The organism is Streptomyces sp. ATCC 21386 (genome assembly GCF_018728545.1).
Taxonomy (GTDB): domain Bacteria; phylum Actinomycetota; class Actinomycetes; order Streptomycetales; family Streptomycetaceae; genus Streptomyces.
In genome coordinates, this window is record NZ_JAAVVL010000001.1 from 4,308,304 (window position 1) to 4,365,974 (window position 57,671).

Annotated in this window: 40 protein-coding genes and 2 pseudogenes (2 of these 42 only partly in view); 20 read left to right on the top strand and 22 right to left on the bottom strand. The window is 71.1% G+C overall.

The features are described 5' to 3' along the window. Positions 1-6,544 (top strand): annotated as a pseudogene (locus GWK25_RS43535) (type I polyketide synthase); its annotated part reaches 2,783 nt to the left of the window's first position; the annotation flags it as partial. Between the two features lie 352 nt (positions 6,545-6,896). On the opposite strand, the gene GWK25_RS18670 reads toward GWK25_RS43535, so the two are convergent. After that, on the bottom strand, positions 6,897-7,619 hold the full coding sequence (locus GWK25_RS18670) for a TetR/AcrR family transcriptional regulator (protein WP_374105791.1): 723 nt from the start codon (positions 7,617-7,619) through the stop codon (positions 6,897-6,899). 75 nt (positions 7,620-7,694) lie between these two features. Here GWK25_RS18670 and GWK25_RS18675 point away from each other — a divergent pair, with 75 nt between their 5' ends. Together GWK25_RS18675 and GWK25_RS18680 are read left to right on the top strand one after the other, a co-directional pair. Further along, positions 7,695-8,942 carry a cytochrome P450 gene (locus GWK25_RS18675; protein WP_215451709.1) on the top strand — a complete coding sequence of 416 codons (1,248 nt, stop codon included), beginning with the start codon at positions 7,695-7,697 and terminating at the stop codon, positions 8,940-8,942. Between the two features lie 86 nt (positions 8,943-9,028). Further along, positions 9,029-9,874 carry a phytanoyl-CoA dioxygenase family protein gene (locus GWK25_RS18680; protein WP_215451710.1) on the top strand — a complete coding sequence of 282 codons (846 nt, stop codon included), beginning with the start codon at positions 9,029-9,031 and terminating at the stop codon, positions 9,872-9,874. Between the two features lie 330 nt (positions 9,875-10,204). Here GWK25_RS18680 and GWK25_RS44300 read toward each other — a convergent pair whose 3' ends face one another. After that, positions 10,205-10,333 (bottom strand): hypothetical protein, encoded by a 129-nt coding sequence (locus tag GWK25_RS44300; RefSeq protein WP_286014536.1) that lies wholly within the window; start codon positions 10,331-10,333, stop codon positions 10,205-10,207. 930 nt (positions 10,334-11,263) lie between these two features. Between GWK25_RS44300 and GWK25_RS18685 the strand changes: the two genes are divergently transcribed. Genes GWK25_RS18685 through GWK25_RS18695 form a run of 3 tightly spaced genes read left to right on the top strand, consistent with a single transcriptional unit; the run spans position 11,264 to position 13,562 of the window. After that, positions 11,264-12,196 (top strand): TIGR03619 family F420-dependent LLM class oxidoreductase, encoded by a 933-nt coding sequence (locus GWK25_RS18685; RefSeq protein WP_308404260.1) that lies wholly within the window; start codon positions 11,264-11,266, stop codon positions 12,194-12,196. Further along, positions 12,196-12,891 (top strand): type 1 glutamine amidotransferase, encoded by a 696-nt coding sequence (locus GWK25_RS18690; RefSeq protein WP_215451711.1) that lies wholly within the window; start codon positions 12,196-12,198, stop codon positions 12,889-12,891. Before GWK25_RS18685 ends, GWK25_RS18690 begins: the two co-directional genes overlap by 1 nt. Further along, positions 12,891-13,562, top strand: a complete 672-nt coding sequence (locus tag GWK25_RS18695; RefSeq protein WP_215451712.1) for an SDR family NAD(P)-dependent oxidoreductase — start codon at positions 12,891-12,893, stop codon at positions 13,560-13,562. The genes GWK25_RS18690 and GWK25_RS18695 overlap by 1 nt, the downstream gene beginning before the upstream one ends. Here the strand turns inward: GWK25_RS18695 and GWK25_RS18700 are convergent. Then, positions 13,513-14,787, bottom strand: a complete 1,275-nt coding sequence (locus GWK25_RS18700) for an ArgE/DapE family deacylase (protein ID WP_251828913.1) — start codon at positions 14,785-14,787, stop codon at positions 13,513-13,515. The two genes, GWK25_RS18695 and GWK25_RS18700, sit on opposite strands and share 50 nt — an antisense overlap. A 169-nt stretch (positions 14,788-14,956) precedes the next feature. On the opposite strand from GWK25_RS18700, the gene GWK25_RS18705 reads away from it, so the two are divergent. Next, positions 14,957-15,394, top strand: a complete 438-nt coding sequence (locus GWK25_RS18705) for an Lrp/AsnC family transcriptional regulator (RefSeq protein WP_215451713.1) — start codon at positions 14,957-14,959, stop codon at positions 15,392-15,394. A gap of 155 nt (positions 15,395-15,549) precedes the next feature. Here GWK25_RS18705 and GWK25_RS18710 read toward each other — a convergent pair whose 3' ends face one another. Together GWK25_RS18710 and GWK25_RS18715 are read right to left on the bottom strand one after the other, a co-directional pair. Continuing rightward, positions 15,550-15,789 carry a DUF5959 family protein gene (locus GWK25_RS18710; protein WP_215451714.1) on the bottom strand — a complete coding sequence of 80 codons (240 nt, stop codon included), beginning with the start codon at positions 15,787-15,789 and terminating at the stop codon, positions 15,550-15,552. A gap of 472 nt (positions 15,790-16,261) precedes the next feature. Next, the gene (locus tag GWK25_RS18715) at positions 16,262-17,041 is read right to left on the bottom strand and encodes an NAD(P)H-dependent oxidoreductase (RefSeq protein WP_215451715.1); all 780 of its coding nucleotides are present in this window, start codon (positions 17,039-17,041) and stop codon (positions 16,262-16,264) included. 145 nt (positions 17,042-17,186) lie between these two features. Here GWK25_RS18715 and GWK25_RS18720 point away from each other — a divergent pair, with 145 nt between their 5' ends. Next, a complete protein-coding gene (locus GWK25_RS18720) occupies positions 17,187-18,035 on the top strand; it encodes a helix-turn-helix transcriptional regulator (protein WP_215451716.1) in 849 nt (282 codons plus the stop codon). 128 nt (positions 18,036-18,163) lie between these two features. On the opposite strand, the gene aztD is transcribed toward GWK25_RS18720, so the two are convergent. The 4 genes from aztD to aztB all read right to left on the bottom strand — a co-directional run bounded on the left by aztD (position 18,164) and on the right by aztB (position 22,529). Further along, positions 18,164-19,363, bottom strand: coding sequence for a zinc metallochaperone AztD (gene aztD / locus GWK25_RS18725; protein ID WP_215451717.1), 1,200 nt, complete (start codon positions 19,361-19,363; stop codon positions 18,164-18,166). 99 nt (positions 19,364-19,462) lie between these two features. After that, positions 19,463-20,422 carry a zinc ABC transporter substrate-binding protein AztC gene (gene aztC, locus GWK25_RS18730; protein ID WP_215451718.1) on the bottom strand — a complete coding sequence of 320 codons (960 nt, stop codon included), beginning with the start codon at positions 20,420-20,422 and terminating at the stop codon, positions 19,463-19,465. After that, a complete protein-coding gene (locus GWK25_RS18735) occupies positions 20,419-21,651 on the bottom strand; it encodes a PQQ-binding-like beta-propeller repeat protein (protein WP_215451719.1) in 1,233 nt (410 codons plus the stop codon). Before GWK25_RS18735 ends, aztC begins: the two co-directional genes overlap by 4 nt. Before the next feature lie 20 nt (positions 21,652-21,671). After that, the gene (aztB, locus tag GWK25_RS18740) at positions 21,672-22,529 is read right to left on the bottom strand and encodes a zinc ABC transporter permease AztB (protein WP_215451720.1); all 858 of its coding nucleotides are present in this window, start codon (positions 22,527-22,529) and stop codon (positions 21,672-21,674) included. 14 nt (positions 22,530-22,543) lie between these two features. On the opposite strand from aztB, the gene aztA reads away from it, so the two are divergent. Then, entirely contained in the window at positions 22,544-23,287 is a 744-nt protein-coding gene (aztA, locus tag GWK25_RS18745) for a zinc ABC transporter ATP-binding protein AztA (RefSeq protein WP_215451721.1), read from the top strand. Positions 23,288-23,653: 366 nt separating this feature from the next. Here aztA and GWK25_RS18750 read toward each other — a convergent pair whose 3' ends face one another. Beyond that, complete coding sequence (locus tag GWK25_RS18750) at positions 23,654-23,863, bottom strand: DUF2180 family protein (protein ID WP_215451722.1); 210 nt, start codon at positions 23,861-23,863, stop codon at positions 23,654-23,656. Between the two features lie 511 nt (positions 23,864-24,374). Beyond that, on the bottom strand, positions 24,375-25,028 hold the full coding sequence (locus GWK25_RS18755; protein ID WP_251828915.1) for a GntR family transcriptional regulator: 654 nt from the start codon (positions 25,026-25,028) through the stop codon (positions 24,375-24,377). A 347-nt stretch (positions 25,029-25,375) separates the two neighbouring features. Between GWK25_RS18755 and GWK25_RS18760 the strand changes: the two genes are divergently transcribed. From GWK25_RS18760 to solA, 3 genes are all read left to right on the top strand, one after another. Next, positions 25,376-26,056, top strand: coding sequence for a haloacid dehalogenase type II (locus tag GWK25_RS18760; RefSeq protein WP_215451724.1), 681 nt, complete (start codon positions 25,376-25,378; stop codon positions 26,054-26,056). Between the two features lie 216 nt (positions 26,057-26,272). Beyond that, positions 26,273-27,676 carry an FAD-binding oxidoreductase gene (locus GWK25_RS18765; RefSeq protein ID WP_251828916.1) on the top strand — a complete coding sequence of 468 codons (1,404 nt, stop codon included), beginning with the start codon at positions 26,273-26,275 and terminating at the stop codon, positions 27,674-27,676. A gap of 21 nt (positions 27,677-27,697) precedes the next feature. After that, entirely contained in the window at positions 27,698-28,843 is a 1,146-nt protein-coding gene (gene solA, locus GWK25_RS18770; RefSeq protein WP_215451725.1) for an N-methyl-L-tryptophan oxidase, read from the top strand. A 441-nt stretch (positions 28,844-29,284) separates the two neighbouring features. On the opposite strand, the gene GWK25_RS18775 is transcribed toward solA, so the two are convergent. The 8 genes from GWK25_RS18775 to GWK25_RS18810 all read right to left on the bottom strand — a co-directional run bounded on the left by GWK25_RS18775 (position 29,285) and on the right by GWK25_RS18810 (position 46,388). Then, complete coding sequence (locus GWK25_RS18775; protein WP_215451726.1) at positions 29,285-30,400, bottom strand: class I SAM-dependent methyltransferase; 1,116 nt, start codon at positions 30,398-30,400, stop codon at positions 29,285-29,287. A 59-nt stretch (positions 30,401-30,459) separates the two neighbouring features. Continuing rightward, positions 30,460-31,644: a glycosyltransferase gene (locus tag GWK25_RS18780; protein WP_215451727.1), complete on the bottom strand. Its 1,185-nt coding sequence runs from the start codon at positions 31,642-31,644 to the stop codon at positions 30,460-30,462. Beyond that, a complete protein-coding gene (locus tag GWK25_RS18785; protein ID WP_308404261.1) occupies positions 31,641-32,450 on the bottom strand; it encodes an alpha/beta fold hydrolase in 810 nt (269 codons plus the stop codon). The genes GWK25_RS18780 and GWK25_RS18785 overlap by 4 nt, the downstream gene beginning before the upstream one ends. Further along, positions 32,447-32,746: an acyl carrier protein gene (locus GWK25_RS18790; RefSeq protein WP_215451728.1), complete on the bottom strand. Its 300-nt coding sequence runs from the start codon at positions 32,744-32,746 to the stop codon at positions 32,447-32,449. The genes GWK25_RS18785 and GWK25_RS18790 overlap by 4 nt, the downstream gene beginning before the upstream one ends. Further along, positions 32,743-37,407, bottom strand: coding sequence for a type I polyketide synthase (locus tag GWK25_RS18795; protein WP_215451729.1), 4,665 nt, complete (start codon positions 37,405-37,407; stop codon positions 32,743-32,745). Before GWK25_RS18795 ends, GWK25_RS18790 begins: the two co-directional genes overlap by 4 nt. Positions 37,408-37,415: 8 nt before the next feature. Further along, a complete protein-coding gene (locus GWK25_RS18800; RefSeq protein WP_215451730.1) occupies positions 37,416-44,393 on the bottom strand; it encodes a type I polyketide synthase in 6,978 nt (2,325 codons plus the stop codon). A gap of 446 nt (positions 44,394-44,839) precedes the next feature. Next, positions 44,840-45,703, bottom strand: a complete 864-nt coding sequence (locus GWK25_RS18805) for a dienelactone hydrolase family protein (protein WP_308404262.1) — start codon at positions 45,701-45,703, stop codon at positions 44,840-44,842. 22 nt (positions 45,704-45,725) lie between these two features. Next, positions 45,726-46,388, bottom strand: a complete 663-nt coding sequence (locus tag GWK25_RS18810) for a Tat pathway signal sequence domain protein (protein WP_215451731.1) — start codon at positions 46,386-46,388, stop codon at positions 45,726-45,728. Between the two features lie 321 nt (positions 46,389-46,709). Here GWK25_RS18810 and GWK25_RS18815 point away from each other — a divergent pair, with 321 nt between their 5' ends. Next, on the top strand, positions 46,710-47,453 hold the full coding sequence (locus GWK25_RS18815; RefSeq protein WP_215451732.1) for a TetR/AcrR family transcriptional regulator: 744 nt from the start codon (positions 46,710-46,712) through the stop codon (positions 47,451-47,453). A 708-nt stretch (positions 47,454-48,161) separates the two neighbouring features. Further along, positions 48,162-48,446, top strand: a pseudogene (locus GWK25_RS18820) (transposase); the annotation flags it as partial. A gap of 98 nt (positions 48,447-48,544) precedes the next feature. Here GWK25_RS18820 and GWK25_RS18825 read toward each other — a convergent pair. Continuing rightward, complete coding sequence (locus GWK25_RS18825) at positions 48,545-48,724, bottom strand: hypothetical protein (RefSeq protein WP_374200719.1); 180 nt, start codon at positions 48,722-48,724, stop codon at positions 48,545-48,547. 232 nt (positions 48,725-48,956) lie between these two features. On the opposite strand from GWK25_RS18825, the gene GWK25_RS18830 reads away from it, so the two are divergent. The 5 genes from GWK25_RS18830 to GWK25_RS18850 all read left to right on the top strand — a co-directional run bounded on the left by GWK25_RS18830 (position 48,957) and on the right by GWK25_RS18850 (position 54,973). Beyond that, a complete protein-coding gene (locus tag GWK25_RS18830; protein WP_215451733.1) occupies positions 48,957-49,568 on the top strand; it encodes a hypothetical protein in 612 nt (203 codons plus the stop codon). Between the two features lie 187 nt (positions 49,569-49,755). Next, the gene (locus tag GWK25_RS18835) at positions 49,756-53,379 is read left to right on the top strand and encodes a helix-turn-helix domain-containing protein (RefSeq protein ID WP_215451734.1); all 3,624 of its coding nucleotides are present in this window, start codon (positions 49,756-49,758) and stop codon (positions 53,377-53,379) included. A gap of 185 nt (positions 53,380-53,564) precedes the next feature. Continuing rightward, positions 53,565-53,975: a peptidoglycan-binding protein gene (locus GWK25_RS18840; RefSeq protein ID WP_215451735.1), complete on the top strand. Its 411-nt coding sequence runs from the start codon at positions 53,565-53,567 to the stop codon at positions 53,973-53,975. 53 nt (positions 53,976-54,028) lie between these two features. Further along, positions 54,029-54,487 (top strand): hypothetical protein, encoded by a 459-nt coding sequence (locus GWK25_RS18845; protein WP_215451736.1) that lies wholly within the window; start codon positions 54,029-54,031, stop codon positions 54,485-54,487. Positions 54,488-54,754: 267 nt separating this feature from the next. Beyond that, positions 54,755-54,973, top strand: coding sequence for a hypothetical protein (locus GWK25_RS18850; RefSeq protein ID WP_251828917.1), 219 nt, complete (start codon positions 54,755-54,757; stop codon positions 54,971-54,973). A gap of 56 nt (positions 54,974-55,029) precedes the next feature. Here the strand turns inward: GWK25_RS18850 and GWK25_RS18855 are convergent, their stop codons facing one another. Next, the gene (locus tag GWK25_RS18855; protein WP_215451737.1) at positions 55,030-55,863 is read right to left on the bottom strand and encodes an IS5 family transposase; all 834 of its coding nucleotides are present in this window, start codon (positions 55,861-55,863) and stop codon (positions 55,030-55,032) included. A 280-nt stretch (positions 55,864-56,143) separates the two neighbouring features. After that, positions 56,144-56,992: an IS5 family transposase gene (locus tag GWK25_RS18860; protein WP_215451738.1), complete on the bottom strand. Its 849-nt coding sequence runs from the start codon at positions 56,990-56,992 to the stop codon at positions 56,144-56,146. A gap of 337 nt (positions 56,993-57,329) precedes the next feature. Between GWK25_RS18860 and GWK25_RS18865 the strand changes: the two genes are divergently transcribed. Next, positions 57,330-57,671, top strand: the 5' end (the start) of a protein-coding gene (locus tag GWK25_RS18865) for an IS5 family transposase (protein WP_215451737.1). It continues 492 nt past the right edge of the window; the window shows 342 of its 834 coding nt (coding positions 1-342); its start codon is at positions 57,330-57,332; its stop codon lies beyond the right edge, outside the window.

The following is a 57,671-nucleotide window of genomic DNA, read 5'->3' on the forward strand; positions in this document are numbered from 1 at the left end:
GCTGGGCCTGGACGGGGTCGACCACCCGTTGTTGCGGGCCGCCGCGCCGGGTGCGGAACAGACGGTGCTGACCGGGCGGCTCAGCCTGGCCGACCAGCCCTGGCTGGCCGACCACACGGTCGACGGCCACGTGGTGCTGCCCGGTGCGGCGTTCGCCGAACTGACGTGCCGCGCGGGGGACGAGGTCGGCTGTGCGGCCGTCGAACAGCTGACCCTGCTGACCCCGCTCGTCGTGCCCGACGACGGTGAGGTGCGGTTGCGCGTCGACATCACCGGCCCGGGCGAGGACGGAGCGCGGGGACTGACGCTGCACGCCCGGACCGGGTCCGGGCACTGGACCACGCATGCCACCGCAGTCCTGCGGCCCGCGGACACCGGCCCACCCCTCCCGCCCGCACCGCCCGCCGCCTGGCCGCCGCCCGGCGTACAGCCGCTCGACGTCGAGGAGTTGTACGCGCGGCTGGCGGAGGCCGGCCTGCTGTACGGGCCGGCTTTCCGGGGCGTACGGGCGCTGTGGCGGGGCGCCGACGGCGAACTGTTCGCCGAGGTCGCCCTCCCCGGCACGGACCACCCTGGCGGCGCCGACGCCGGCATCGGCGGTTTCACCCTCCATCCGGCGCTGCTCGACGCCTGCCTGCATCCGGTGGCGCTCGGCGACTTCCTCACCGAGACGGGGGGCCGCGCGTCCCTGCCTTTCGAATGGCAGGGCCTGAGGGTGCACGCCGTCGGCGCGGACAGCGTGCGGGTGCGCATCGCGGCCGCCGGACAGGACGCCGTCCGGCTCAGCCTCAGCGACCCGGCCGGGGCACCGGTGGCGTCGGTGGAGACACTGGTGCTGCGTCGGCTCCCTCAGGGACGTCTCTCCCGCCCGGACCGCGGTGACCTGCTGCGCCCCGAGTGGGTGGCGCGGCCCCTGCCCGGCGGCGCGGTCGGCGGCCACGCGGTCCGCGATCCGGATCTCGCCCGGCTGCTGGGCGCCGAGCCCACGGTCGACGCCCCGCGGTTCGTGCTGGCCGCGGCCCCCGCCGGCGAGCCCGCGGCCGCGGTGGGCGAAGCGCTCGGCCTGGTCCAGGACTGGCTGGCGGACGAGTCGAACGCCTCCTCGACGCTCGTCGTGGTCACCCGCGGCGCTGTCGACGACCCCGCACAGGCCGCAGTGGCGGGCCTGGTGCGCTCCGCTCGGCTCGAACACCCCGGTCGCTTCGCGCTGCTGGACCTGGCCGACACCGAGGAGGCCACCCTCGCCGCGATCCCCGCCGCTCTGGCGGCCGACGAGCCGGAGATCGCCCTGACCGCCGGAGCGGCCCGGGTGCCGCGGCTGGTTCGCGTCGCCGCGTCCACCGGCGAGCCCGGCGACCTCGGCAGGACCTTGGTGACCGGGGCGACGGGGACACTGGGGCGGCTCGTCGCCGCTCACCTCGTGCACCGGCTCGGCATCCGGGACCTCGTCCTGGCCGGCCGGCGCGGGTCACAGGCGCCCGGCATGACCGGACTGGCCGCAGACCTCACACAGGCGGGGGCCCGGGTGCGGGTCGTGGCCTGTGACGTCGCCGACCGGAGCGCGCTGGCCCAACTGGTGGAGGGGGCCGGTTTCGCGACCGTCGTGCACGCCGCCGGTGCGCTGGACGACGGCCTGGTGACGGACCTGACGCCGCAGCGGCTGGCCGGGGTGCTGGCAGCGAAGCTCGACGCCGCCCGCCACCTGCACGAGCTCCTGCCCGAGGCGCGGCTGGTGCTGTTCTCCTCCGCCACGGGTGTCCTCGGCGGGCTCGGGCAGGCCAACTACGCCGCGGCCAACGCCGGCCTCGATGCCCTCGCCCGCCTGCGCCACGCGCGGAACCTGCCCGCTGTCTCCCTGGCCTGGGGCCTGTGGGACGCAGGCAGCGCCATGACGGACGGCGTCGACCGCGCCCGCCTCGCCCGCTCCGGTTTCCTGCCGCTGCCGGACGCGGACGCGCTGGCCGCGCTGGACGCGGCACTGGCCTCGCCCGATCCGGTGCTCGCTCCGATCCGGCTCGACCCGGCCGCCCTGCGGGCCCAGGGCGAGGCGGTGCCCGCCCCGCTCCGTGATCTGGCGGGGGCGCCGCACCGCCGCACCGCCACCCCGGCAGGCTCCGCCGCCGGCTCCGCACTGGCACTGAGCCTGGCCGGGAGGCCGGGGCCCGAGCGGGAACGCGTCCTGCTCGACCTGGTCACCGCCCACAGCGCCGCCGTGCTCGGTCACGCCTCGTCGGACCGGGTCGAGGGCGACCGGCCCTTCAAGGATGCGGGGTTCGGCTCGCTGACCGCCGTCGAACTGCGCAACCGGCTCGCGGCGGCCACCGGGCTGCGGCTGCCGGCCACGCTGGTCTTCAACCACCCCACCCCGCTGGCGCTCGCCCGCCACCTGGACGATCTACTCACCGGGACGGCCCCGGCGGCGCCCGCCGCGAGCGCGGCGTCGACCGGAGCGGACGACCCGGTGGTCGTGGTGGGCATGGGATGCCGCCTGCCGGGCGGCGTGCGCAACCCCGACGACCTGTGGGATCTGCTCGTCGCGGAACGCGACGGGATCGGCCCGTTCCCCGAGGACCGGGGCTGGCCGCTCAGTCGCCTGTACGATCCCGACCCGGCCGCCGCCGGTACCTCCTACACCCGGCACGGCGGGTTCCTGGACGACGTGACCACGTTCGACGCGGCCTTCTTCGGAGTGTCGCCCCGAGAGGCTGTGGTGATGGATCCGCAGCAGCGGCAGCTGCTGGAGACGGTGTGGGAGACCTGCGAGGACGCAGGGATCGACCCCACCGAGCTGAGCGGCACCCGTACGGGCGTCTACCTGGGTGCGATGTACCAGGACTACGGTCGGCTCCTGGAGGGCGCCGCGGCCGAGGGCTTCCTGGCACCGGGCGTGGGCGGCGGGGTGCTCTCCGGCCGGGTGGCCTACACCTACGGCCTTCAGGGCCCGACAGTCACCGTCGACACGGCCTGCTCCTCGTCGCTGACCGCGCTGCACCTGGCCGCCCAGGCGGTACGGGCGGGGGAGTGCGAGCTGGCGTTCGCCGGCGGGGTGACGGTGCTGTCGACGCCGGCGTCGTTCGTGGAGTTCAGCCGGCAGCGGGGGCTGGCCGCCGACGGCCGCTGCAAGCCGTTCGCGGCGGCGGCCGACGGCACGGCGCTGGGCGAGGGAGTGGGGGTGGTGCTGGTGGAGCGCCTGTCCCGGGCCCGTGCGCGGGGCCATCGGGTCCTGGCGGTGCTGCGTGCCAGTGCGGTGAACTCCGACGGGGCGAGCAACGGGCTGACCGCGCCCAACGGCAGCGCTCAGGAACGGGTGATGCGGGACGCGCTGGCCGCGGGCGGCCTGCATCCGGGCGACGTGGCCGCCGTGGAGGCGCACGGGACCGGCACCGCGCTGGGCGACCCGATCGAGGCGCAGGCCGTGCTCGCCGTCTACGGCCGGGACCGCCAATCACCGCTGTGGCTGGGTTCACTGAAGTCGAACATCGGCCATGTCCAGGCGGCCGCCGGTGTGGCCGGCGTCATCAAGGCCGTTCTGGCCGTTGGGCACGGGCTGCTGCCGCGCAGTCTGCACATCGACGAACCGTCCCCGCACGTCGACTGGGCCGCCGGGGAGGTGGGTCTGCTGTCCTCGGCTCGTCCCTGGCCCGAGCGGACCGGTCCGCGGCGCATGGGTGTGTCGTCCTTCGGTATCAGCGGCACGAACGCGCACCTGATCGTCGAGGAGGCGCCGCCCGGCGAGCGGCCCCCGGAGCCGCCCGCCCCGCGCGGGGCACCGTGGTTGCTGTCGGCCCGGTCGCCGGAGGCGCTGCGAGCGCAGGCCCGGCGGCTGCTGGACACGGACACCTCCGATCCGGCCGCGGTGGCGCGGGCGTTGTCCACGACCCGGGCCGCACACCGTCACCGTGCCATGGTGACGGGCGCCGACGAGCAGCATCTGCGCCAGGGCCTGACGGCACTCGCGGACGGCCGCGGGTACGGCGGCCTGCGGCAGGCGACGGCCCGACGGCAGCGGCTGACACTGCTGTTCACCGGCCAGGGCAGCCAACTGGCGGGGATGGGACGGGGGCTGTACGAAGCGTTCCCCGTGTTCGCGCGGGCCTTCGACGAGGTGTGCGCGCACTTCGAGTCGGAGACCCCGCTGCGGGAGGCGGTGTTCGAGCGGCAGGACCTGCTCGACCGTACCGACTACACCCAGCCGGCCCTGTTCGCCCTGCAAATAGCCCAGTTCAGGCTGCTCGCGTCCTGGGGGGTGGTGCCCGACGCCCTGATCGGCCACTCCATCGGCGAGGTGTCGGCGGCCTGCGTCTGCGGACTGCTGTCCCTGCCCGACGCGGCCGCACTGGTGGCGGCCAGGGCCCGTGCGCTCGGCGCGCTGCCCGCAGGAGGCGCGATGGTCTCGGTGCGGGCGGCGGAAGCGGAGGTGCTGCCGGTGCTCGACGGCCGTACCGGGCAGGTGGGGATCGCCGCTGTCAACGGACCGCGGGCGGTGGTGCTGTCCGGGGCCGAGGAGGCGGTGCTGGAGGTGGCGGGGGAGTTGGCGGCCCGCGGTCACCGGACCCGCCGCCTGAACGTGGGCGTCGCGTTCCACTCGCCGCTGGTGGAACCTGCCCTGGCGGACTTCCGGGAGGGGGTGAAGGGGCTGACGTTCGGCCGGGCGGACATCCCCCTGTTCTCCACGGTCGCCGCCGATCGGCCGATGGACACGCCGGACTACTGGGTCGACCAGTTGCGCGACCCGGTCGACTTCGCCGGCGCCGTGGTGCGGGCCTGCGAAGCCGGCGGGACGGCCTTCCTGGAGCTCGGGCCCGACGCGGTCCTGACGCCGGCGGTGGAGGCGTGCCGTCCGGACATCGCGGTCCGCCCCGTCTCCCTGCTGCGGCGGGGCCGCGACGACGTGCGCAGTGCGACAGAGGCACTGGGGCTGCTGCACCTGCACGGGGCCCGGGTCGACTGGCACGCCGTTCACGGGGGCCGGCCCGACAGCGGGCCCCGGCTGCCGACGTACGCCTTCCGCGGCCGCCGTTACTGGCCCGAACCGCCCGCGCCCGCTGTGGGGGAGGGCGAGCGGACAGCACTGGAACCGTTGTGGTCGGCCGTCGACAGTGCCGACCACACGGCCGCCCTGGAGATGCTCGACCTGCGCGGGGACGAGACGCCGGCGGAGGTGCTGGCGGCTCTCGCCCGGCTGCGCTCCGGTGCGGCCGCCGCGGTGGTGCAGCGGGCGTGCTGGAAGCGGATCCCGGACGCGGAGGTCCCGCCGGTCCTCGCGCGGGACGTGCTGCTGGTCGTCCCCGAGGGCGACGACGCCGACGCGGATCTGGCTGACGCGATCGCCGGGTCCCTCGTCCGGCACGGCGCCCGTGTCCGGTCCGGCGGTGCGCAGCGGCCCGACCTCGTCGTGGTGCTGCCCGGCGCCGACCCCGACGTCGGACCGAGGGACGGAGCCGGGTCGGGTGTGCCTCGGTGGGTGCTCACCCGTGGCGGCGGGGCCGTCGAGGGCGAGCACGTCGTGGTCGTGCCGGAGGTGGTCGATGCCCGGGCCCGGGCGCGGATCTGCGCGGCGATCGCCGGGGGCCACCGGGAGTCGAGGGTCGGGCCGGACGGCTTGTCCGTCCGCGAGTACGAGCCGATGACACCGGTGGGCAGGTGGCGGCCCGAGGGTGATGTCCTGGTGGCCGGCCCGTCGGACGGGCTGACCGAGGCGATGGTGGAGGCCGTGCTGCACTCCGGTGCCCGCTGTCTGGTGGCGGGAGGAGTGACCTGTCCACCCGGCGCCGTCGCCCTCGCGGACGCGGTGGAGCCGCCGCGTCTGACGGCGGCCGTCGTCCGGGCCGGGACAGAACTGGTCGACGTCCGGGCATCGTTGGTGGCGGTCGTCTCGGTGGGCGACCAGGTGGGGGTGACACCTCCTGGGCCCGCCGGGGGCGACCCTGCCCCGATCGCCGTGGCGGTCGACCCCGACCTCGATCCGCGCGCCGCCGTGGTCGGCCTGTGGCAGGCCCTGGCCGGCGACCGGACCGCCGTCCGGCTGCTCGCTCCGGGCCGCACGACGGCCGAACCCGCCCCCCTGCCCGCCGATGACCAGAAGGCGGTCACGGTGATCCCGGACGAACCGGAGCCGGCGGACGTGCGGTCCACGGCCACCGGGGAGCCCGGCGACGGCGACGCCGAACTGAGGCGGGCTCTGGTGGGGCTGCCCAGGGATCGCTGGTCGCAGGCGGTGCTCGGTGGTGTGCGGACCCTGGCATCGGCCGTGCTGGGGTACGACTCGGCGGACGACATCGGCCCGGAGGCGGAGTTCCTCGATCTGGGCCTGACCTCGGTCACCGCTCTGGAACTGCGCGATCATCTCGGCACGTTGACCGGGCTGGACTGGGCCGCCGACGTGCTCTACGAGTGCCCGACGCCGCAGGCGCTGACCGACGCCGTGGTGGACCGGTTGGAGGCCGAGATGGCGGGAGAGGTATTCCCTCCATCGAAAAGGGCGGCTGAAACCGATGCCGGCCGGATCCGGCCCGATGCCGGCTCGGCCGCCGCAGCGGAATAACGGCCGTTACGTTTACCGGAGTCGGAAGCCAGGCGAAATGGGGGGCAGGTGAGGGGGCACCCGATATGGGGAGGTATGCGAAATGCGGAGCGTGAATCTGTGCCGGGTGCCATTTCGGCCCGCGGTCATTTCCGGCAGCGTTGCGGCGCCGAAGACGAACGGAAACGTGGCGAGGTCGACGTCTCGGCGCCGGAACAGCAGCGGGCTGCTCCGGCGGCGTCGCCCGGTGACCCTGTGGCGCGGCCGACGCAGGGAACGGGACGCGGTGACCGGGCGCGGCACGGGCGAGATCTGTGCCGGGTACGCCGCCGGAGCGCTCGCCCTCGACGACACCCTCCGACCGGCCGGGGCCTCAGGCAGTGGTGCCGCTCTCCGGGGCGGGCCCGGTGGGTTCGGTGGCCCCCGCGCGGGCCAGTGCGGTCCACGACCGCATCAGCAGATCCACCACGTCCATGACGCCCCCGGCCGGGCTGTCATCGGCCGACAGCACACGCTGGATGGAGAGGCCGTCGTCCAGCGCGTGCACGATCAGGGCCAGCAATTCCACCGGTGCGGGTGGCGTGACCGAACGGGTGGCGAAACCCTGCGTGAGGGCCTGGGCCATCGCCTCGCGGGACCGGCGCTCGCGGTCGGCCAGCAGGGCCAGCACCGCCGGATCGCGCATGCCGTAGAGCCATAGTTCGGTGCGCAGCGCCAGCCAGCTCGCGAAGTTCTTGTCCCGCTCGCGGTGCCAGCTGCGCAGGTGCTCGATCGTCTCCTCGAACGAGCCGGCGTTGGCGCTGAGCGCCTGCACCTCGGCCAGTTCGCGCTCGGTGCGCTGCTCCAGGAGGGCCAGGACCAGCTGTTGCTTGCCGTCGAAGTTGCCGTAGAAGGCGCCGCGCGTGTATCCGGCTCGTTCCACGATCTGTTCGACGGATGTGCCGTTGACGCCGTATTCGGCGAACAGTTCGGCCGCCGCCTGCAGCAGTTCCTGGCGAGTGATTTCCCGGCTTTCCTGCCGGGTGAGTCGTTTGCTGATGACGGCCTCCGAAAATGGGATACGGTATTGTATTCTGATACAGTACCGTATCTGAATGTCGCGTGGTTCGACCCCGGGGTGTGTCGCCTCGCCGAAACACCCGGATCAGCGTAGTGAAGCTAGCGATTGGGGATGTTGGTGACCGGAACGTTCGACTGGACAGACGTCGAGTTCGACCTGTCCGACGTCAATTTCGTGACCGACCGCGAGGCGGGGGAGCGTTGGACGGGCGCGCCCCGACCGGTGTGCCCGGGCCGCTTCTCCGACGGCAATGACGTCTACGTCGTCACACGCTACGAGGCGGTCCGCGGCCTCTTCGCCGATCGCCGGGTCAGCAACCACCCGCCGGAGGGCGTCCACCTCGACAGCATGCGCCGACGGGGCGTTCCCGAGGAACTGCTCAAGTACTTCGACTCGACGATCATGACGATGGTGCCGGAGGACCATCGGCGTGTGCGTTCCCTGATCGACAGGGCGTTCTCGGTGCGCCGGGTCAAGACCTTACGGCCCCGGATCGAGCTGCTGGCGGACGAATTGCTCGACCGGATGGACGCCGAAGGCGAGGCGGACCTCGTCGCCGAGTACGCCCACCCGATCTCCACCACGGTCATCTGCGAACTGCTCGGCGTCGACGACGAGTACCGCGACCAGTGGCTGAAGTGGGCCGAGGCGTTCACGACCTTCGTCCGCCCCGACCCGGTGATCCTGCCGCCCGCGCTGCGCGGCATGGTCGACACGGTCACCAGGCTGATCGGCGCGCGCCGCGCCCGGCCCGGCGACGACCTGATCTCCGACCTGGTCCAGGCCAGCGACGAGACCGAGAAGCTCGACGAGGTCGAGCTCGTCGCCCTGGTCCTGGTCCTGGTGCAGGCCGGCCTCGACACGGTCAGGCACTCGATCTCGCTCAGCGTCTTCAACCTCCTGACCCACCCCGATCAGCTGGAGCTGGTCAAGGCGCATCCCGAGAACACGGTCCGGGCCGTGCGGGAGCTGATGCGTTACTCCGGTCCGATCAAGATGGCCCTGCCGCGCTTCGCCACGGAGCCGATCGAGGTCGACGGGGTGACCATTCCCAAGGACGGTCAGATCCAGCTCGTGGTCGGCGCCGCCAACAACGACCCGGAGCGGTTCACCGACCCGCGTGTTCTGGACGTCACCCGCACCGACAACCCGCAGCTGAGCTTCGCCGCCGGCGACCACTTCTGCCCGGGGGCGTCACTGGCCACGGCGGAGACCGAGATCGCGCTGAACAAACTGTTCGCACGCTTCCCCGACGTGCGCCTGACCGCCGACCCCGACGAGGTCGGCCCGCGATTCCTCAAGGCGGTCACACGACTGCCGGTCCGGCTCTCGAACCCGGCATCCGACGCCCCTGCGTGACGGGGGCCGCTGCTCGCCCGGCGTGATGCAAACCGGCTCAAGGGCATCGCGGCCCCGCACCCCACGCCTTCATGGAGGGGAAACACATGAGCGACACGAACCTCGTCCCGGTCCGCTCGGACGCCGATCTGGACCGGGTCTGCCACCTCCTCGATCAGCATGGCGCAGTCGTCGTGGAGGAGTTCCTGGACGCCGACACCCGACAGGCGCTCTGGGCCGACCTGGGGCCCGCGTTGGAGAAGTTCGGCTACGGCGACAACGAGTTCTCCGGCCACAAGACCAAACGGATGTCCTCGCTGTTCGCCCGTAGCCGGCACATGGCCGCCGTCGCGCTGCACCCGTTGTTCCTCGGGGCTGCCCGCCGGCTCATTCAGCAGCCCGTTCCGGTGTGGTTCAGCGGTCAGCAGGTGAACCTCTCACCCAACATCCAGGTCAGCGCGACCCAGGTGATCGAGATCTGGCCCGACGAGGGCGCCCAGGTGCTGCACCGCGACGACACCTCCCACCTGCGGCCCTACCCCGCGCCCGTCAGCCGGGTCCAGGTCATGGTCGCGATGACTGATTTCACCGCGGAGAACGGCGCGACCATGACGATCCCGGGGAGCCACCACTGGGACGACGAGCGGGCACCGCGGCACGAAGAGGCGGTGCCGGCCGAGATGCAGGCAGGATCCGCGCTGATCTGGCTCGGCGGTCTCTATCACGGCGGCGGACGCAACGCGTCCACCGAGCCGCGCACCGGGCTGACCCTGTCCTATATCGCCGGCAACATGCGACAGGAGGAGAACCAGTATCTCGCGGTGCCGATGGAGGTGGTCCGCGAGTACCCGGAAGAATTGCAGCGCCTCCTCGGCTACGACGTCTGCCCTCCCTTCCTCGGCTGGTACGAATCCCGCAACCCGCACACCCTGCTCACCGAGCACACCGATTGAAGCTGCGCCGAACCGCCCGGATGCTCGGCCTCGACCACGCCCTGGCCGTCAGGGCCGACCGCTAGAAGTCGGCCTGTACGGCGTGCCGGGCCTCCTACCGTTTGTCGCTTCCCGCCGCCCGTGGGTCCGGCTCGTGTTCGCGGATCGCTGCGGCACGCTGGATGTGTGCCGCCGTCAGTGCGCCCGCCTTCTCCGTGTCACCCTGGAGAACGGTCTGGAGGATGAGGTCGTGGTCGTTCCGGAGGGCGGCGGAGTGCTCGGCGGTCCAGATCGTGGCCGCCGGGTGAAACGTACCCAGAGGGTCTACGACCCGTCGACGTACCTGCCCGCCTACGAGCTTGCGGGGCTCTGGGCTTGCTCGGGCAGCAGGTCACGGAGATGGCCGAAGCCCCAGGTGTCGACGGCGTCGGGGTAGCCGTTGATCCAGTCCGTGGGCGGCGGGTCGTGTGGTACAGCCAAGCCGTGGCACCACTGCGAGACGATGCGGCCGCGGTCCGCTGACCAAGTGACGCCGATCGAGGCTCCTTCGTGGGCGATGCAGTTTCGTGGGCGATGCAGTCGGTCAGGCGGAGCCGGACCAGCCGGCGTGCGCCAAGCTGCCGGTGCGGCCCACGTGGTCCTTCATGGCGCGCTCGGTCTCTCCGAGCGTGTGGCGGTCCGGCACGCGGTCAGGGTAGCCATGTGCCGCCGACAGAGATGGTCGTTCGGGCGCAAACATTTTCTGGAAAACTTCCCGCAGGGATGGTGTTCCCGGGCAAACCGCCGCTATCGTACGGGCCCGAACGACCTGGTGGCAGGGTGCCGGTGACCGGCAGCTCCGGCCGCGCGACAGCAAAGGGGTCCCGATGTCGGACACCGTCAACACCACACTCCGCAGGAATGCGCTCGGCGTCGGGGCCATCGTCTTCCTGGTCCTCGCGGCGGTGGCGCCACTGACCGGCCTGGTCGTGGTCGCCTCGTTGGCGATGCTCTTCGCCATCGGCTACGGCAAGATGTCGAGCGAACTCGTCAACGCCGGCGGCTTCTACGCCTTCGTGGTCACGGGGCTGGGGCGGCCCGCCGGCCTCGCCGCCGGCTTCATCGCCATGCTGGGCTACAACTTCTTCGTCGTCGGCACGATCGGCACCAGCGGGTCATCCCGGCGACCGCCTGATGTCCGGGGCGCCTGCCATCTCGCTCACCGTCCACCCGGGGACCTCGTCGAGGTCGAGGGCCTCGGCACGCAGCGCAACCACATGGCCGAGGGCCCCACGCCGACCCGCGGTGACGCCGGCGCGCAGCCGACCGAGAGCGAGAAGGTGCTCTCGACCGCCGAGCCGGCGACCGGGAGTTCCGCGGCATCCGCGAGCCCGACTTTTCCCACACCCACTGAGCCCGGAGGACACCCCCGTGCCCGCTCCTCACATGTTGATGATCCTCAGCGAGAACTGGACGATCACCGACGGCCGCAACCTGAACGACCTGGTCACCTGGGCCCGGATCGCCGAGGACACCGGCTTCGACTCGGTGATGATCTCCGAGCACGTTGTCCTCGGGCCGGACGCCAGCGACAAGGGCGTGATGGGCAACCCCCGCGACTACGCGATGCCCGGCAACCAGGACCCACTGATGCCCTGGCCGAACTCCCTGATGCTGTTCTCGGCGATCGCCGCCGTCACCTCACGGATCCGGCTCGTCGGTGCCTCAGTGCTCGCGCCGCTGCGACACCCGCTGCTGCTCGCGCGGGAGCTGGGCACGCTCGACCTGATCTCGGAGGGCCGGCTCGTCGTCCAGCCCAACGTGAGCTGGAGCAAGGACGAGTACGCCGCCCTGGGCGTGCCGTTCCGCGAGCGCGGCAGGATCCTTGACGAGCAGCTCGAGGTCATGAAGCTCGTCTTCGAGCAGTCGCCCGCGACGCACCACGGGCACTACTTCGACTTCGAGGACATCTACCTCGAGCCCAAGGCATTCCGGCCGGAGGGACCGCGGATGTGGTTCGGCGGGCAGAAGGCCCACGGCGCCGTTGTCGAGCGGCTCGTGAAGTACGGGCACGGCTTCCACCCGCTCGGCCGTCCGACGGACGAGGACCTGGAGATCATCCGGGGGGCCATGGCCGAGGCCGGACGCGACATGGCCGAGCTCGAGATGGTGGGCGGCGTCCGCTACCGCTTCCCCGACGACCACTCGCCGGCCGACCTCGCGGAGTCGATGGACTCGATCCCGGAGCAGCTCGAGCGGGGCTTCACCACGATGTGCATCAAGCCGTCGATGTACATCGACGACAAGTCGAAGATGGAGGCGTTCTGCAAGGACGTCATGAAGCGCGCAGAGGCGATGGCCTGATGCCGCGGCTGCTGATGGTCGCCCACGATCACCTCTCCCCGGGTGGCGCGGTCTCGGCGCGCTTCGAGGAGCGGGGCTACGAGATCACCGAGCTGCTCGTCGTACCGGAGGACAGGTTCGACGACCCCGCGGTCGAGGTGACCTTCCCCGACCCGCGCGAGTACGACGCCCTGCTGGTCCTCGGCGCCAAGTGGTCGGTGTACGGCGACGAGGTGGCCGGCTGGGTCAAGCCCGAGCTTGAGATGATCCGCACCGCCGACGACGCCGGCGTCCCGGTCTTCGGTATCTGTTTCGGCGGCCAGCTGCTCGCGCAGGCTCACGGCGGCTCCGTGGAGCCCAGTCGGGCGCCCGAGATCGGGCTGCACGCCGTCCAGGGGGAACCGGCCGTCGACGGGCTCTGGTTCGAGTGGCACTTCGACGGCTTCACGCCGCCGCCGGACGCGACCGTCATCGGCCGCAACGCGGCCGCGCCGCAGGCGTTCGTGCTGCGCCGCAACCTCGGCCTGCAGTTCCACCCCGAGGTCGACGCGGACGGCCTGAAGGGCTGGCTCGGTGCCGGTGGCCGCGAGGGTGCGCAGGCACTCGGGCTCGACTCGGACGTCCTGGTCGAGCACGTCCGGGCAACCGACCCGGCGACCCGCGCACGCGCCGCCGCCTTGGTCGACCACTTCCTCGACGTCATCGCGGTCCGCTGATGACCGCGGACCAAGGACACGTCGTCCTCGTCACCGGTGGCGGCACCGGCATCGGCGCCGCAATCACTCGTGCTCTGGCGGACAGCGGCGACCGGGTCGTGATCTGCGGGCGACGCGAGGCACCGCTGCGCGCTGTCTCCGAAGAGACCGGTGCCCACGTCGTGGTCGCCGATGTCAGCGAACCGGCCGGTCTCACGAAGGTCGTCGACGACACGGTCGCGATGTTCGGCCGGCTTGACGGCCTCGTCGTCAACCACGGCATCATCCACGTCGGGCGGGTCGACGAGGTCACCCCCGAGCAGTGGGACGACACGATCCGGATCAATCTCACCTCGCCCTTCCTCCTCGTGCGGGCCGCGCTCCCTCCCCTGCTGGCCGCTCGTGGCGCAGTGGTGGCCGTGTCCTCCGTCGCCGCGCTGCGGGCGAGCGAGGGAATGGCCGCCTATTCCGTCAGCAAGGCCGGCCTCCTCCTGCTCACCCACTCATTGGCGGTCGACCACGGACGGGACGGGCTGCGCGCCAACGCCGTGTGCCCGGGCTGGACCGCGACCGAGATGGGCGACATGGAGATGGCCGAGCTTGCGGGTCACAAGCGGCCGGTAGGGGGTGAGGCCGGGGCTACTACTTGGTGCCGACCGTGCGCAGTGTGGCGAGCACCAGTGCCCGGGTGACGGTGACGATGTCGCTCACGCGGACCTGTTCCTGCGGACCGTGGGCGAAGCGTACGTCGCCGGGGCCGTACTGCAGCGTGGGGATGCCCGCCCCGGAGTACAGTCGCAGGTCGCTCCCGTAGGGGGCGCCTCGCTCGGAAGGCCGCGGGCCGCCGGTGACGTCGGCGTGCGCGTCGGCGACCTGGGCCGCGAGCGGATGCCCGGTCGGCAGCCGTCCGCTGGCGAACTGTCCGCCGGGCCACGTCACCGTGGCGGGGTGGGAGCGCAGCCAGGGGTCGGCCGCGCAGGCTTCGGCCACGCACGTCTCCAGTTCGGTGCGTGCCTGGGCCGGATCCTCGCCCAGCCGGACGCCCAGTCTTCCCTCGGCCACCAGGAGGTCGGGCACGCTGCTGGCCCAGTCGCCGGCATGGACGGTACCGACGGACAGCGGGTAGGGGATGGGGTATTCGGACATGAGCGGGTCGGCGCCGACGTTGCGGCGGGCTTCCAGATGGGCGAGCGCGCGGTGGATGGGCAGGTAGGCGTCGATGGCGCTCACTCCCACGTATCTGGTGCTGCCGTGGGTGGCCCGGCCGGGTACTTGGATGCGAAAGGTCAGGGCGCCGGCGTTCGCGGTCATGACCGCGCCGCTGGTCGGTTCGGCGATGATGCAGGCGTCGCCGGTGTGCCCGCGTTGGAGGGTGCCGAACGCCCCGAGCCCCCCGTCCTCTTCACTGACTACGAAATGCGCGGACACCTGGCCGCGCAGCCTTGCGCCCGCCTCCCGTATCGCGGCCAGGGCGGCGAGTATCGCCACCACCCCCGCCTTCATGTCGCACGCTCCTCGTGCGTGCACCACGTCCCCGGTGACCCGAGGACGGAAAGGGTCGCCCGACCAACGCGCCAGGTCTCCGGAAGGGACGACGTCGACGTGCCCCTGGAGGATCAGGGTCGGCCCGTCGCCCCGGGGCGCCGTGCCGCCCACCAGGCCCCACGCCTCGGTGCGCGGGGCTTCGCTGCCGGGGAAACGAGGATGGTCGCGTAGCTCGGGCAGGTTCATGGACCACAGGTCGACATCGAGGTCCATCCGCTTCAGATGCCGGGCAAGGACGTGCTGAACCTCGGACTCCGCGGCGCTCCCCGTCACGCTCGGAACGGCGAGAAGTTCCAGCAGCAGCCGGGCGATGGCTGCCTCGTCCACCGCGGCCAGGGCCGAGGCCTCCACATTGCTCAGGCTTGCTGTCATCTCACCACTGCTCCCAGCACGTGACATCAGGACAAGCCGGAGACTATGTTCGACGGACAACGCAAGCAATCGCCATTTAATGCTGTCTACTGTTGCTTTCTTGCAATATCGGCGAGTCCATGGTTATTTCTTGCGCCGGGCCGCAGGTTCTGACGTCTGGAGTGAGGTCATGGACGCCATCGATCAAGCGATCATCCGATACGTGCTGCACGACGCGCGGGCCACATACGCCCAGATCGGCCAGGCGTCCGGACTGTCCGCGCCTGCCGCCAAGCGGCGTCTCGACCGCCTCGTGGCCACCGGAGCGATCCGCGGTTTCACCGCTCTCGTCGATCCTCAGGCGTTGGCCTGGCACACCGAGGCTTTCGTCGAGGTCTACTGCACCGGCAATCCCACCCCCACCGAACTGCGCCAAGCCCTGGAGGCCATCCCCGAGGTCGTCGAAGCCTGCACCGTCTCGGGGGCCGCCGACGCAGTCGTCCACATGCTCGCCAGAGACATCCCCCACCTGGAACAGGCCATCCAACGCGTGCGCGCCACCGCTCCCGTGGAACGGACCGAGAGCGCCATCGTGCTCTCCCGGCTGTTGAACCGGCCTCGCGTGTGATCGACGCCGTGGGATTACCGCGAGTGCCGAGGCCGGCTCTACGGCGTCGCGCGATCGGGGTCCACTTCGGTCACTCTCGTGTGTGACTGCCTGGCGCACCGGTTCGGGAACGCCAGCGATCACGGGGTTCGCTCAGAACTCCTGACGGCGGCTGCTCAGCTCGCCGACAGCATCGGAACCCAGTGCGCCATCACCTGGTGCAAACGCCGCTGGTGATCTGCAATCCAGTCGTCCGGCGGGACGAGCGGCACTCGCACCGTGACCATGGACCCCGACTCGTCCTCCACCACCACCTCCGGACAGTCACGCTCGCCACTGAGCTGGATCCAGATGGAAGGCCCCCTGTCCCACTCCATCCAGGCGGAGATGAGCTCCCTCGGAATGATGTCGCCCATAGTTGCCCCTTCACCGGCGAGTACCGAGAGATCGTCGCCCTGTCACGAGTGCGTCCGCCACTCCATTTCGTGAGGAGTCATGGAGGGCATCTGATCGGCGTTCATGTCGATTCGAACGGCGCCGAGCCCCAACCGCTCTGATACGAGGGCAGCGGCCATGCCAGGCCCGGCTGCTGTGAAGAGCCGTTCCCCCGGGTCTCGTCCGGCGACGCGCATGCGATCCGCTGATGCCGGCTGACGCCAGGAGCAGGTGGCCCCGCTCGTGAGAGGTGGTGGCCACCAGCTCGGCCATGGCGCGATAAGACGTGGCATCGATTCGTCCTGCCGTCTGCTGTGTGCGGCCACGGAGGTCGTCGACGACGACCTCGCCGCGGGGGAGCCGGCCGCGTCGGCCGCCACCGCCGCCACGGTCCTCGGGCTGCTCCTAGGGTTCGCGCCCCAGCTCGTCCTGTTCATCGCCGGTGGCCGGTGGTCAGCCGCGCACGTGCAGCCCAAAACCGGTGCGGCCGGCCGGCTCCAGTCCCTTCTTCAGGTGGAGGGAGGGGATCTCGTAGTCGCCGAAGTTCTGGGGCCGGAACGCGATCGGCTCGGTCGACTCCAGGGTGAGCAGGCGTTGCTTCCAGGCCTTGGCGACGTCCTCATAGTCCTCGGCGGTCATCCGGTCGGTGCCGTAGAGCACGAACGGGGGCAGCACCTCGATGCCCGGGTAGTAGAGGATGCCGTGGTGGATCGGGAACAGCAGATCGTCGATGGGGCCGTTGATCCCGCGAGGGGCGTAGTGCGACTCCGGGCCGCCGACGGTCACCGACAGCAGGGCCTTCCTGCCCGCGAGGGTGCCCTCGCCGAACCGCTCGCCGTACTGGGTGTCGCTGTGCTCACCGACGCCGTACGCGAAGTGGTAGGTGAACACGCGGTCCACCCAGCCCTTGAGGATCGCGGGCATGGTGTACCACCACATCGGGAACTGGAAGATGATCCTGTCGGCCCACAGCAGCTTCTCCTGCTCGGCGCGCACGTCGGGGGTGAGCGTCCCGGCGTCGAAGGCCCGGCCCGAGTCCGCCGCGACCTTCAGGGGGCTTGAGGCGTCGGGGCCGTAGTCCGCGGCGTCCACGACCGCCTTCCAGTTCATCGCGTACAGATCGCTCACCCGCACCTCGTGCCCGGTGGCCTCCAGGGTGGACACCGCGAGGTCCTTCAGCGAGCTGTTGAGCGACTTCGGCTCCGGGTGCGCGTAGACGATCAGCGTCTTCATGGGAACTCCTGCTCCTTCGGATCGGATGCCTTCGATCCTGGGCGCCGCGGCGCCCGGCGTTCAGGTGCTCCTCTTCCGTCGGACGGGACTTCCTGGTACCGGCAGGGCCACCCTCAGGGGCGCCGGCGCGGCCATACTTCGGTGCATGGACGACCTCGCCAGCTTCCTGCGGACCCGGCGTTCCCGGGTCGACCCGGCCGCCGTCGGCATTCCTACCGACAGCCGCCGCCGGGTCGAAGGGCTGCGCCGCGAAGAGGTCGCGCACCTGTCCGGAGTCAGCGTCGACTACTACGTACGTCTGGAGCAGGGCCGCGCGACCCAGCCGTCCGAGCAGGTCCTCGACGCGCTCGCCCGAGTCCTCGGCCTCGACGAGACCGAACGCGAGCACCTCGACCGGCTCGCCCGGCAGCGTCGCCGCCGCGCGAAGGCGCCGGTCGGGCGGGTCCGGCCGGAGCTGGTGCGCGTCCTCGACCTGGTCGCCGACGCACCCGCGCTGATCATGAGCCACCGCCTGGACGCGCTCGCCGGGAACCGCCTCGCCGTGCTCCTGTTCGGCCGGCCGATGCCGGGCCTGAACATTGCCCGGCACATCTTCCTCGAGGAGGCCGAACACGGCCTCTACGCGGACTGGGAGGCATGCACCCTCGACGTGGTCGGGCACCTGCGCCTGGCTGCAGGAAAATACCCCGAGGACCCCCAACTGGCTCTTCTCATCGGCGAGTTGTCGCTGGGCAGCGAGCGCTTTCGCCGCCTCTGGGCCCGTGCGGACGTACGCGCCCGCACACACGGACGCAAGGCGTACCGGCACCCGCTGGTCGGACTGCTGGAACTGCACCAGGAGAACTTCGCACTACCGGACGAATCAAGCACGGAGCTGCTCGTATTCTCCGCGGCCCCCGGTACTCCCGCCGAGGACGGTCTGCGCCTGCTCGCGGGCCTGGGCACGGACAGCGGTGACACGCATCCCACTGCGGACGCTCAGATCCGCGAGTGACCCGACAACTCCGACCCACCGCCGGGAACGCCTCAACGCCTCGGGGCTGACGGCTTTCCGCAGGGAAGGTGTCGGCCACTGTCGTGCCGGCTGGATGTGTGGGGGACGGCCTCGCCGAGGCCGGAGGATCAGTGGCCCGCGACGACGCCGGAGAGTTCGTTGGTGCTCTTCGGCAGGGTCACAGAGGTGATCTTCTTGCCCGATTCGATGTCGACGGCGTGCAGTTGGCGCTTGCCCGGCTCGGAGACGTACGCGGTGTCGTCGCGGACGAAGAGGGTGGGCCGGGGCTGCTGCCAGTCCAGTGGCTCCTGCCACTCGCCGACGACGGGGATCTTCTTGTCCACCTTGCCCGTCTCCGGGTCGATGACGTGGAGGGCACCGTCGGTGCCGAGGACGAGAGCCTCGCCGTCGGGTCCGCGGCCGAGTGAGCGGAAGGAGTAGCTGGCGCCCAGATCGACCAGGCGCAGTTTCGCGGTCTCGGTGTCGATGAGGGAGATGCGGGTCGGCCGCTCCAGTTCGGCCTCCGGGTCGGTCTTGTAGTCGCCCAGGAGGACGGGCGAGGTGTCGCTGCCGCGCTGGTTGCCGATGCGGGCGTACTCGTCGGGGGCGTCGACCTTGGTGAACTCGCCGTCCTTGTAGATCAGGATGCCGTCCTCGCAGCCGATGCCGACGGCCTCGCCCTTGGCGGCGGCCTCGCCGTGGACGCCGGGGCAGTTCTCGCTGCGCTTGATCTCCTTGTTGTTCTTGTCCAGGACGAGGGCGCCGGTGCGCTTCTCCTCGGTGCCGAGGGTGGTGAGCAGTTCGCCGTTGGCCAGTTCGATGGCGACGCCGTGGTGCGGTTCGGCGGAGGTGTAGCTGCGGCCTTCCGGCTTCTTGCCGTCCTTGAGGTCGGCGGGGTCGAAGACGTTGACCTCGCCGGTGCCGTCGGTGAACAGCACCGTCTTGCCGGCGTGCAGGACGACGTGGCCGGGCTTGGCACCCTTGTACTCGATCCCGGGGAAGGTCTGCTCGGCGACGTTCAGGACGCGGAAGCCGGCGTCGGTGGAGACGACGACATGGGAGTCGTCGCCGGCGGGGTTGAGACGGTTGAAGCCCGGCAGCTCGATCGTGTCGGCCAGCTTCAGGGTCTCGCCGTCCAGGACGTACAGTCCGCCGTCGAACGTGGCGACCACAGGGTCCTTGACTGCAACGGCCTTCTTGTTCGACGCCGCCTTGGCCTTCGCGTCGGAGGAGGGGGCGTCCGCTCCTCCGCATGCGGCCAGGACCGCGGAAGCCGCCAGGGCGAGGGCCGTGCCCGTGAGAGCTCGGTTGCGTATCGGCGTGTTCACCGGTGTGTTCCTTTCAGTGCCGCGCGAGCACGGCGGGAGGTGGGGTGGGGGAGTGCGTGAGGGCCGTGGCCGGCCGGTGCCCAGGTCAGGGGCGCGGGTTCAGGCGCCGGTCAGGCCGTCGGTCATGGCGGCGGTGTTGGCGCGCATCATCTGCAGATAGGTGCCGGCGCCCTTGCCCTTCTCCGTCAGGGACTCGGAGTAGAGCTCGACGACGCGCACCTGGCCGTCCAGTTCGGTGCGCAGGACCTCGGCCAGCCGCGTGGGCTGGGAGGAGTCCGCGAACACGGTCTGCACGCCTGCTTTCCGCATCGCCTCGGTGAGCGAGCGCAGGTCGGAGGAGCTGGGAGAGGCCAGCGTCGTGCCGCTCGGGATCACCGCGCCGATCACCCGGAAACCGAAGCGTTCGGCGAGGTATCCGAAGACGTGGTGGTTGGTCACCAACGCGCGCCGCTTCTCGGGTATGCGGTCGAAGGATTTCTCCATCGAGGTGGTCAGGTCGGCGAGTTGTGCGTCGTAGCGGTCGGCGTTGGCGTGGATCGTCTTTTCGTCGACGCCGTCCACGTGCTCGGAGACCTGGTCGGCGATCAGGCCGGCGGCCTTGCGGACGCGGTCGGGGTCGGTCCAGAAGTGCGGGTCGGGCTGCCCGGCCTCGTCCTCGGGGCCGCCGTCGTCCTGCGCCTGGAAGGTCAGGGGGTCGACCGCCTTGCCGGCCTCGAAGGTGGGCACCCCTGCCTCACGGGCGGCGTCCACGTGCCGCAGCACGTTCTCCTCCAGACCCAGCCCGTTGAAGACGACCAGGTCCGCGCGCTCCAACTCGCCGGCCTGCACGGCCGACAGGCCGAAGGAGTGCGGGTCGGCGTTCGGCTTCATGAGCACGGTGACGTCGGCCTCGTCGCCGACGATCTCCTGCGTGATGTCACCCAGGATGTTGGTCGTCACGACCACCCGGGGCCGGTCGTCGCTGCTCGTACATCCGGTGCCCGCGCCGGCAAGGGCGAGGGCCAGCAGGACCAGCGGTAGGGTGCGCGGTCGCCGCGACCCTCGCGTCCGTGTGGTCATCGTCCCGTCTCCACCATCAGGGCCGGCTCGACGTCCAGGGCGAAGGTGCGCGCGATGCGCAGGTTGTCGTTGTAGTCGATCTCGTACACGCGTGTGCCTTTGGGGTCGTTGAGGTAGGCGCGGCTGCGGTCCACTTCGATGACCGGTCCCGCATCGCTGCCTTCGCGGCCGGCGTCGGGGACGCCTGTCAGAAGCCGCTTCGTTCTGGAGACCTTCTTGCCGGTGGCGATGTCGTAGCCGTGGAGTGCTCCGTCGGTCTCCAGGACGATCAGGACGGAGCCCTCACCGGCGGTGTTGGCGCAGACGACGGACCCGGTCTTCACCCGTGTCCACGTGCGCTCGCCGACGTTCAGGACCCACGCGGCCCGCTTCCCGGACGGTGCCGTGAGCGTGTCGCTGCCGGGCCGGTGCCGGAAGGCCGTGGCCCGTTCCGCTTCGGCCACGTCGCTGCCGTAGGGGATCTTCTCGGCGGTGAAAGTGCCGTCGTCCTCACGGACGAGCAGGGCGCCGTCGGCACAGCCGAGGACGACGCCGCGCCGGGTGACGGCGTCACCCCGGGGGTTCTCGCACTCCTCGTCCGGCGACTCGGCCCGCCGGCCTTCGCGGTCGTACACTGCGACCTTCCCGTCGTCCGTGACGCCGAGCAGGTGCTCCGCGTACGGCACGACGGCTCCCGCGTGCGTCCCGGGAAGTGTGCGGCCGGAGCCGACCTTGCCCTTCTCCAAGTCGGCCCGACGGTAGATCCTGGTCCGACCCTCCTCGTCGGTCACCACTGTGACAGCGGCATCGCTGCGGACGCGGCTGCCCGGCCCTCCGGGCAGCCGTCCCACGTCACGTATCGCCGCGCTGTAGTAGTGGACGTGGTCGCCGTGGTCCACCATCCAGGCGCCGCCGTCGAGGACACGCGTGCCGCCCGCGGTGTGGAAGTAGCCGAAGCGGCCGTCGGTGGTGAGCCCGGTGGTGCCCGTCGTCCGGGACACCTTGTGCGTCGTGCCGGTGATCAGATCGAGTACCCGGGTGTCGCCGGTGGCCGGGTCGTTGAGCAGCAGCCGTGACTGCTGCTCGGCCTTCTCCTGGGCCCCCTCGACGTAACCGTGCGGAGCCGAGGCCGACGCGGTGGTCTGCGGGGCGGACGCGGTGTCCTCGTGGCCCGCGCAACCCGTGGTGAGCAGGGAGATCACCACAAGCGCGGCGGGCGCCCAAGGTATGACGTTGCTTCGGACGAACAAAGGGATCGCCTCAGGTTCTTTCAGTCGGTCGCTGCGGCGTGAGCGCCGAGAAGGCGCGCACGGCTGCGGTGGACGAGGCCGGATGCCAGGTGGGAGAGGAAGAACAGGCTCACCGCGAGGGCAGAGATGGTCGCGCCGGCCGCGGTGCTCAGATGCCAGGACACCAACAGGCCACCGAAGACGGCGGTGATGCCGAGGAGCGCCGCGAGGGCCATGACGCCCCGCACACTGCGCGCCCAGGGCAGCGCTGCGGCCGGCGGGGCGATGAGCAGCCCCAGCACCAGCAACGTTCCCACGATGTGGAAGGAGGCGACGATGGCCAGCGCCAGCAAGCCGAGCAGCACGGCGTGGGCCAGACGGGGCCGCAGGCCGAGCGTTTGGGCCTTGCGGGAGTCGAAAGCCAGCGCGAGGAAGGCCCGATGGCCGAGGACCGACACGGCCAGAGACAGCAGTAGCGCCCCACCCAGCAGCAGCAGATCCTGCTCGCGGACGGCGAGGACGTCACCGAAGAGGAACCCGGTCAGGTCGACAGCGAAGGACTGCGACCGCGACACGATGATGACGCCGAGCGACAGCATTCCCACGAACAGCAGCCCGATACCGGTGTCCTGGGACAGCCGCGGGGTGCGGTGGAGAGCCGTGACGCCGGCTGTCATGACGGCCGCGCTCAGCAGCGCCCCCACCAGCAGGTTGCCGCCGAACAGCGCGGCGAGCGCGATTCCCGGCAGCAGCCCGTGCGACATGGCGTCACCGAGGAAGGCCATTCCCCTGAGCACCACCCAGGTGCCGGCCAGGGCGCAGATCGCCGCCACCAGCATCCCGCCCCACAGGGCACGCTGCACGAAGGTCACCTCGAAGGGACCCGTCAACCACTCCATGTAAACGGACTATAATGAAAACCATGTTCAAACAACAGGGGCACTCTCCCGCCGTCGCCGAGATCCGGACGCCACGGGTCCGCTTCACGGACCTCTCCGCCGGGTATCCCGGCCGCCCCGTTCTGCGTCAACTCGGCGCGGAGATACCGGCGTTGGCGGTCACCGCCCTCGTCGGCCCCAACGGAAGCGGGAAGTCCACCCTGCTCGGAGTCATGGCTGGAGTGATCCAACCCACATCAGGCCGGCTCCACCACAGCGGCGACCGGCCGCCGGCGTTCGTCCCGCAGCGCAGCTCCGTCCCTGACGCACTGCCGCTCACGGTCAGGCAGACGGTGGAGATGGGACGCTGGAGCGACCGCGGGCCGTGGCGCCGACTGACCCGGCAGGACCATGCCACCGTGGACCAGGCCATGGAAAGGCTCGGCATCACCGAGCTCGCCACCCGCCAACTCGGAGAACTCTCCGGCGGACAGCGGCAACGCGCCCTGATCGCCCAAGGGCTCGCCCAGGAGTCGGACTTGCTCCTCCTGGACGAACCGACCACGGGCCTGGACCCCGAAGCAAGGGCCCGGATCGCTGGGTTGCTGACGGAACTGGTCACCGACGGAGTCACCGTCGTGCAAGCCACACATGACCTGGAAGCCGCACGCTCGGCGGACGCCTGCCTGCTGCTCCGCGACGGTCAACTGGCTGGGAAGGGACACCCCGAGCACGTTCTCACCGCCGCAACGCTCGCCCGGATCTGGCAACCGGTGTAAGGCACCGGCCCACGCCCGGGTACTTCCTGGCCGCGGCCCACGCAGTGGCGGATACCCGGCGCGGGGAATCCGCGTCACAGCGTGCGGATCCGGCGCCGGCCGAATGGTGAATCACGCGCGGTTCGTCGCTACGGCCAACCCGCTCGAACACCGGCGACTGTTCGAACGCCGTGAGCGGGCTGCGCAATCAGTTCGAGGGTCGATGCGGTGGTTCAGGGCAGACGCGAACTGCCGTGAGACTCGTGAAGCCTTCTCAGGCAGCTGCCGTCAGGGAAAGGGGCGGTGTCCGGCAGGCCAGAACGCAGCTCGCACGGACAGTGCGCCTTCGGTGACCAGCGATACGGGTGCGACGAGCGCACCATGCGGTCAGTGGGCCGTCTCGGCCGCGTCGCACGTGTGGCATACCACCCTGCGTGCCGGGAAACGGCCCGACGCGGCGCCCATGCCGACCTGGCGGGCGACCTGCACCTGGCGTACGCGGGCGTGGTTCTCGCAGGTGGCCAGGCCGCAGCGCGAGCACACGCCGATGCCGGTGGTGTCGCTGCGGGCCTCCTGGAGGCAGTCGTAGCACCTCATGTCCAACTCCGATGTCAGCAGGGCCGGGTGTGGCGGCCAATCGGCATGGACAAAATCACCCAGGCCACGCGCACCTACTCAAGTGGCTTGAAAAGTAGGGCCCAGTTTAGACTTTGTCAAGAATGAGATTTCATCGGGCCTGCTCGTATGGTCAGCGCGCGATGCGGTCAAGAGGCTGACTTGATCTTCAGTTTCGCCCGGCAGGCCGAAGCCGGCGGCAGAAGGGGTGATGGCAGTGACTTGCCTGGATGATGCCAGGCGCGCCGAGTCGTATCGCGTCGCGTCCACCCCGCTGAACGAAGTGTTCCAGGGATGATCGAGCGCACCTGGAGCCGAGGCCGACTCCGCCGCATGAGAAGCCGCGCGTAGGGCAGAAGGCCGCCACGTCCTGCCCTCTCATGGAAGAACAGCCCGCCCGCGTAGTTGTAAACGCCCTTACCGATCTCACCGCGCCGGCGGCCTGAACGGTCCGCTACAGCGGGCTCGAACGCTGCACGCAGGCGGCATGGCCTCATGCGTGCCGGTGTGGGCGTTCCCCTGGATCTGCCGTCTGGGCCCCCAGCCCCATGGGGAAATGGGCAGCCAATTCCTGGCGAAACGCCTCCGTGTCGCCTTCCAGGGCGACCTTGGCCAACCTCTCGTGCTCGACGACCAGTTGCTGCGGGTTGTCGCTGTAGGTGCGGTGGTCGACGCTGAGGTGGAGGCGCAGCTTGGTCTCCCAGCCGTTCCAGAGACTCTGCAGGACGCCGTGCCCCGAGAGGTCGTAGAAGAGCCTGTGGAAGCGGAGGTGCGCGTCGATGCTGGCCGGAATGTCGTCCTCCTCCATTGCCCGACGGAGATCCTCGACGGTCTGCAGCAACTGCGGCCGCTCAGCTCCGCGCAGCGCCTCGGCCGAGAGCTCGGCGGCGTACGGCTCGACACGTAGCCTGATCGAGTCGATCTCGGCGACCTCGCGAGCGCTCACCTCCACGACGAACGCCCCGCGGTAGGGGATCTTGACGACCAGCCCTTCCTCCTCCAGCTTGGTCAGCGCCTCACGCAGCGGGGACCGGCTGATCCCCAGATCAGCGGCGATGTGCGCCTCGCGCAGCTGGCCACCAGGAGGCACGGCCCCATCGAGGATGGCGGCACGCAACGTGCGGTAGACGCCATCCGGCGTCGTCATCCGCTGCTCCTGCCATGCGAACTTGTGGTCCACCCGTCGCCCTCTCCTGCTCACGCCGCGCCGACCACCTGGTCGTTTGTCGACTATACCGCTGCTGATTTTTCTGCATCCACGCCTCAGGAGGTGTCATGTGGGCTCAGCCGACGCCGGACCGACGACACCGATGCTTGTGAATCTGCAGCGTTGCCTCACCCGTTCTGGAAGTGGACCAGTGCCGGGGGCTGCCTGAGGGCACTCCTTCGACGTGCTTGACAGGCGAGACTCATTTGGTCGACAATCGACTAACCGGATGGTCGATTGTCGACCAAAAGCATGGAACTGCTCCACTGACGCACTAGGGAGAAACAATGGGATTCGATGTGAAGCCCAAGTTCGTGACGTTCGACATGAACGGAACGTTGATCAAGTTCAGCATCAACGACACCATGCGTGAGGTGCTGGGCGACCGACTGCCGGCCGAGGTCGCCGACGAGTTCCTGCGGATCTGCAAGGCGTACCGGATCGACGAGTGCACGGGCGCGTACCAGCCGTTCCACCAGGTCGTCGCCCGTTCCATGGAGCGCGCCCTGCACAAGGTCGGTCTGGAGTACCGCGAGGACGAGGCGCGGGCGGTGTACGAGACCATCCCCACCTGGGGCCCGTACCCCGGTGTCACCGAGGCGCTGAACCGCCTGGCCGAGGAAGTCCCGCTGGTGATCATCACGAACAGCGACACCGCGCACGCAAAGCGCCTCTCGGAGAACCTGAAGGCCCCGTTCGAGGTCGTCATCAGCGCCGAGGAGATGGGCGTCTACAAGCCGCGACTCCGCGCCTTTGAGTACATGTTCGACAAGCTCGGCGTGACACCCGACGAGATCGTCCACGTCTCCGCGAGCCCCATGTACGACCATCGTCCCGCGGCGATCATGGGCATCGAGAACAAGGTGTACATGGACCGCGGCTGGGAGCACGACGAGCACTGGCTCGGCTACGAGCGGATCACCGACATCGCCGACCTCCCCGTCCTCTTCGGCCTGCCGCGCCCCTGACGCCGGAGGGCAGATCCTGCTCGCGGCGCGAGGGGCAGATCCCGCTCCGGCGCCTCGCCCTTCCCGAGGAGAGCGCCGACGCCGTCCTCTTCCTCCCGTCGCCGGAATCCTCGTACGTCACCGGGCAACCCCCTCTCGATCGGCGGCGGCTACGCGGTCTTCCAGCAGCGGCCCACGCGGTTCCCAGAGACAGAGACAGACAGTGAAGGACACGCCATGAACGCCCTCGCGGCACCACCCCGAAACGGAGAGCTCGGCTTCTGGGTGGCCCAACTGGCCGACACAAAGCCCTCGTTCCCCCGTTTCACCGGCCAGGACTCCGTCGACCTGGCCATCGTCGGCGGCGGCTACACCGGCCTGTGGGCGGCGTACTTCGCCAAGAAACTCGAACCGTCGCTCTCGGTCGCCGTCTTCGAGGCCGAACAGGTCGGCTACGGCGCATCGGGGCGCAACGGTGGCTGGCTCTCGGCCATGCCTGCGGGCAACCGTGCCGCCTTCGCGCGCGCCGGGGGCGGGCTGGAGGCGAGCCGGGCACTGCAGCAGGAATTCGTCGCCGGCGTCGACGCGGTCCTGGACATCCTCCAGGCCGAGGGCATCGACGCCGATCAGCACAAGGGCGGCGCACTCGTCGCCGCCCACACCCGGGCGGGGCTGGGCCGACTGGTGGCCAGGCGGGACGCAGACCTGAAGTACGGGCTGACCGCCGACGACGTCCGCCTGCTCGACCGGGACGAGTTCCAGTCCCAGGTCAACATCTCCACCGTCCACGGCGGGCTCTTCTACCAGCACTGCGCACGGATCCACCCCGCGAAGCTCGTCTACGGCCTCGCCGGCACCCTGACCTCCATGGGAGTGAGGATCTACGAGGGCAGCCGGGTGAACAGTGTCGAGGGCAGGACCCTCACCCTGGCCGACGGGCGTGTCACCGCGGCGAAGACGTTCATCTGCACCGAAGGGTATTCGGGACCGCTGCTGGGCCGCCGGACCCTGATCCCGGTCAACTCCTCGATGATCGTGACCAAGCCCCTGCCGGAGGAGGCGTGGCAGCAGATCGGCTGGGACGGTCCCCAGTGCCTCAACGACTCCGCGCACACCTTCATCTACGCCCAGCGGACGGCGGACGGCCGTATCGCCATGGGCGGGCGCGGTGTCCCCTACCGCTTCGGGTCCGGCACCGGGGGAGCCGGCGCGACCGCCCGGTCCACCATCGACCTGATCTCGCACAAGCTCAGCACCTTCTTCCCCGGCATCCCCTTCGAGGTGGATCACGCCTGGTCGGGAGTCCTGGGCGTCACACGGGACTGGAACGGCGGCGTCCTGTGGGACCCGGCATCGGGGATCGGATCGTCCTCCGGCTACGCGGGACACGGCGTCACGGCAGCCTATGTCGGCGGCAGGACCCTCGCGGAGCTCGCCTTCGAGAGGGAGACCGAGCGGACCACTCTCCCCTGGGTCGGCCACCGGGCACGCAAGTGGGAACCGGAACCCCTTCGCTGGCTGGGTGTGCACGCCATGTACCGGCTCTTCGGCCTCGCCGACCGGTGGGAAGAACGCAAAGGCTCCAGCACGACCTCACTCCTGGCCCGATGCGGCAGCCGCCTCGCCGGACTGCACGAGTAAACGAAAAAGGAAACGGCATCCATGGACGCACAACTCGCCGTCATCGGCCTGGGCAGCATCGGAAGCATGGCCCTGTGGCAGGCCTCCCGGCTGACCGACTCGGTGTTCGGTTTCGAGGCCGCCACCCCCGCCCACGGCCGCAGCGCCGTGGGCGGGGACACCCGCCTGTTCCGCATGATCTACCTCGGCAGGCCCGAGTACTACCCCATCATCGAACGCTCCCGCGGCCTGTGGGCCGAACTCGAAGCCGAAACCGGGCAGGACATCCTCACCACCACCGGAGGCCTGTCCATCGGGACCGCGAACAGCAACTTCATCAACAGCCTCCTCGAGACCACCCGCAGCAACGGCGCCGAGCACAGCGTCCTCAGCCGGGAGGAGATGGCGGAACGCTACCCCCAGCACAACCTCCGCCCCGACGACTGCGCCGTCTACGACCCCCGCGCCGGCGTTCTGCGCACCGACCGCGCCGTCAGCGCCGCCGTCACGGCAGCCCAGGCGAACGGCGCCACCGTCCTGCAGAACACCCCCGTGGACAGCATCACCGAGACCGACCACGGCATCGTCCTCACCTCGGGCGACAGAACCTGGACGTTCGAGAAGGTCATCGTCGCCTCCGGCGGCTGGTCCCGCAGACTCATGCCCGACCACCTCAAGGCCGCCACCGAAACCCACCGGATCGTCCTGACCTGGTTCATCGCCCGGAACGGCACCCAGTTCTCACCGGAGAACTTCCCCGTCTTCAGCCGGTGGTACGAGGACCGCTCCCTGTACGGCGCACCCGCCGTCGACGGCGTGACGGTCAAGGCATCGATCGACGGACCACTGGCCGGACGCGCACGGACAACCCCCGACCCGGACGCCGTCCCCAGGGAACTCACCCGGGCAGAAACCGAGAAGGTCACCGAAACCGTCACCGAATTCTTCCCCGGCCTGATCCCCACCATCGCGCGCGCCGACGCCTTCCCCGACCTCTTCACCCAGGACAGGCACCCCCTCCTCGGCCGACTGGATCAGAACAGCAGCATCTACTGCGCCACCGGATTCTCCGGAAAGGGCTTCAAAATGGCCACCGGCTACGGCCACATCGCCGCACACGAGGCACTCGGCAAACAGACCATCGACGGCCTGGACTTCGTGCGGCCGGACCGGTTCAGAACCAGGTAACCGCCCACTCCCGCCGCCACAGCGCAGTGGCCGCGGTGTCGGAACGACGCGCACGCCCGCACTCACACCACCCAGGAACCGACGGACACCACCATGCCCGATCTCATCTCCCGCACACTGACCCCCGAACTCTGCGTGGGCTGAGGTGCTTCTGCCGCCGTGCACCGACGGGGAGTCTGCGTGGACGGGGACCTGATGCGACAGGCATCGCGGGGCTGCTCCGGCGATGCCCGTCGCGCAGTTGGACAAGGTGCCCCGGCAGGACCCGTCTGTGCAGCCCGTGCCGATCAATATCGCAGCGGACCCGTATCGGGTTCGAATACGACGTTCAGCATCTGCTGTCGGGTGTCCCTGGGGTCGAGGTAGCGGACTTCCGTAGGAAGGTTCCACCTTCCACATGGCGTCTTTCATCTTCTGCAGTCCCAGCTCGTGCTGGGCTGATCACTCCTCGCGGCGGGCGATCACCCGGAAGGCGTTGGAGAAGCGGCTGCGGCGGACCAGCGGGGCGAGGAGCCGGTCCAGGGCGTACATCGGGAAGCAGAACGGTATGCCCGCCCAGAAGACCGTCTTGGTGACCGCGGCGCCGAGACGGCCCGGAGGCTCGGGCAGCCAGGGCTCGTCGCGGAACGGCAGCAGACGCAGCACGTACAGCCCCACGAGCGCGGTGAAGTCCACGGGGATATGGGACTCCTCGCGGTCCGTCGCCACCACCGTGAAGCCCAGCTCGGTGAGGGCCCGGCGCAGGTTCCCCATGGTCACGAAGTGCTGGTGCTGAGGCTGGAACCACGGCAGCCAGTACCGGCCGAAGAGGCGGCCGAAGGGCGACTCCGGGTTGGGTACCTCGATGATCAGGTGGCCGCCGGGGCGGAGCACGGTGTGCACCGCGGCCAGTTGGGCCTGCGGGTCCGTGGTGTGCTCCAGGCAGTGGAACATGCTCACCGCGTCGTACTGGCCGGCGAGTTCGTCCGCGAGGTCGGGCAGAAAGCCCTGGAAGGCCCGCTCGATGCGCCCCGACTGCTGCGCCCCGAGCACATGGGCGCCGATGTCGAGTCCGTCGAAGGCGGTGCCGGGCAGTGCTTCCTTGGCCGCCAGGCAGAAGTCACCGCCCGCCGTGCCGACGTCCAGCCAGCGCTTCGGCCGGGCGTGCCGCCGCATGGCCACGGCCCGCTCGTGGTTGCGTTTCCTCGCGGCGTCGCTGTCCAGGGCGCCGCCGATCTTCTCGGCGTACAGGCCGTCGTAGAAGTCCCGGTAGTAGAAGTCCAGCCCGGCCGGGCTGAGCTGCGGGTTCTGGAAGGTGTGTCCGCAGTCGCGGCACTGGTCCAGGGTGAAGATGCCGGGCTTTCGCTGCAGGTGGTCCTTGGTGCGCAGGCGGCGACGCAGCTGCTGCGCGCCGCACCAGGGGCAGTCGGTGCGGCGCGGCTCGAAGAACCGGGCGATGCCGTCGGCCAGCTCTGCCTGGTACGCGGGGCGCAGGCGGGCGACGCGTTCGGCGTCGGAAGCAGGGGGCGGTGGGGCGGGTATGTCGGGGGTGTCAGCGGGCTGGTTCGTGGTGGCCATGTCCGTGGTCTCCTCTCGTTCCACTCTTCGGCACGGCGGTCGCCCTGCCGGTCGGTCGCTCACCGCTGCCGTGACTCCTGCGGCTCCCGTGGCTTCTGTGCCGCGAACTTCTCCAGGTACGCCGCCGCGGCAGCTGCCCCGCCCGCCGCACGGAAGGAGTCCCCGACGCGCCGGGCCGCCGCGCGGTAGGCGGGCTCGTCGAGTACGGCGTCGAGGGCGGCACCGATCCGCCGGCGGTCGGCGTGCCCGAAGCGCACCCGCACTCCGGCGCCGGCGCCGGTGACCTGGCCGGCGATCAGTGGCTGGTCGTCCCGGATGGGCGCGACCACCAGCGGTACGCCGTGCCACAGGCACTCGGCGACGGTGTTCTGCCCGGCGTGGCTGACCATCGCGGACGCCCGGCGCAGGAGCGGCAGTTGGGGGATCCGGGGCAGCACCAGGAGGTCGGCGTCGGACTCTTGGCCGAGTACCCCTCCGGGGTCGGCGACCACCGCCTGCAGCCGCCGCCCGCGCTCCCGCGCGGCGGCCGCGCACTCGGCGAGGAAACGCGCCCCCAGGTCGGTGTTGGCGGTGCCGAGTGAGACCAGGACGGTGGCCCGGTGCTCGTCCAGCCACTCCCAGGGGAAGTCGGCCGCCGGGCGCCCGGTGAACGCCGGACCGACGTACCGCAGCTGCGGCAGCCGAGGGCCCGGGCCCGCGAGTTCGGGGGTGGTGAAGGAGAGCACCAGGTCGGGGGAGAAGCGCGGATCGTGGGTGCGCCCCGGGTCGCCGAGGCGGGCGCGCAGCTCCGCGACGAGCCCGGCGGTCCACTGAGCCACCTTCGGCATGCCGTCCAGGGCGTCGCTGAACTCCGCCGGGGTGGTCGACGCGGTGGCGTACGGCACCCCGAGGCGCTCGGCGACGAGGGCACCGGCGAGGGTCTGCTGGTCGGCGACGACGACATCGGGCCGGAACTCCTCGACCGCGCGGCGCACACCGGGCGCCATCGCCCCGGCGAGCGGCACGAGGAACTCCTCCCACAGGAAACGCAAGGCTGCGGCACCGCGCAGGTCAGCCGGACGTTCCGGGAGCGTGGGCACGTCGCACGGGTACACCTCGGCGTCGGGCCCGGCCAGTTCCCCGACGAACCCGGGCAGCCCGGCCCAGGCGGCCCGGTGCCCGCGTCCGGTCAGCTCGGCGGCCACACTGACCGCCGGGTTGACGTGCCCGACCAAGGGCGGCACGACGAACAGAAAGCGGCTCACGGCGCGACCAGCTCCCGGTGGCCGTCCCGTAGCCAGTCGAGCACCAGCGGGACGACCGTCTCGGGGGTGCCGACGAGCACGGAGTGCCCGTGCCCGGGCACCGTCACGGTGCGGCAGCGGGGCAGCAGCGATTCCAGCCAGGGCGCCGTGTCGGCCAGGTCGGAGGTGGCGCCGTACACCGCGCAGACCGGCACGTGCAGGCTCTGCCAGGACTCCTCGCCGGGGACGGGGCAGGACGCGATGTCCTCGGCGATGGAGGTGCCGTGCAGCAGCCGGGTGGCCCAGCGCACCAGGCGGGCCTCGTGGCGGCCGTAGGTCTCCTCGATCCACGGCAGGGTGCGCTCGTCGTGGAGCTGGTGGGCGGAGCCGGCCAGGATGCCGCTCATCTTCTTCGCCCAGGCGGCGGTCGGCGGCTCGGACTCGAGCATCAGGATGCCGGCGACCCGCTCCGGGCGGCGCAGCGCGTAGGCGAGGGCGACGGTGCCGCCGAAGGAGTTGCCGATCAGGTGGACGGGCCCTTCCAGGGCGAGGGCGTCGAGGAGCGCGTCCAGGTCGCCGCTGAATTCATCGATGCCGTAGCCGCGCGGCGGGCGGGAGCTGCGGCCGTGGCCGCGCTGGTCGTACATCACGACGTCGTGTCCGGCTGCGGCGAGCGCGGGCGCGATGGTGAAGTAGTAGCTGGTCAGGTTGTCGGTGGCGATGCCGTGCACGAGGACCACCGTCTGGGGCGGGCCCGGTGCCGGGGTGGGTGCGCCGCTCAGCCGCTCCACGTTCAGCCGGATCCCGCCCGCCTCGATCGTGGTCACCGCAGGCACCCCGCGATGTACTGGACGAGTTGTCCGACGGTCAGTCCGATGATGTCGGAGAGTTCGAGCGAGGCGAACCAGGCGGGGAAGTCGACCCGGTCGCCGTAGCGCCCGCCCAGCTCGGCGGTGAGCGTGACCAGGTCGATGGACTCCAGGTCGAGGTCCTCCACGAAGCGGGTGTCGGGGGTGATCGGGGTGTCGTCCAGTTCGAGGTCGTCGAGGACCGTGTGCAGAGCGTCGGTGACCTCGGTGAGGACGGTGGCGTACGCGTGGCCGGTGGTGGCGGGGCTGGTCATGATGGGCTCTCCTCGGTCCAAGCGACGGTGTAGGTACGGGTGGGCAGCCCCGGCGGGTTGGTCACGTCGGTGAGCCGGATGCGCCGCAGCCGGCCGGAGGGCGCCCGGACCGTGAGGGCACGGGCGCCGTCTTCGACCTCGACCGCCGTGAAGTCCCGCGGTCGGCCGCCCAGTCCGTTGCCCTCGGCCTTGGCCGCGGCTTCCTTGGCGGCCCAGAACCGGGTCAGCGGGCCGGGGCCGCCGCCGAGCCCGGTGAAGAGCACCCGCTCGTCCGGGGCGAGGATGGCGTCGTAGGCCGTTTCGGGGCGCTCGACGATCTCCTCGATGTCGATGCCGGTGCCCGTGCCGGGGCTGTCGGCGGCGGGGCGGACGAGTGCGACCGCGGCCTCCCGGCAGTGCGCCAGCGACAGTTCCAGCGGCGGGAGTTCTCTGCCGTGGACGCCCTCGGGGCGCGGTCTGCCGCCAGGGTCGTTGACGACCCGTATCTCGGCGGGGAAGACGGGGCCCGCGCCGTGCGCCCACAGGTGGCGGCGTACGGCGTCCTTGGCGGCGATCCGGCCGAGCAGCCACGGGCGCCGGCCGCGCGGGGGGCGCCCGGCGTACTGCTCGCGCTCAGGGCCCGCGAGCTGGCTGCGCATGTATATCTCGCGGGATGCGGGGTCGGGCCAGCGTTCGAAGAGCAGCTGCCAGCCGCCCTCCTGGGTTTCCGAGAGAGTGTTGTGCTCGGGCCATCGTTTGACCGAATCGGCCTCGGGCGGCGAGTCGAAGCGCCGGTCCCGCCAGCCGCGGATCTCGGCCCAGACCTCGCCGTCGCGGGCGAGCTGCGCGTCAGCCACCAGGGCGGTGTCCGTCACGGTGGTGACCCTGATGTGGCAGTCGAGTGCGGTGCCCTGTTCCGGGGGCGGGCCGTGGAAACGGATCTCGTCGACGCCCATCGGGAAGACGATGGTGCGGTCGGGGTGCGTGGCCATCAGCCAGTAGCCGAGCAGCTGACCGACGTTGTCGAGGAGCGCGCCGGGCGCGGACGGGGTGGTCAGGACACCGCGGACGTGCCGCTCGCCGAGCGCGCCGATCTCGGTGACGCCGCGGAACCGCGGCCCGTGGAACATCCAGCGGTCGTCGTACATCTGCCGCGCGGACACAGCCGGACGGCTCTCCGGGGCGTCCGTCCGCCACGGCCGTGGGCGGGGCTTGGTGTCGTGCCCGTGGGCGGTCTCGACCGTGGCGCGGGCGAAGCGCCCGAACTCCACGGCGTACCGCCCCTGTCCCTCGGGCCGGGCCGTGACCGTGGCCTCGGTGGGCGGGGCGGCGACGGTCCACTGCAGGAACCGGGCGTCGTGCACGGCCACGGCCCTCCCCGGGCCGGGCACGGCGTCGATCATGTGCTGCACCAGGGTGGTGGCGGGCACCACGGGCCAGCGGTCGGCGATCTCGGGCCAGTGCGCGGGCTGCCGGAAGAAACAGTGGTCGGTGAGGTACGGCATGGTGTCGAGTGCGATGCGCAGGGTGATGGCGCGAGGGGTGAGGGCAGGCGGCGGCACCGCCCCGGTCGCCGAGGGCTCGGGGGGCGGCGCCGCGGGCGCGGTGCGGCGCGGGGCCGCCGCCGCGGCGAACAGCTCCGCCAGTTCCGCTGCCGTGTCCGCCGTCTCGCCGAGCAGCGAGCGCAGTTCGGCCGCCACGGGGCTCCGCGCGGCCACGGCCGCGAGCCGGTCCATCCCGGGGGCGGGTGCCGCGCGCAGGGTGCTGCGGAGCCGGTCCCGGGTGGCGGCGTCGAGCGAGACGAGCCCGGAGCCGAGGGTGAGGGGGACGGTGACGGGGGTGGGGGCGGGGACGGGGACGGCTCGCGGGCTGTCCGCGGCCGTACGGACGGTCTGCGCCGTAGGGTCGGTCTCCGCCGTACGGGCAGGCGCCGCCGTCGACCGAGGCGTGGCCCCCGCCCGCAGCGCCGCGAAGTCCGGCTCGGCGCCGTGCGACCAGAGTCCGGCCGCCACCCGGTACAGCTGCGAAAGCCCGCTGTGCCGGGGCGTGTTGGCGCTGAGCGTCAGGCACGCGCGGCTGGTGAGGGTGTCGTCCACGAGAGCCGGCAGCTGGCCCTGGCCCAGCTGTACGAAGGCCCGGAACCCGGCGTCGTACAGGGCCGTGGTGAGCTGCCGGAAGCGGACCGGTTCGAGCAGGTGGCGCAGGAAGAGCGTGCGGGCCGCGGCCTCGTCGGCCGGGAAGGGAGCGGCGGTCGTGGCGGACCAGACGGGCACCCGGGGCGGGTGCAGCGTGAAGCCGCGCGCGGCCTTCTCGATGGAGGTGAGGTACGGGGCGAGCATCGGCGTGTGGAAGCCGGACTCGAAGGGCAGCAGCCGACCGAGCACTCCCGCGCCGCGCAGCCGCCCGGTGAGCGCCTCGACCTGGTCGTGAGGCCCGCAGACGACGGTCTGGTGGGGCGCGTTGTCGTGCGAGACGACGACGTCCGGGTACGCCGCGAGCTCGGCGTCCACCTGGTCCGCACCGGTGCCGAACGCGGCGAAGGCGAGCCCCGGGACGCGTAGCGTGGCCGGGTCGAAGTCCCGCAGGAAGGCGTCGACCTCGGCGTCGGCGTACATCCCGCCGACCGCCATCGCCGTCCATTCCCCCACACTGTGCCCGGCCAGCGCGTCCGGCCGGACGCCGATCCGGGCGAGCGCTCCGGCGAGCAGCCGGCCGAGGCCGACGACGGCCGCGCCGTGCCGGGCGACGTCGCCCACGCGGGCGTCCGGCCAGTGCGGTGCGGGCAGGCCGAAGTGGCGGGCGACGTCCTCGGCCCGCGGCTCGAACTCGGCCTCCAGCCCCGGGCACAGGAAGGCGATCTTCCCGCCGCCCGTGCCGAGCACCGGCCGCGGCGCGCACCAGACGTCGCTCCGGCCGCCCCAGGTACGGGCACGGGCGACTGCCTTGCGGGCCAGGGCGAGGCGGCGGTCGGTGGGGTCCAGGACGGCGACGCGGGCGCCCCCGGCTCCCCTCGCTCCGCCCTCGGCGGCGGCCCCGCGCAGCTCGGTGTCGTCGGCGTCGAGCAGTTCGGCGAGGTCCTGCGGGGTCGCGGCGGCGAGCCGCAACAGCCGGGGCGGCTCGGCCACTTCGGCACGGTCCGCGCGGGCAGCAGGCCCAGCGCCCGGGCCGCCGGGCGCCGGGGCCGCAGGCGCGACGGCCGAAGCCGGTGCGGGAGCCGACGCCGGGGCAGGCGCCCATGCGGGGGCAGGTACGGACTCCGGTACCGACTCCAGGACGACGTGGGCGTTGATCCCGCCGAAGCCGAAGGCGCTGACCGCGGCACGTCGGACGTCCCCGTCCCAGGGCCGTGCCTGCCGGGCCGGAGCGAAGCGGGTGACGCGGAGCGCCGGGTGCGGGTCGTCGCAGTGCAGGGTCGGCAGGAGCATGCCGTGGTGCACCGCCAGGGCCGCCTTGACGAGGCCCGCCACACCCGCCGCCGGCATCGTGTGGCCGATCATCGACTTCACGGAGCCGATCACGGCTTCGGGCCCGGTGTTCGGGTCCGGCGGCCCGAACACCTCGGCCAGCGCGGCCAGTTCGGCCCGGTCGCCGCCGGGGGTTCCGGTGCCGTGCGCCTCCAGGAGGCCGAGCGACCCCGGTGCCGCCGGGTCGAGCCCCGCCGCCGCCCAGGCGAGCCGGACGGCGCGGGCCTGGCCGCCGGGGTCCGGGTTGACCAGGGAGCCGGCCCGGCCGTCGCCGGCCACGCCGACGCCGCGGACGACGGCGTAGATCCGGTCGCCGTCGCGCCGCGCGTCCGCGAGCCGTTTGAGTACGACCACGCCGGTGCCCTCGCCCATCAGCACGCCGTCCGCGTCCCGGTGGAACGGGCGGATCCGCTGGGACGGCGACAGCGCCCGCAGCCGGCTGAAGACGGACCAGAGCGTGATGTCGTGGCAGTGGTGCACGCCGCCCGCGAGCATCACGTCGCAGCTGCCCGCGGCGAGCGCGCCGACAGCCTGGTCCAGTGCGACGAGCGAGGAGGCGCAGGCCGCGTCCACGGTGTAGGCGGGGCCACGCAGGTCGAGCCGGTTGGCGACCCGGGACGCCGCGAAGTTGGGCACCAGGCCGATCACCGACTCGGGGCTCTGGTCCCCGCCGAGCGCGGCCGTGAACGCCGTCCGTACCGCGTCGAGCCGCTCGCCGTCCAGCTCGGGGAGCAACTCGTGCAGGGTGCGCACCAGTTGGGCGGAGGTACGCATGCGCTGGTCGAGTCGGGCGAGCCCGTCGCTCAGATAACCGCCGCGGCCGAGCACGACACCGACCCGGGAGCGGTCTTCGGGCAGTGCGGCCTCTCCCGCGTCGGCGAGCGCGGCCGCGGCGGTGCGCAGTGCGATCAGCTGGTCGGGTTCGGTGCCGGGCACGGAGTCCGGCATGAGTCCGAAGACGGTCGGGTCGAAGGCGGCGAGCGCGTCGAGCCCGTCGACGAAGCCGCCGCGGCGGCAGTAGACGCCGTCGAGGCCGCGCCGTCCGTCCGGGTCGTAGTAGGTGTCCGCGTCCCAGCGGGCCTTGGGCACCTCGGAGATGGCGTCTGCGCCGGTGACGAGGTTGTGCCAGTACGCGCCCAGGTCACAGGCGCCGGGCAGGGTCACCGCCATGCCGACGATGGCGACGGGCTGCCGGTGCTGCGGGGCGGTCGGTCGCATCGTGGGGCTCACCGGCCCGACGCCGTCAGGACGACCTCGTCGGTCTCCGGCTCGCCCCAGGCCAGCTCCCGCAGCAGCGCGAGCACGCCCTCCTCCGGGTCGATCAGCTCGATGCCGCGGCGCGCGTACTCCCGGCCCAGCTCGGGGCCGACCATGCCGCCGTGCACCCCGGCCGGTGCCCACGGGCCCCAGTGCACGGTGACGGTACGGCTGCCGGTGTCGGCGCGCCAGCGGCGGGCGAGGCGGGCGAGTGCGTCGTTGGCGGCGGCGTAGTCGGCCTGGCCGCGGTTGCCGTACACCGCCGCGACGGAGCCGAACATGACGGTGAAGGCGGGCAGTTGGGGAAGTCGCCGGAGAGCCGAGAGCAGTGCGCGGGCGCCGTCCACCTTGGTGCCGTAGACCCGTTCGAAGGAGACGGGGTCCTTCTCGGCGAGCAGTCGGTCCTCGATCACTCCGGCGGCGTGTACGACCCCGTCGATCCGGCCGTACGCCGCGTACGTCTCCTTGACCGCCTGCTGCACGGCCTCCGCGTCCCGCAGGTCGAGTGCCCGGTACCCGGCCCGGCCGCCCGCGTCGTGTACCTCGGCCAGGGTCGCGGCGATCTCGCGGCGGGACAGGATGCGGCCCGCTTCGCGGTCGATCTCGGCGGTGCTCAGACCGCCCCGGGCGGCGAGCGCCGCACGCAGCGCGGGCAGGTCGGTGGCATGGGCCGGCTCGTGGTGCCCGCCCGTGCCGTCGTCGAGCGGCGTACGCCCGATCAGTTCGACCCGGCAGCGTGCGGCGGCGGCAAGGGCGAGGGTGAACCGGGCTGTGATGCCGCGTGCGCCGCCCGCGAGGACGACGACCGACTCCGGGCCGAGCCCGAGTGCCGCGGCAGCGGCGGCGCCGGAGGAGGCGGGCCCGGCGCCGAGGGAGACGGGCGGGCCCAGAGGGCTCTCGTACGGTACCGGGGCGCGGCGGAGCCCGCAGGTGCGCAGCACGACGGGCTCCCGGTCGGGCGCCAGCAGTTCCCCGACGAGCGCCTCGGCCTGCTCGGTGGCGGGCTCGTCTGGGTCGAGCTCCACGGTGCGGACCGCGGTGTCGGGGTATTCGCGGGCCGCGGTGCGCACGAAGCCGTCGATGCCGCTGGTGTCGTCGGGGAGGCGGGGGCAGAGCAGCCGGCGCGGGCCGCGCAGCAGCAGTTCCTGGAGCACGGTGAGCTTCGCGGGCAGCAGTTGCTGTTCCGCACCCGCGAGAGCGCCCAGGTGCAGCACTCCGTCGACCGGGCCGGTGTGCCCGGCGAGCTGTGCGGTGTCCGGGCCGCCCCGGGCGGCGAGCGCGCCGAGTGCGGTGAGCCGGGTGACGAGTGCCCGTGCGAGGGGCGTGTCGTCCGCGACGATCAGGAACCGCTTCCCGCGCAGCTGTACCGCGCCTTCGGCGCCGGGCACGGGCGCCGGGGCGAGCGGGGCGGGCCGCAGCAGATAGCGGCGGGGAGCCCGGCCGGTGAGCGGGGCGGGGGACTCCTCGGCCACGGGGGCCGAGGTGGCGAGGGCGGGTGCCGGGTCCGGGTCGGCGGGCGCCTTCACGCGGGCCCGCAGCCAGTCGGCGATCCCGGCGGCGGTGCGCTCCCGGGTCAGCTCCTCCAGGTCCGCGTCCGGCAACGACCGCAGATCCGCACCCGAGCCCAGCAGCCGCCGTCCCAGCTCCCCGGCGATCTCCGTCCGCTTGATCGAATCCACACTCAGATCCGCCTCCAGATCCGCCTCCGCACCCACCATCTCCACCGGATATCCCGTACGTTCCGCGATCACCGCCAGCACCTCGGCCAGTACATCCACCCCTGCCGGAGCGGGAGCGCGGGCCGGAGCCGGAGCGAGAGCGGCCGGAGCCGGGGCCGGAAGGGGCTCGGGGGCCGGCGGAGCCGCCTGCGGCGCGGGCGGAGCCCCGAGGTAGCCGAGGAGCACGTCCCGTTGTGCGGCCAGCATCTCCCGGCTGTTGCGCAGGAACTCCCGGAGCAGTTCTTCCCGTTCGCCTGTCGTCGTCGCCTCACCGGTCCGCTCTCCGGCCCGTGGGATGCCCGAGATGCGCCGGGCCGGGCGCAGGGCTCCCGGAACCGGCCGGCCGTCCGCCGTGCGTACGAGGTGGCCGTCGACCGTCCAGCCGGGCCGCTCCGGCACGGCGGCCGGGTCGGCGATTACCGTGTCGCGTCCGGTGAAGAGCCGTGCGGGCGCCACCGGGACACCGGCCGCGGCGAGCCGGGCCAGGGCTTCGAGGTGGCCGCGCAGGCCCGCGTCGGGGCGGGGTTCGAACGGGACGGCGACGTGCGGCCGGTCGCCGAGGATCTGGCCGACCAGACCGGTGAGCACCGTGCCGGGCCCGCACTCGACGAAGATCCGGGCCCCGGCGTCGTACATCGCCTCGATCTGCTCGGCGAAACGGACGGGGGCGGCGATCTGCTCGGCGAGGTCGGCCCGTATCCGGGCGGGGTCCCCGGCATGGCGGGTGCCGGTGAGATTGGCCCAGACCGGGAACTCGGGGCCGCGCACGGTGTACGTCGTCAGGATCTCGGCGAAGCGGGACACGGCCCCGGCGACCAGCGGGCTGTGGAAGGCGCAGGCGACGGGCAGCGGGCGGACGGCGAACCCGGCGTCGGTGAGCGCGTCGACGGCTTCGGCGACGGCGTCCCTCGGGCCCGAGAGCACGCTCTGCGCGGGCGCGTTGTGGTTGGCGACGACGACCCACTCGGCCAGGCCTGCCCCGGCGAGCACCCGGGTCACCTGCTCGGCGGAGGCCACGGCGGCGGCCATGGTGCCGGGATCGGACCCCTGTGCGCCGATCGCGGCGAGGATCGCCTCGGCCCGCTCCCGGCTGAGGTCACCGAGCGTGTCGGGGTCGAGGGCGCCCGCGGCGCAGAGCGCGACGAGTTCGCCGTAGGAGTGCCCTGCGGCCATGTCGGGGCGGACACCGACCGCGGTGAGGGTGTCGTACGCGGCGAGGCCGACCGCCCCGAGCGCGGGCTGGGCGTGGCGGGTGTCGGTGAGCCGGGCGACCTGTGCGGCGCGTTCGGCGGCGTCGAAGGCGGCGGGCGGGAAGAGGGCGGCGGCCGGGGCGTGGTACAGGTGGCGGCCGAGTTCGGGGAAGGCGGTGAACAGCTCGGCGAACATGCCGGGGCGCTGGCTGCCCTGGCCGGGGAAGAGGAACGCCACCTTGCCACCGTCGTTGCTTTCGCCACGGTCGTCGCCGTCGGCCGTCCCGGCGGGGGCGCCTGTGGCCGGGAACACTCCGCTTCTCCCGGGCGTGCCGTCGAGGAGGTCCCGTATCAGGTGCGGGAGTTCGGTGACGGACTCGGCGACCACGGCACCGAGGAGCGGGCCCGGGCCGGTCTCCGCGCGCTGTGCGGCGGTACGCGCCAGGTCCCGCAGCCGCCAGTGGCCGCTCGCCGCGAGGCCGGCGAGTTCCTCGGCCGCCGCGCGGGTGCGGAAGACGAACAGCTCGGCGGGCCAGACGTCGTGGCTCTGGCGCGGCGGCGCTCCGGCGTCGGCGTGGGCCCGCAGCACCACGTGGAAGTTGGTGCCGCCGAATCCGAAGGCGCTCACCCCGGCGACGCGGCGGGCGGCGGGCTCGGCCCAGGGCCGGGCCTCGTTGTGGAAGACGAATGGGCTGTCGGGGCCGGTCCAGACGGGGTTGGGCACGTCGATGTGCAGGGTGGGCGGGCGCACCCCGGTATGCAGGGCGAGCGCGGTCTTGATCAGTCCGGCGAGACCGGCGGCGCACTTGGTGTGCCCGATCTGGGACTTGACGGAGCCCACGACGCAGCTGCCGGGCGCGGCCCCGGCCTCCTCGAACAGCCGGGTGAGCGTGCTGAGTTCGGTGCGGTCGCCGACGACGGTGCCGGTGCCGTGGGCCTCGATCAGGCCGACCTCGGCGGGCGAGACGCGGGCCTGCGCGTAGGCGCGTTCCAGGGCGGCGCGCTGGCCCTCGGGGCGGGGCGCGGTCAGGCCGAGGGAGCGGCCGTCGCTGGCGCTGCCGACGCCCTCGATGACGGCGTAGATCCGGTCGCCGTCCCGCTCGGCGTCGGCGCGGCGCTTGAGCACGAGACAGGCGACGCCCTCGCCGAGTGCGATGCCGTCGGCGGCCGCGTCGAACGTGCGGCAGCGGCCGGTGGGCGACAGCGCGTGCGCGGAGGAGAAGAGCAGGTAGTCGTTGATGCCGTTGTGCAGGTCGGCGCCCCCGCACAGGGCCACATCGGCGGCACCGAAGGCCAGTTCCTTGCAGGCGGCGTCGACGGCGGCCAGGGAGGAGGCGCAGGCGGCGTCGACGGTGTAGTTGGCGCCGCCGAGGTCGAGCCGGTTGGCTATCCGGCCGGCGATGACGTTGGCGAGCATGCCGGGGAAGGAGTCCTCGGTGAGCTTCGGGAGCTGTTCCTCCAGGTCCTCGGGAAGACGGCCGATGTACGAGGGCAGGACGCTGCGCAGCGTCGCGGCGCCGGAGATCTCGCTGCCCGCCTCGGCACCGAAGACGACGCAGGTCCGCTCGCGCGGAAAGGCCCGGCGGTCGAGCCCGGCGTCGGCGAGCGCCCGCCTGGCCGCCTCCAGGGCGAGGAGCTGGACGGGTTCGATGGCGGGCAGGGAGGCGGGCGGGATGCCGTAGGCCAGCGGGTCGAAGGGGATCGGGGGCAGGAAACCGCCCCACTTGGACGCGGACACGTCGTCCGCCTCGGCGTCCGCGCCGAAGTGCAGCGCGGGATCCCAGCGGGTGTCCGGGACCTCGGTGATCGCGTCGGCGCCGGCGAGCACCTGGGCCCAGTAGGCGGGCAGGTCGGCGGCGCCGGGGAACATGCCGGCCATGCCGACGACGGCGATGTCGAGCCGTTCGGGAGCGGGGGCCGGGTTCCGTGCGGGTACCGTACCGCCCGCGTCGCGGACGTCTGCGGCGAGTTCGGCGGTGCGGCGCCCGTAGAAGTCGGCGGCCCCGTCGGTGACCGCGTGGTGCAGGGCGGCGACGGTGGTGACGGCGGAGCGGAGCACGGCGACCTCGCCGGCCATGAACATGCCCGCTTCGCGCTGGCGCTCCTCGTCGACGTCGAGCAGCTCGTCGCCGACCCGCTCGACGCCCTTGCTGGCGATGCGCAGGCGGCCGACGTTGAGCCGCTCCAGCTCCTGCCAGACCTGCCGCTCGGGTATCCCCTGAGTCCGCAGCTCGTCCTTGACCTGCTGGTACGTGTCGCTGAACGCGCTGGGCAGGCAGCGGGTGGTGTGGCCGGGCGCGGTGTGCAGGAGTGCGGTCGACGTGGCGTCCAAGGCCGCGCGCTGGAACAGCGGCCGGATGGCGCCGCACTCGACGGCCTCCTCGGTGAAGAGGTAGCCGGTGCCCATCAGAACGCCGACGACGGCACCGCGGGTGGTGAGCGGGGCGGCGAGCGCGGCGACCATGGCGGCGGAGCGCTCGTCGTGGATGCCGCCCGCGAACAGCACCTGTAGGTCCTGTGGGTCGGCGGCGTCACCGCCATCGGTGTGACCGACGTCGGCCGCCGCGTCGAGGAAGTCCTCCAGGACGGCCAGTTGCGCCTCCCAGAGCGGGAAGCTGTTGCGCGGCCCGATGTGCCCGCCGCACTCGGCGCCCTCGAAGACGAAGCGCCGGACGCCGGCCGCCAGGAACTGGCCGAGCAGCCCGGGTGACGGGACGTGCAGAAAGGTACGGATGCCCTCGGCCTCCAGAGCGGCCGCCTGGGAGGGACGGCCGCCCGCGATGACGGCGTGGCTGGGGCGCAGCTCACGGATGGCCTCCAGTTGGGCGGTGCGTATCTCTTCCGGAACGAAGCCGAGGATGCCGACGCCCCAGGAGCGGTCGCCGAGAGCGGACCTGGTCTGCTCGAGCAGGGTGCGGGTCTGCTCGGGCCCGGCCAGGGCGAGCGCGACGATCGGCAGTCCGCCGCCGTCCGCGACGGCCGCCGCGAACCGCGCCTGGTCGCTGACCCGCGTCATCGGGCCCTGGACGACCGGCAGCGCGGTGCCGAGCGCCCGGCACATCGGCGAGCCGCCGCGCAGCACGGCGCCGTCGTCGGCCACGGCGGCGTCGATGCCCTCCGTGACGGCGGCGAGGGCGCGGTCCACGGTGCCGTACCGCTCGGCGAACCGGGCGGCGAGAAAGGCATCCTGGCCCAGCGGCAGGGGCCGGTCGCGCAGGACGGCCGGGAGGCCGGGGCGGCTCCGGTCGAGCACCCGGCGGCCGTCGACGACGACGGTCTCGGTGCCGTCGGCGGCGCGCAGCAGACCGGCGGCCGCGGGGGCCGTACCGGCCTCGTCGAGCAGCGCGAGCTGGATGTCCAGTACGACTCCGCGGGCGCCCGCGAGCACGGCGGCGGCCGCGGTGTGCGGCCCGATGCCCCCGCAGGCCCACACCGGCAGGTCGGCCGGTACGGCGCCGAGGACGCGCTGGAGCAGCACGAAGGTGGAGTGTTCGCCGCAGGGGCCGCCGGACTCCTCGCCGCGCACGACGAGCCCGGTGACACCGGCGGCCACGGCCCGGACGGCCTCGTCGGGACCGCGAACCTCGGCGAGCACGGCGGGGTCCGCGGCGGCGGCGCGGGCGGCGGCCCGGACCTCGGCGGCCACGGCCCGGACGGCCTCGTCGGGACCGCGAACCTCGGCGAGCACGGCGGGGTCCGCGGCGGCGGCGCGGGCGGCGGCCCGGACCTCGGCGACGGTCCAGGGCGCGTCGGGGGCGAGGAGCACGGTGCACGGTCCGGCGGCGGCCGGGTCCGCGGTGCGCCGCGTTCCGGCGGGCGCCGGGGCCCACAGCTCTTCGGGGCGCAGCGCACAGTCGGCGGGGACCCGCACGCCGTGGCGGCCGGGCGCCCACTGCCGCAAGAGGGTCAGGGCCTCGCGGGCGGCGCGGGCGCCCGGGCCGAGGTCGAGGACACCGGACCCACCGGCCCGGCAGACGGCGGCGACGAGGCGGGGGTCCGGTGCACCCAACGGGCTGACACCGATAACGGTGTGCGTCATGGGGGGAGGCTCCTCTGTGCGATCGAGGGGGGTGTGCGATCGGGCCGAGCGGATTCGGCGCACGCCGCGCGCTCTGGAGCTGATGACCCGTCAGATACTAATGGGTAGTCAGTTATCTGGCTGCACCCTCGACATCGATCTCAGTGAAGAGGAACCGCAACGAGCCGGACCCGGTCGCCACAGAGCTCGGCCATGTCGTTGATGTCGGAAATCGGCATGACCGCCGGCCGTGACCGCCCGCCTGTCCGCGCGGCCTCTCGTAGCTGACCTCGCCTCCCGGGTTCCATGCACAGATCCGGAGGTCACCCGCGAGAGACCACGGACCCCTGCCGGCGCCGTGACCGATTCGCCCCTGCCCGCCGCCGCCCCGGTCGCGTTCGCGGCAGGCACGGATGACCGTGGGGGCCCGTGCCTGCCGCGCTTTCGCTGGGTTGCATCCGCTGGGGTTACAGCGGGCAGGTGATCTGGAGGACGACCGTGTTGGGGTCGTTGGGGGTGGGGCAGAGGAACTGGTCGTAGCGGGTGTCGTTGTCGACGAAGCGCTTCAGCCAGGAAACGCTGTACTGGGCGATGGTGGTGTTCGGGTCGGTGAAGGTGAAGTGATCGGCGTCCTTGAGCACGATGAGCGACTTGTCGGGGGCGTTGGCCAGCCCGTTGTAGAAGGGCAGGGCGAAGTCGTCGACGGAGGCGACGGTGTCACCGTCGGCGCCGAAGATCATGGTGGGCACCGTGACCCGGCTGGAGACGTCGCCGAGGTCCCAGGGCGCCAGCGGGATGGCCGCCTTGAGCGACGGGGTGCTCGCCGCGCTCTGCAGCGAGCCGCCGCCACCCATCGACCAGCCCATCACGGCCAGCCGGCCGGGGTCGATCCGGTTCTTCACCGTGCTCTGGGCCGTCAGATAGGTGAGTGCGGCGAGTTGCTGCCTACTGCGGTCCGCGGGGAAGTCCCACAGCGCATTGGTGTTCAGGGTCATCACCACGAAACCCTGGGAGGCCAGCCGGGGTCCGTACCAGGCGATGTCCGACTGCGAGGCGAGGAAGCCGGGCATGATGACGATGGCACCGAAGGTGCCCTGGCTGGTGTCGGTGGGGTAGTAGACGGTGCCGCTGTTGAAGCCTTGGCCGCTGCCTGCCGGCACGGTGACCGAGGCGATGGCGAAGGGACCGGTTTCGGCGGTGATGCTCTCCAGGGTCGGGATCGGGCCGCGCTCGTAGGGGGTGTCGGAATCAGCCTGGGCCGGGGTGGCGAGGGTGGTCGCCATGACGACCGCCACGATCGCCATGAGTGCTCGGAACGGGAGCGGTTTCACGGGGGTCCTCTCGGACAGGCTGTCAGTTGGTGTAGATAGCGGGAGAGCCGCTGACGCTGCTGTCGACCACGGGGGCGTAGGTGGCGGTGAAGTAGCCGTTGGCCGTGCACAGCGCCGAGCCGGAGACCTTGGTGAACTTCTGGTTGGTGAAGGTCAGACTGTTGTCGCTGTTGGAGCTCACCGCGGAGAGGCTGGGCGCCTGGTAGACGCAGGTGATGGAGCCCAGCAGAGTGGAGAGCGCCACCGTGGTCTGGATCGCGCTGCCCGGGGCCGCGGTCACCGTGACGGTTCCGTCGGAGGAGGCGGCTGTGTTGTAGGGCAGGCCGTCGACGGTGATCCTCTGCACCTCGAAGACGCCGAAGACGTTGCTGGTGCAGCCGTTGAAGGTCTGGGAGGTCGCGGACTCGGTGGCGGTGCCCGGGGCGGCGGGGTTCGCCGTCACCGTGGCGGAGAGTGTCGATTCGGTGCAGGTGATGCCGGAGGTGCCGTTGCTGCTGGTGGCGAGGGTGGCGTTGGTGCCGCTCGCCAACGACGCAGTGAGTACGTCGCCGACGGAGACGGCGTTGCCGCCGGCACTGCCGTAGGTGAGCACGGCGGCGTCCGCCGAGGCGGCGGTGGCCGGGAGGATGGCCAGGGCCGTCGAGGCAGCTGCGGCGATCAGGGTGGAAAGGGCGTATCTGCGCATGCGGGTTCCTCTGCTACTGGCATGGGTGACGAGCAGGGCCGGGCCGCTGCCTCCGGGGGAGTGGGGCAGCGGCCCGCGCATCGCCGTTCCCGGGTGAGATGAGTGAGAGGGAACGGCCGGACCGGCCCGGTCTCTGGCTGGGCGTCAGAGATCCGGTGCACTTGTTGCGGCCTTGCAGGGTGCGTGACACTGACGGGCCCCGGCCGCTCTACGACCGCGGGCCGCACGAGAAGAAAACCTGTGAGAGTTGTAAACCTGACGGGTATTCAAGTCAAGGCACGCGCACAAGAAGGCGCGCGCGAGTTCGAGAAAGGATGCGGAATGGCAGCAGGCTCGTCGGCGCGGCCTCCGCTGGTGCTGCCCGGTACCCGCGCGGGACGCGATCCGGAGCGTTCCCTGCGGCGTGGACCGCGCCGCACCCCGCCCGAGGTGGTCGCCGCCAACCAGCGCGACCGGCTCCTGGACGGCTTCGTCCGCACCGTCGCCCAGGTCGGCTACGCCCGCACCCGGGTCAGCGACATCTGCCAGGCGGCAGGCGTGACCAGGCCGGTCTTCTACGAGCTGTTCAAGGGCAAGGAGGACGCCTTCCTCGCTGCCCACCAGTACGGCACCTCCCTGGTCTTCGGCGCCATGGAGGAGGCCCACGCCCAGGCCTCCGACTGGCCGGGCCGGGTGCGCGCCGGGCTCGGCGCGCTGCTCGGCATCCTCGCCAACGCGCCCGAATTCGCCGCCATGGCCATCGTGGAGATCGACGCGGTCGGCCCGGCCGGGCGGGAGGCACGCGAGGAGCTGCTGGCCCGCTTCCGGGACTTCTTCACCGACCTACCCGAGGTCGAACTTCCCATCCCGGCCGAGGAGTTGGTCGACATGGTGATCGGCGGGGTGTACTCCGCGATCTACCGGCGGATCGCCGCCGGCCGAACCGCCGAGCTGCCCGGCCTGCTGCCCGGCCTGGCCTTCTCCGTACTGGCCCCCTTCCTCGGCCCGGAACGCGCAGCTGCCGACCTGGCCGACCCGGCACCCTCCGCCAACCCCGTCCCGGCCTGCCCGGCCCCGGAGACCTGATTCCGAATACAGCGGAAGATCGCGTCATCGCCCCGGAACGGCCCACGCCCGTCGCACGCGCAAACTGTGACACGCGTCCACCGGAGCGATGACGCACCAGCCATCCCAAGGCCCCGCACCCAATGAGCGACTCCTCACCGCATGTGGGATGGCCACGTCGGCCTGGTACAAGGCCCGATTGCGTGCGAACTGATCGCCGGGCGGCAGGACGGCCTGCTCAGCCCCGGCCGCGGCCCTCTCGTGCTGGTCGAGGTCTGCCCGCGCGGGGGCTTCGAGCCCGGCCGGTTCGGCGGGCGTGCAGAACTCCAGCACGTCAGGATCGGCGTCGCTCGGCCCCTTGGCGTACAGGCGGTGAGCACGCACGATCGCTTGATCAGCGGCGCTCGCCTCGCCCAGGAGCGGCGCCCAGCCACCGGCCTCCCGCATCGCGCATCGCACATCCGCGCCGAGCCGTACGACTTCACCACTGTCTGCGCGCCCCTTGGCTCCCGAAAACACCGTCTGCACAAGCTCGTTGACACCCATCACATGAAGGTCAACGACCCTGACAACTCTCCGTCACCACCGAATGTGAGACAGGCCAAATCAACGGCGGATCTGACGATCAAGGAGACAGGTCTGATGCCGGAGGCCGCTGTGGAGAACGAGCAGGCCGAGCAGGTGGTTGAGGCGCCGTCGGGTGCGGTGTCGGACGAGCAGCTCGTTGCGATGCTGGTTGACCGGGCCCGGAACGAGGGCTGCAGCTGACCGGCGAGGGCGGGCTGTTGCAGATGCTGACCAAGCGGGTGCTGGAGTCCGCCCTGGAAGGCGAGATCACCGACCACGTCGGCTATGAGAAGCACGACCCGGCCGGGAAGAACAACGGCAACAGCCGCAACAGCCGCAACGGCACCCGGGCCAAGACCGTGGATGACCGATGTCGGCCCGGTGGAGGTGAGGGTGCCCCGCGACACCGCCGGCACCTTCGAGCCGCAGGTCGTCAAGAAGGCAGAACCGCCCGCTCGACCGCGTCTACCCGGTCCAGTTCGTGGACGCCATCAACGTCAAGATCCGGGTTCTGTCGACGATCTTGTGATCCGGTGGGTTGGGGCTCATCGTGTGAGCAGGACGCGTTTGCGAAGGAGATCGAGGCCGGCGCGGCCGAACACCTGGCGTTTCAGCATTTTCAGTCGGTTGATGTTGCCCTCGACGGCGCCGGAGCTGTGGGGCAGGGACAGTCCGTTGCAGACGGCGTCGAAGTCGCGGCGGAGGTTGCGGGGCGAAGCCCGCAAGCGGAGCCAGGCTGTCCCGTTCGACGTTGGTGATCCATCGCGCCCTTACCACCGGTTATGGAGATTGATAGGTGCCCCGGAAGGGGCTGCCCATCAACTCTGAGAGCACTGAAGTTGGTGGCGTTCACCCCGTGTCGGGGAGCTCGAGGCCCTTGACACGTGCTGTCCAGCAACTCCATCGCCAAGGTGTGCTTGCCTCGATCGGCCACGCACACCGCCAAAGGGAGGGTTCGTGAAGTTCGTCAAAGGTGTCCTCGCCGCCGTCATGGTGGCCGGGATGATGTCGGCTGCCGCGCCATCGGCCTCGGCACAGCCGACGGTGACCGAGATGACAGGCCAGGCCGGCTCGATAGAGGTGGTCGGCCATGACGGTCGGCCGTTGTCCGCGGAAAGCATCGGGTACGGAGCGACCGGGTGGGCGCAAGCAGCCAATCCGCCGCTGGGCAGCAGCTTCGACGGGTACGTCAGCGGGGTACGGGTTCACTTCAGTAACGCCTACCAGTGGCTCGACCGCGGCGGCAGCTGGAGGTTCGGCAACGCACGGCTGTCCATGCAGTCCGACGGCAACCTGGTGTTGTACGACGTGCGGAACAACACTGCGCGCTGGGCAAGCAACACCAGGGGCTCCGGCGCCACCCGGATGCTGTTCCAGCCTGACGACAACCTGGTTCTCTACACCGCTAGTGAGGCCGCCCGGTGGGCGACGAACACCACCAACGACTGCGGCAACCTCGTCCCGCTGCTGGCACTGCAAGAGGATTCCAACTTCGTGATCTACTGCGGCCAGGTCAGCGGCGGCACCCTGCGCGTTCATCCGATCTGGGCCACCAACACCAGGTTCTGACAAGCCAGCGGAGCAGCCTCAGCGGAGGCTGCCTGGCGTAGTCCACGCGAGAGCGGATCGGCTCGACGGTGTCTGGCGGCGGTGCACCGGCGTACTCCACGGTTGGTCTGCATCGCCGAGCAGTCGATACACCGACCCATCGTGATCAACAGCAACGTCAAATCAACCGCAGGGAGAAAGGCAGAAGATGGGCCGCCGAGAGAGTCCGCTGGATCCGGGTGCTGGGCCTGTCCAGCGTTTCGCCCATCAGCTGCGCGCCCTGCGCCAGACGGCCGGCGGGATGACCTACCGCGCCATGGCCGAGCGTGTCGAGTACTCAGCCCCGACCCTGTCGGAGGCCGCCGCGGGAGAGCGGCTGCCTTCGCTCCCGGTGGTCCTGGCCTACGTGGCCGTGTGCGGCGGGGATCCTGAGGAGTGGGAACGGCGCTGGCAACAGGCGCTGGAAGAGTCCGTACAGCCGCCGCAGGACGACGCTTCGGGGGCGCCGTACTCGGGTCTGGCCCGATTCGAGCCGGACGACCATGACCGGTTCTTCGGTCGTGACCGTCTCATAGCGGCTCTGGTCCAGTTGGCGGGGGCGCACCGCTTCGTCGGTGTCGTCGGTACGTCCGGCAGCGGCAAGTCATCGCTGCTGCGGGCCGGGCTGATACCGGCCCTGCGCTGCGACCGCCCCTCCCAGGACCGTCCCGCTGCCATCAGGATCCTCACCCCGGGTGAACATCCGGCCACCGAGCACGCGCACGCCTTCAACCCTGTGGAGGGCGACGCGGATACCTGGGTGGTCGTGGACCAATTCGAGGAGGTCTACACCCTGTGCCAGGACGCCACCGAACGCGACCGGTTCATCGGTCAGTTGCTGAGCGCGCTCGATCCGGACCGCCGACTGCGGGTAGTGATCGCGGTGCGGGCGGACTTCTACGGCCACTGCGTCGACCACCGTGCCCTCGCCGACGCGCTGCAGAAGGCGCACTTACTGGTCAGACCGATGAGCGCGGAAGAGCTGCGGGAGGTGATCGTCAAGCCGGCGATGGCCCACGGCCTGACCCTTGAGCGTGCACTGACCGCCCGGATCATCGCCGATGTCGACGGTCAACCCGGTGCTTTGCCGATGATGTCCCACGCCCTGCTGGAGACTTGGCGCCGCCGCCGCGGAAAGACGCTCACGCTGCAGGCCTACGAAGCCGCCGGTGGCGTCCTTGGTGCCATCGCCGGCACGGCGGAACAGGTCTACACCCACCTGTCCTCCGAGCAGGCCGCTTTCGCCCGGCGCCTACTGCTGCGGCTGATCACACCGGGCGAGGGGGCGCAGGATTCCCGTCGCCCCGCCCGCCGCACCGAACTCGCCAGCCGCGGAGCCGAAGGTGCCGACGCCGCCCTGGTCCTGGACCATCTGGCCCGCGCCCGCCTGGTCACCCTCGATGACGGCACCGTCGACCTCGCCCACGAAGCGCTCATCACCGCGTGGCCCCGGCTGCGCACCTGGATCAACGAGGACCGCGAACTCCTGCACCACCACCGCCGCCTCACCGAGGCCGCGACCGCGTGGCAGGAACTGAACCGTGACCCCGGAGTCCTGTACCGCGGCTCGCGCCTGGCGTCAGCCGCCCAACTCGCGCGCATCTCACTGTCCACGGGCGAGCAGGAATTCCTTGAGGCCAGTCTGGCGGCGCAAGCGGCCGACCACACGGCGGCGGCCCGGAGCGCCCGGCACCGTCGGCAGGCGGTCGTGCTACTGAGTGTCCTTCTCCTGTTGACCGGCACCACTACTGTCTGGGCGCTACGGGGACAGCGAGCGGCCGAGCGCCAGCGCGATGTCGCGGTGTCCCGGGAACTCGCGGTGCGGTCGGACGCGCTTTTGTCCCAGCGGCCGGAGGCGGCGATGCTGCTGGCCCTCAGGGGATTCCGGCAAGCTCCCACGGTGGAGGCTCGCGGCAGCCTGTTCAGCGCCTACGGCATGTACCAGGCCACCGAGTTCACGGGACACACCGCGAGCGTGGAGACGGTGGTGTTCGGACCTGACGGCCGCACGCTCGCCACCGCCGGCGCCGACCACAGCGTCAAGCTGTGGAACACCACCACAGAACAGCTGCTTCGCACGCTGAGGGGGCACACCGACATGGTGACTTCGGTGGCGTTCAGCCCCAACGGCCGCACGCTCGCCACCGCCGGCGCCGACCACAGCGTCAAGCTGTGGAACACCACCACAGGGCGAGAGACCGCCACCCTCACAGGCCACACCGGCTCCGTCAACGCGGTGGCGTTCAGCCCCGATGGGCGCATCCTCGCCACCGGTGGCAGCGACGGCACCACGCGTCTGTGGAGCATGTCCACCCGCCGGACGGTTGCCAGGCTGACCGGGCACGACAGAGCGGTCAGAGCGGTGATCTTCTCACCCGACGGGCGCAGGGCGGCAACAGCCGGCACCGACGGCACGGTGCGGTTGTGGGACGTGACGTCGCGCCGCACGGCGGCTGTTCTCACCGGGCACACCGACGCCGTCGGTGCGCTGGCCTTCTCCCCGGACGGCCGCATCCTGGCATCGGGCGGCGACGACTCCACCGCCCGGCTGTGGAACGTCACAGCGAGGCGACCGGTCGCCGTCGTCCTACGAGGCCACGACAACTCCGTGGAATCGGTGGCCTTCAGCCCGGACGGCCGCACCCTGGCAACCGCCGGCGCAGACCAAGGACCCATGCTGTGGAACCCGCACACGCACCGCCGGAAGCACACTCTCCCCCGCTATGAGGACGTCGCCATGAACGGGGTGGCGTTCAGTTCCGACGGCCGCACCCTGGCAACCGCCGGCAAGGACGGCACGACGCGCCTGTGGGACACCGCAATACGTGAATCAACCGCCGTCCTCGGCGGGGAGAACGCCCTACGGTTGGCTTTCAGCCCTGACGGCCGTACCCTCGCCACCACTTCCCACTTGGGCACCGTCACATTGTGGGACCCCAGGCGCCGACGGGAACCGACGAAGCTCACTGGTCACGAGAACGCCACCTACGCCGCGGCCTTCAGCCCTGACGGCCGCACGCTTGCCACGGGCGGTGCCGACCGCACCGTCCGGCTGTGGGACACCGCCACGCACCAGCAGATCGCTGTCCTCACAGGACACACGAGCACCGTGCTGGCGGCTGCTTTCAGCCCCGACGGACGCACGCTCGCCACGGGCGGCTACGACCGGACCGTACGCCTGTGGAATGTGGCCGGACGGCGTACGTCCGCCGTGCTCAAGGGGCACAGCGACGGCGTCTTCGCTGTGGCCTTCAGCCCTGACGGGCATACGCTCGCCACGGCAGGCAGCGACCGAACAGCCAGATTGTGGAGCGTCACGAGCCGTCAGCCCGGTGCTGTGCTTGCAGGGCACACCGACGCCGTACACACCCTCGCGTTCAGCCCGGACGGGCGCACCCTCGCCACCGCCGGCGCAGACCGGACAGCCAAGCTGTGGAACACCGCCACACACGAGGTGACCGCCACCCTGACCGGTCACACCCAGGCAATCTCCGCTCTCACCTTCACCGGGGACGGGCAGACCATCATCACCGGCAGCCACGATCACACGCTGCGCCTGTGGCATGTGACGACACAACGCATTGAGGCCGTCATCTCCAGCGGAACGGACGACCGCATCGGCGCCCTCGCACTCAGCCCCGACGGTCACACCCTTCAAACCATCAGTGAGGGAAAGCGCCGCTCTTGGCTCCTCGAGACCCGACAGATCACCCAACGCATCTGTCAAGCCAGCACGATCCACCACTGGCCCACGCTCATGGCCGACTACCCCGGCGAAGCAATCTGCGCGTGAGCACGACCACCACGACGTCGGCCCAGCTTCATGTGCGGACGGCGCCCAGACCTCAACCAGGCCCACCGCGGGCCGACCCGAGGTTCTGCTTCCACGTGAACCTGCGCCTCGGGGCGGATCCAGCGGGCATCCGCACCGTCCCCTGCCATCCGTCCCTACCCACAGAATCTGGAGTGCCCGAACCCATGAAGCCCACCCTCAACCGCTGCCGCACCGCGACGGCGCTCGTCTCCCTCGCCCTGTTGGCCGGTGTGACCGGCAGCGGAGTCCTCGCCGCCGCGCCCAACGCCGCAGCGGCCACGGTCTACGCCTGCAACGTCACAGGCGGATTCGGACCGCTCAAGGTCGGCTACTACAGTGGGTCCACCGTGATTCCGTCCACCACCCAGGTGACTGCCGCAGGCAAGGAGGCGCAGTGCCTCCTGAAGCACCGGGGATACAACCCTGGCGCCATCGACGGCGTCTTCGGCGCCACGTCCCGAGCGGCGGCCAAGGACTTCCAGGAGAGCCGTAACGAACTGTGCGACGCGGGTTTGGCCGAGGACGGCAGCGTCGGCCCCAAGACCTGGCCCTGGCTTCGCTTCACAGGCTGCTGACCGACCGTTCGCACCTCTTCCTCGCACTGCGGAAACCACTCAAGGAGACTCGAATGAAAATGCCCCCCATCCTCACCCGAGGGCGCCGCGGCGCTGCCGTCGTCATGGCGGCGCTCGCCACGATCGGCCTCGCGTCGACCCCGGCATCCGGCGCACCCGTCAGCATCTACGCACGCAGCACCACCCCGGACTCCTACGCGTACGCCAGCTTCCAATGGAGCGACAACGGCGGTGTCTACAACATCGACATGAGCGTTCACGACTGGGAATGCGACGGTCACCCCACGTACGCGTACTTCCAGACCTACAGGGCCGGATCACAGACCTACGGCACCACGGTCCGCCGGTACGATCACAGCGGCTGCGACACGAGCGACTCAACGAGCTGGTCGAACCTGTACATCCCCGACAGCGGCGACAAGATCACCAGCCTGCGGCTGCGGGTCTGTGTGGACGACGCGGGCTCGGACACCTGCAAGTGGGGCAACCCACGCCAACGCCCACGCGCCTGAGCTTGACTCTGTCGGGGATCTTGGAGATGCCGGGGTCAGGTGCCCAGGGTGCGCCAGGACTTCGGCCGGGGGAGGGTCTGTACGGTGACCGGCCCTGTCCGCGAGGTCGGCCGCTGCCCTCGGGGACGGACGTCCTTCTGGCCGCCTCGGGTGCGCCACACTGGAAGGAGGCGGCCGACGTCGCCGCTCAACCCTCCCTGACCGCCGCCAAGTTGCGGGAGATCACTGGTGTACTCGCCTCCCCCTGACCCGGACACTGAACAGCGCATGCGCGTTCACCACGCTCACGCCGCCACGGCTCTGTCCGTCCAGACGGAGCCGGGCGGGGAGTTCAGGGGGTGGGCCGGGCGCACTCTGGGTGCCCCGGTCCGCACCGCCGACGGAGAGCCCGCCTGGCTGCGGCTGGTGTCCGCACCGGAGGCCAAAGCCGAGGGGAAGCTGTGGGACGGCGCCCCGGACGCGCAGCACGCCTGCTTCGGGGGTTGAGGAACATCCATGTCACATCGTGCGCTAAGTGAGCGTTTGGTTCTCGGTTGTCTGTTTCATTTGGTTGATGCGTCGCGCCAGTTGGTTGTGGCTTCGTGGGTGAGGCGGCGGGTCATGAGGTTGATGGCGGCCAGTTGGATCATGGCGGCTGATCGGTGGGGGTGGGTTTCGTAGTCGCGGGCCAGGCGGCGGTGGTGCATGAGCCAGCCGAGGGTGCGTTCGATGACCCAGCGGCGGGGCTGAACGTGGAAGCCGCGGGCGGTGGGGTCGCGTTGGACGATTTCGAGGTCGATGCCGAGGTGGGCTGCGTGTTCGACGGCTTTGGTCTTGTAGCCGTTGTCGGCCCAGGCTTTGGTGATGGTGGGGTGGCGTGCGGCGACGTTGGCGAGGAGTTGGGTGCCGGCGGCGGAGTCGTGGACGCTGGCGGCGGTGACGGCGACGGCCAGCAGGAGGCCGAGTGTGTCGGTGACGATGTGCCGCTTGCGTCCGATGATCTTCTTGGCTGGGTCGACGCCCTGGCTGGCCAGGTGGACGGTGGCGGAGGTTTTGATGCTCTGGCTGTCGATCAGGCAGGCGCTGGGCTCGCTTGAGCGGCCTTCGGCTTGGCGGACTTTGCCGCGTAAGAGGCCGGTGAGCTGGTCGAAGATGCCGTCGGCTTCCCAGTGGGCGAAGTAGCCGTAGACGGTCTGGTGGGGCGGGAAGTCGTGGGGCAGGTAGCGCCAGGGGATGCCGGTGCGGTCGACGTAGAGGATGGCGTTCATCAGGGCACGCAGGTCGTGGGTGGGTTTGCGGATGCCGTTGCGGGCCTGGCGCCAGGCTTCGAGGGTGGGGCGGATGAGTTCCCAGCGGGCGTCGGAGAGGTCGCTGGGGTAGGGCCGTGAGGGCTGCATGATGCCTGGGTATGCGGTGGCGGTCGGCCTGAGCAGGGCGTGTGCCGGAGGTGTTGGGTGCACCGGGGCGTGCGTCCCCAATCTCACGTGAACCGGTAGGTACCTAAATGAGACAGGAGCTTTTGCAAAGAAACCGGCGCATAACTGGTCTGCTGATTACCACAGAAGCTGTTTTTCCGGCGTATCGCTTGCTTCCATGCTTGCGTCTGGCCGCTGAAATTCTCCATGAAACATCCGATAGGAGAACCAAACGCTCACTAAGAGGGCATCTGATCAACGTTCAGGCCGTTGTGGCGGTCATGTCCGTTTCGATTCGCCAGGTTGGCGTGGATTCTCCCGTCAGTTCGCGGGACATTTTGTTAGCCATCGCCCAGTGGATCATTGCTCGAGATCTCTGGGGCAGGGCTTCGTAGTCCCGCGCCAGGCGGCGGTGCTGCATCAGCCAGCCGAATGTCCGCTCGATCACCCACCTTTTTGGGAGGGGCTCGAACCCCTTCGCTCGAGGTCGCTGCACGACCTCCACGTCGATGCCGAGGAGGGCGCCGTGGTTGACGACGCTGTTCTGGTATCCGCCATCGGCCCAGACCTTGGACACGCTTGGGTGGTTCGCAGCCACCTCGTTGAGCAGGAGCTTGCCGCCGGTGTCCTGCACGTTCGCGGCGGTGATGACGACGGCCAACACGAGACCGAGCGTGTCCGTGAGCAGGTGCCGTTTGCGTCCTTTGATCTTCTTGCCGGCGTCGATGCCCTGGCTGGTCTCGGCCACGTTTGCCGAGGTCTTCACGCTCTGCGCGTCGATCACGGCCGCGGTCGGCTCGGCAATGCGACCGTGGGCTCGGCGGGTCTTGTCACGTAACAGGTCATGCACCTGCTGGGTAGTGCCGTCCGCTTCCCACTTCGCGTAGTAGTCGTAGACGGTCTTGTACGGCGGGAAGTCGTGGGGCAGGTACTCCCACGGGATGCCGGTGCGGTTGACGTACAGGATCGCGTTGACGATCTCCCGCAACTCATGCACCCGGGCCGCCGTACCGGGACCTGTCCGTCTCGCCCGCCAGGCGGCGAAGACCGGCTCGATCAGAGCCCAGCGGGCATCGGACACATCACTGCGATACGGATGGCGAGAACTCACGCACCGTGCAACGACCGCCGACGTAGCCAGTCACAAAAACATCCCAGAACACCAACTACCTAGATCAGATGCCCTCTTAGTGAGCGTTTGGTTCTCCTATCGGATGTTTCATGGAGAATTTCAGCGGCCAGACGCAAGCATGGAAGCAAGCGATACGCCGGAAAAACAGCTTCTGTGGTAATCAGCAGACCAGTTATGCGCCGGTTTCTTTGCAAAAGCTCCTGTCTCATTTAGGTACCTACCGGTTCACGTGAGATTGGGGACGCACGCCCCGGTGCACCCAACACCTCCGGCACACGCCCTGCTCAGGCCGACCGCCACCGCATACCCAGGCATCATGCAGCCCTCACGGCCCTACCCCAGCGACCTCTCCGACGCCCGCTGGGAACTCATCCGCCCCACCCTCGAAGCCTGGCGCCAGGCCCGCAACGGCATCCGCAAACCCACCCACGACCTGCGTGCCCTGATGAACGCCATCCTCTACGTCGACCGCACCGGCATCCCCTGGCGCTACCTGCCCCACGACTTCCCGCCCCACCAGACCGTCTACGGCTACTTCGCCCACTGGGAAGCCGACGGCATCTTCGACCAGCTCACCGGCCTCTTACGCGGCAAAGTCCGCCAAGCCGAAGGCCGCTCAAGCGAGCCCAGCGCCTGCCTGATCGACAGCCAGAGCATC

Coding starts and splice junctions, on each gene's coding strand:
- GWK25_RS18675 (WP_215451709.1), top strand. CDS start 7,695: ATGTTGGTGACCGGAACGTTCGACTGGACAGACGTCGAGTTCGACCTG.
- GWK25_RS18680 (WP_215451710.1), top strand. CDS start 9,029: ATGAGCGACACGAACCTCGTCCCGGTCCGCTCGGACGCCGATCTGGAC.
- GWK25_RS18690 (WP_215451711.1), top strand. CDS start 12,196: ATGCCGCGGCTGCTGATGGTCGCCCACGATCACCTCTCCCCGGGTGGC.
- GWK25_RS18695 (WP_215451712.1), top strand. CDS start 12,891: ATGACCGCGGACCAAGGACACGTCGTCCTCGTCACCGGTGGCGGCACC.
- GWK25_RS18700 (WP_251828913.1), bottom strand. CDS start 14,787: ATGACAGCAAGCCTGAGCAATGTGGAGGCCTCGGCCCTGGCCGCGGTG.
- GWK25_RS18705 (WP_215451713.1), top strand. CDS start 14,957: ATGGACGCCATCGATCAAGCGATCATCCGATACGTGCTGCACGACGCG.
- GWK25_RS18710 (WP_215451714.1), bottom strand. CDS start 15,789: ATGGGCGACATCATTCCGAGGGAGCTCATCTCCGCCTGGATGGAGTGG.
- GWK25_RS18715 (WP_215451715.1), bottom strand. CDS start 17,041: ATGAAGACGCTGATCGTCTACGCGCACCCGGAGCCGAAGTCGCTCAAC.
- GWK25_RS18720 (WP_215451716.1), top strand. CDS start 17,187: ATGGACGACCTCGCCAGCTTCCTGCGGACCCGGCGTTCCCGGGTCGAC.
- aztC (WP_215451718.1), bottom strand. CDS start 20,422: ATGACCACACGGACGCGAGGGTCGCGGCGACCGCGCACCCTACCGCTG.
- aztB (WP_215451720.1), bottom strand. CDS start 22,529: ATGGAGTGGTTGACGGGTCCCTTCGAGGTGACCTTCGTGCAGCGTGCC.
- aztA (WP_215451721.1), top strand. CDS start 22,544: ATGAAAACCATGTTCAAACAACAGGGGCACTCTCCCGCCGTCGCCGAG.
- GWK25_RS18750 (WP_215451722.1), bottom strand. CDS start 23,863: ATGAGGTGCTACGACTGCCTCCAGGAGGCCCGCAGCGACACCACCGGC.
- GWK25_RS18755 (WP_251828915.1), bottom strand. CDS start 25,028: ATGACGACGCCGGATGGCGTCTACCGCACGTTGCGTGCCGCCATCCTC.
- GWK25_RS18760 (WP_215451724.1), top strand. CDS start 25,376: ATGGGATTCGATGTGAAGCCCAAGTTCGTGACGTTCGACATGAACGGA.
- GWK25_RS18765 (WP_251828916.1), top strand. CDS start 26,273: ATGAACGCCCTCGCGGCACCACCCCGAAACGGAGAGCTCGGCTTCTGG.
- solA (WP_215451725.1), top strand. CDS start 27,698: ATGGACGCACAACTCGCCGTCATCGGCCTGGGCAGCATCGGAAGCATG.
- GWK25_RS18775 (WP_215451726.1), bottom strand. CDS start 30,400: ATGGCCACCACGAACCAGCCCGCTGACACCCCCGACATACCCGCCCCA.
- GWK25_RS18790 (WP_215451728.1), bottom strand. CDS start 32,746: ATGACCAGCCCCGCCACCACCGGCCACGCGTACGCCACCGTCCTCACC.
- GWK25_RS18795 (WP_215451729.1), bottom strand. CDS start 37,407: ATGCGACCGACCGCCCCGCAGCACCGGCAGCCCGTCGCCATCGTCGGC.
- GWK25_RS18800 (WP_215451730.1), bottom strand. CDS start 44,393: ATGACGCACACCGTTATCGGTGTCAGCCCGTTGGGTGCACCGGACCCC.
- GWK25_RS18810 (WP_215451731.1), bottom strand. CDS start 46,388: ATGCGCAGATACGCCCTTTCCACCCTGATCGCCGCAGCTGCCTCGACG.
- GWK25_RS18815 (WP_215451732.1), top strand. CDS start 46,710: ATGGCAGCAGGCTCGTCGGCGCGGCCTCCGCTGGTGCTGCCCGGTACC.
- GWK25_RS18835 (WP_215451734.1), top strand. CDS start 49,756: ATGGGCCGCCGAGAGAGTCCGCTGGATCCGGGTGCTGGGCCTGTCCAG.
- GWK25_RS18840 (WP_215451735.1), top strand. CDS start 53,565: ATGAAGCCCACCCTCAACCGCTGCCGCACCGCGACGGCGCTCGTCTCC.
- GWK25_RS18845 (WP_215451736.1), top strand. CDS start 54,029: ATGAAAATGCCCCCCATCCTCACCCGAGGGCGCCGCGGCGCTGCCGTC.
- GWK25_RS18850 (WP_251828917.1), top strand. CDS start 54,755: ATGCGCGTTCACCACGCTCACGCCGCCACGGCTCTGTCCGTCCAGACG.
- GWK25_RS18855 (WP_215451737.1), bottom strand. CDS start 55,863: ATGCAGCCCTCACGGCCCTACCCCAGCGACCTCTCCGACGCCCGCTGG.